This window comes from Streptomyces sp. B21-105 (assembly GCF_036898465.1).
Lineage (GTDB): Bacteria > Actinomycetota > Actinomycetes > Streptomycetales > Streptomycetaceae > Streptomyces.
On the sequence record NZ_JARUMJ010000001.1, the window covers coordinates 3152443 to 3209809 of the forward strand.

Here is a 57367-nt window from a genome sequence, read left to right on the forward strand (position 1 = left end):
TCGCACAGCATCGAGACGTGCCAGCGCCCGGCTGCGTCCTGGGAGACGGTCACCGTGGACGGCTCGGCGCCCTGCGGGAGCGGCCGGGACCACACGACGTCGAGCGGCTCACGCATCTTGGCGAGCGTCAGTTCGCCGTCGCGGAAGCGGAAACCGCTGGTGGTGTACTCGGCGGACTTGCGGGACTTCTTCTTCGACTTGAAGCGCGGGTACTTCGCCCGCTTGCCGAAGAAGTGGGTGAACGCGGCTTGCAGATGGCGCAGGCATTGCTGGAGCGGCACGGAAGAGACCTCGTTGAGGAACGCCAGTTCCTCGGTCTTCTTCCACGCCGTCAGCATGGCCGACGTCTGGTTGTAGTTCACCCGCTCCTGCCGCGTCCATGCCTGTGTGCGGGCGGCGAGGGCCATGTTGTAGACCTTGCGGACACAGCCGAACGTGCGCGACAGCTCTGCCGCCTGCTCGTCCGTGGGATAGAAGCGGTACTTGAACGCCCGCTTCACCTGCGTCGTGGTCACTCTCACAAACTAGCGTTACGTCAGGTGAAGCTCAAACCCGCTGGTCAGAGCGCGGTCTTTCGCCCAGGAGGCGAAACCCCGCATCTTGCCCTGCTCCGCAGGAGTCCGTTTCCTCTCCGCCCTGAAGGACGGAGTATCCACGGAGGTTCCCGATGAAGCTCGCTCCAGACGGCACTGACGATCTTGGTCGTGAATCCGTCATGCCGACGAGCACTGCGAGATCCTCGGTCCGGCGAGTGCCACTCGAGCGGGAACGCGCAGGCGCCCGGGGTGAGAAATCCTCATGTCCGTTCTCGCAGGCCGACACACGTGTGCTTCCGGCGGCCGATCTCCCGACGCCGAGACGGACAAACCCGGCGAGTAACCCCTGGGGGACTCGCTCCAGCGGAGCGTGTGCCATCCGGGAGTCTCAGATTCCGGGTGTGATGCCGGTTGTCAGAGGCGGAGTTCGGGCGGCGATGCGGTCGTGTTCTTGATCGGCCAGTGCGGACAGGGCCGTTGCCCCGCAGCCAGTGAACAATGCTCTCGCTCGTTCCAGCTGCGCGAGTCCTTCGGGCCGGCGGTCGAGGCCGGACAGTGCGATGCCCGCCGTCAGCCGGGCTGTGGCTTCATAGAGTGGCATTCGAGCTGCGCAGAACGCGGCAGCGGCCTCGCACGCAGCCTCTGCCGCAGCCGCGTCTTCCCTTGCGAGGTGTACCTCGGCGCGGGCCAGCAGAGCGAAGCCGAGCTGTCCGGGCGGTCTGTCGGGGCTCACAGCGGATGCTGCGCGGCCGGCCCACATCTCGGCAGCCACCACGTCGCCCCGGGCCAGTTCCGCACCAGTCAACAGCCGCAACCACACTGTGCGCACGGGTGCTTCGAACGCTGACATCTCAGGGCCACCACCCGCTTCGATCACCCTGCGGACGCAGCCCGCCGGATCACCGGTGAACAGCAACGCATTGCCGAGCATTCCGAGGATCGCCGACCGGTACTGGGTCGGTTCGGGGCCGGCCTGCGAAAGCGACTCCTCGCAAATCTTGAGTGCTCCGGCGAAGTCTCCCCGCCACATCGAGACCGCCGCGTTCACCGCCTCGGCCAGCGAGCGTGGCTCGTTGCTGCCGACGAGCGATGCCGCCTCCAGTGCGTCGTCGGCGTACTTTGCTGCCTCGTCCAGACGCCCGCGCCACATCAGTACGTATGCGGAGGCAGCGAAGAGATCGGCGAGCATGAGGCTTTGGCCGGTACGACGGGAAAGGTCCAGGCCCTGACCGAGGTGCCGGAGCGCGGCGTCGTAGTGTCCCAGGAACATTTCCGTCCAGCCGATCGTGACAAGGGTGTCGATCTGGTCGACCAGTTGCTGGTCATCGGCTTCGTCGACTACTTCCAGTACCAGGTCCAGGTAGTCGGTCGATCGGACGGAGTCCCCGGCCAAGGTATGCGCCAGTGCCAGCAGACTCCGGACAGCGGTGATCCGCCAAAGGTCGCCGATGCTTTCTGCCGAGTGCAGCGCGCGTTCGCCCCAACCGATGGCCGTGGGGAAGTCGGCTGTGCGAAGCGCCACCGTCGCGACCCCCATCTGCAGAGCGGCGGTCTCGGATTCCGGCCGGTCGTCGTGGTCCGCCAGTTCCCGAAGCAGCAGCGACGTCGCCTTCTTGTAACGGCCGAGCTTCCACTCCACCGTGGCTCGGGAGACGGTCAGCCGAGCCCGCTGAGCCCGTGCCTGCGCAGACGGGAGAGTAGCGGTCGTGCGCAGGACGTCGCGGCTTTCCAGCAGTCGTCCGGCCATGCCCAGCGCATCGGCCTGTTGGAGCCACAGTTCGGGCCGCAGCCGACTCTGCTCACCGAGCAACCGCAAGGCTTCCTGCGTCCAGTGCGCGGCAGCGGCCGATGCGATCGTCATCACCTGACGGGCGGCCCGTACCAGTACGTCAACGGCATGTTCGTCTCCCACCCGCGCCGAACGCTGAACGTGCGACGCCTGGGCGGTCAGCGGTGCGCCGTGCAGCGCCAGGCCATGCGCGGCCCGGGTATGCGCCTCGATCCGCCAGCCGGCGCCCGCCCCCTGGTACACCGCTGCCCGCACCAGCGGATGGCGGAACCGGAATCGGCGCGTGGAGCCGATCTGGCGTACGAGGTCCCGTTCCGCGACCTCGTCCAGGGCGGCAAGGGCCTGTGCCTCACCGGTCCGGGCCACGACTGCAACCATCTCGGCTTCGAAGGAGTCACCGAGCACCGCGGCCGCCTGCGTACAGGCCCTCGCAGTGGCCGACAGACCTCCCAGCTCCTCCAGCAGTGCGGCACGCACCGGTTGCGGCAGATCGTCGGCGACAGGCACCGCGTCGGCCGGGACCACCGACGGGCTTTCGTTCCCGGCGCTTCGGGCCAGCGCCTCCAGGTAGAACGGGTTGCCGCCGCTGGCCTCGTACAGCCGTCGGAAGCGCCAGTGATCCGGCCTGGCCCCGCACAGTTCCGCTCCCTCGGCCGGTGACAGCGGCCCCAGCTCGACCCTGGCCACACTTCCCTCCGTTCCGGCCCGGGCCAGTGCCGCGGCCAGTCGCGTCGGAGCCTGACGGGGACGGTAGGCGAGGGCGAGGAACAGCGGTGTCCTCGGCGGGTGCCGTACCAGATGGTCGATCAGCTCGGCTGTACCGTCATCCGCCCACTGCAGGTCGTCCAGGCTGAGCACGAGCCCGCCGTCGGCACTCAGCGCCTCCAGCAACGTCCGCACCGCCCGGTGGAACCAGTACCGTTCGACCGTCACCGGCTCCAGCCCGGCCGCGAACCGGTCACGGAGTGCGGGGAAGACCGTACTCAGCAGCGCGAACGCGCCAGGCAGTGATCCATCGTGCCGGAGCCGAAGGAAGTCCACACGGCCGAGGTGGTCGTCCAAGGCGTCCACGAACGCACCGTACGGAGCCCGGTCGAACTCCACGCTGCGGCCGGCCAGGGTCACGAAACCGCGTGATCTCGCCCGCTCGCCCAGTTCGCCGAGCAGCCGTGTCTTTCCGATGCCCGGCTCCCCGACCACCTCGACCACCGCTGGCGCACCGGCCAGGGCATCCTCTATCGCACGGTCGAGAACCGCCAACTCCGCAGCCCGCCCGACGAGGTGGCTCCCCGTCCTGGGGGGCCGCGGTGTCGGCGGGCCGGGCAGGTCGGCGCCGTCCCGTGGGGTTCCCACCGGCGGGGGCGTGGGTGACGGGCCCGGCCCGAGAGCGGGTGCGGATCCCGGAGCGCGTCCGGCGGCGGGGCCGGCGGCTGAGACGTTCAGTGCGGGGTCGGTGGTGAGGATCTGCTGGTGCAGTTGCCGCAGCGGGAGGCCGGGGTCACAGCCGAGTTCTTCGGCCAGCAGCAGCCGGATCTGCTGGTAGCGGTTGAGGGCATCGGCCGGGCGACCGCAGCGGTACAGGGTGAGGATGAACTGGCCTGCCAGTCGTTCGTCCAGTGGGTGCGTCTCGACCCGCGACGACAACTCGGACAACAGTCCGCTGTGGTGACCGCAGCGGAGCCGGACGTCGGTGTGGTCCAGTTCGACCGAGACCCGTTCTTGGCCGACCGCGTCGCGGACGGCGTTGATCCAAGGGGTGTCCAGACCCGCGAAGGCATCTCCCCGCCAGAGGCCGAGTGCCTGCCCGAACAGGGTTGCAGCCTGCTCGTCCTGCTCGTTCCGCGCGGCCTCGCGGGCCCGTGCGGCAACGTCACGGAAACGGTGCAGATCCACTGCCGCTGCCTCGACGTCGAGGACATACCCACCGGAACGGCGGACGATATCCGCCCCCTGGGCGACGGCCATTGCCTGCCGCAGACGGGAGACATAGCCGTAGACCGTGTTCCGGGCCCGCTGCGGAGGACAGTCGGCCCAGACGCGCTCGACGAGCTGGTCCACCGAAACCACCTGGTTGGCGTCCACCAGCAGCACTGCGAGCACACACCGCTGACGGGCATGGCCCAGATCGACGATCCGGCCGTCCACCCGCGCCTCGACGCTGCCGAGCACACCGAACTCAACTGTCACAGCACGCCCCCGAGTCTCTGATCTCACTCTGGCATAACACCTTCGACCAGCCAATTCAACGTTCTCTCAAGGTTCGCCGACGGTCGGCCGAGCATCTTGGTCCAGGACAGGAAACAGCGCCACGAAGAACCCGGAGGCCCTGCTCGGCAAGCGTTCAGCCGCACAGCGACATGCCGCGCCCGACGAGCGGGCAGTCAGCGAGCCGGGGGCGCGGAGTGGCGCCTCCGCACTAATCACCCCGGATACGCACGCAACTGGCGGCAGAACGCAGGCCGTCGCACTGAACGCACTCCCGGGGTGCGAGCAGCACAGCCCTTGGGGCTCTGTTCCGTCGTCCACCCAGTGGATCCGTTCCCAGTCACACCATCGACATCCAGGAGGACCGCCATGGTCAATGGCATCACGCTCAAGAGCGTTCAGAAGAAGCTCGCGGTCGCGGCCGCCGCCGCAGGCCTGGTCATGGCCTTCTCCGGCCAGGCTCAGGCCGCGAGCTATCAGCAGAGCACGTCCAACGGCTGCGCCTCCGTCAACGGCTCCTACGACTACTGGCAGGTCACGACGGGCTACGACACCAACTGGAACTTCACGATCTGGGACAACTGCGCAGACGGCAAGGGCGCGGGGCTCTACACCACCTACCAGAAGTGGGAGAACGGAGGGTGGAACTACCACAGCTACACCAAGCTCGGTTCGGACAGCAACGGTGCCAACAGCACCCCCGGCTACGCGAACGGCAACGGACACAACGTCCGCGACGTGAAGCTGTACGTCTGCTTCGTCGGTGACGCCAATTCCTGCGTGTCGCTGTTCTAGCGTTCCCGGGAGTCGGTCCGGGTGGGCCCCCGGCATTCGCCGGCGACAGCCCGCGGGGGCAGGGAGGGCGCGGCTGAAGTGCGCAGAGGCGCCGAGCCCCTGGTGTACGGAGATGGCGTGAACGCCACGGCACCGGAGGAGGGGGCCTGTGTGCCAGCGGGCAGCAGCTCAATCTCTGCCACCGGATCCGGGCAGCACACCCGCCCCCTCGTGGCGCCCGTTCTCCTCCTCATGGAGAACGGGCGCACCGGGCTGCTCGGCCGCCTCTTCCCGTCACAGTCCGCGGAGACCGAGGTCACCACTCCCGCAGACCTACACGGTGAGGGGGTTCGGATGGCCGATCGCAAGGGCCGCTGCTGGTCATCTGTGCCACCGGTCGGCAAGGTGGCGCGACCGCACAGCGCCTGCTCAAGTGTGGCCGGCCGGTCAGGACCCTGGCGCTGGCGTGAATCCGGTTCACTGCTCCGTCAGGGCGATGCGTGCGGCAGGCGCCGGCCCCGTCGTCGGCGACCCGGCCGATCCGACGTCACTCCCCGATGCCGCTGATCGCGGTACGCGACATCGGCGCGTTCGCCGCCGCGATCGCGGTCGAACTGGCCCGAGCACTTCCCCGGCCGGACCCTCGAGACCGCCGGGGGCCTCACGCCTCGGCCATCGCCGGGTCAGGAGCCGTCGGCCTGGTGCCTGCGGACGCGCTCGGCCAGCGGGGGGCGTCGCTTCAGGTGAGTGCTCGGAGGAGTCCTTCTCATGCGTCCGGGGCGGTATCGACGATGTCATCGCCGAAGGCGGCAGCGAGCGCCTTCGCGATCAGGTCGGGCAGCTCGGTCCGTCCGTCGCCTTCGGCCCAGCGCACCAATGCCGTGTGCATGGCGGCTAGGCAGGCACTGGCCGCCGCGTGTGCGAGGAACGCCGTGTCGGGATCGGTGGCATCGCCCCCGAGGGCGTCGACGATCGCATGCTGAAGGGCGTAGTGGTTATCCAGGTGCTTGGCCCGCAAGGCCGGCGTCGAGATCATGAGCCGCAGGCGGGCGAGCAGGAACTGCTCGCCCGCCGTCAGATCGTCTCCGTGGCCGCCGCTGGTCAACGACGTGGCCGAATCGTGCACGCTCGGCGGCAGGTGGAGCCCGTGCCGCGCCTGATACCGGGACCCGGGCCGAGATCATCTCCGACACCGGCCACGGACCACAGATCGACCACGCCGAGGAGATCAACCGCCGGATGCTGGTCTTCATGGCCTCGATCGACTGACGGGTGCCGTGTGACTCTAGCTCCCATGAGTGACTGGAGCCCGGCAGCCGAGGAGCTGCAGACCGCCCGGCTGTCGCTGCGGCGTCCGACCCAAGGTGATGTTGAAGCGATCTTTGGGATCCATCGCGATCCCCGGACCTGCGCGCACAATCCTTCCGACGCGCTCGCGCGGTTGGAGGACGCGCAGGAGCTCTATCGACGCTGGGACAATCAATGGCGGCAGTACGGATACGGGTACTGGGTCATCCTGTGTCACGACTCAGACCAACAACTGGGGTTCTGCGGCATCAAGCCCATGGAACTTCACGACATGGAGGTCCTCAACCTCTTCTACCGCTTCGCCACCTCGGCCTGGGGTCAGGGTTTCGCCGGCGAAGCCGCCACCAAGGTCACAGCTTGGGCCTCCCTCCACGTGCCCGCCCGTCCACTGATCGCCAGGATTCGACCAGCCAACATCGCTTCCCAGCGTGTGGCGATCCGTGCCGGTCTGACTCGGGCGGAACACCTCGACGTCATCGGATCTGACGGCCTCGACTGGATATACACGGCGAGGCCGCTTGCCTCCTCCACAGGAGAAGTCATCAGCGATCAGGGGCCCTTCGTAGGCTGAGGAGATGACTTGCCCCCGAGAGTTCGCGCCCCCGGTGGGAAAAGGGATGCCGTCCATGTCGCTCATCAAGCAGGGCCAGCCGCGGCTTGAAGCTTCCCCTTGATCGTGGACACCTGGAGACCGGGACGTGAGAGCCCAGAGGAAGCAGTGCCAGGTGGGAAGCAAGTACACGAATCGCTACTCGGACGAGTACAAGCGGGACGCGATCGAGCTCGTGCGGTCGTCGGGCCGGACGGTGACCGAGGTCGCCCGGGAGATCGGGGTCGGTTCGGAGTCGTTGCGGGGCTGGGTGAAGAAGGCCAGCGCTGCCCAGGACACCGGATCGGTCCCCGCCGCCACAAGTCGGCCTTCATCTCGTCCGACATCCCCGGCCGACCCAGTCTCGCCACGTAAACCGTTCTCAACCAGCACTGTTGCTCCGACCGGTTGAATCTAAAACCGCCTTCTTCGCGTAGGAGAGCGACCGGTGAGCGAGACATGCCGGTTTATCCACGCGGAGAAGGCGAACTGCACGGTCGTGCTGCTGTGCAAGGTGATGAAGACGGCCCGCTCTACGTACTACGCGTGGGTGGCCGGCGCCGAAGCCCGCGAGGCGAGGCGGGGGGGCGGATGAGGCCCTGGCGCACGCGATCACGGTGTTCCACATCGCATCCCGGCGCAACTACGGCGTCCCGCGCGTTACCGCCGAACTGCGCCGGCGAGGCCGACCGGTCAACCGCGAGCGGGTGGCACGGGTCATGCGGGAACACGGCATCGCCGGGAACAGCCGGCGCACCGGCCGCCGCAGCCTGACCAAGGCCGCCCCGTCGCCGGACCTGATCGGCGGGACTTCACCGCCACCCGCCCCGGAACGAAGATCGTCGGTGACATCACCTACATCCCCACGGCCGAGGGCCGGCTCTACCTCGCCTCGTGGCTGGACCTGGCCACGCGCGAGGTCATCGGGTACTCGATGGCCGACCGCCATCGCGCTGAACTCGTCGTCGACGCCCTCGACACGGCTGCCGCAAGTCCACAGATCTCAGAAACAGACCACCCAGGGGTGCGCGAGCCCATCAATATACAATCGATCATGTATATTGATATACGCCGCAGTGTGCATGAGGAGGCCATCTTGAGCCGCACCGTGATCGACCTCGACGACGAGGCACTGGAAGAAGCCGCCAAGGAACTCGGCACCACCACCAAGCGCGACACCATCAACACCGCCCTGCGCGAGGTCACCGCCCGCTACCGGCGTCTGCGCGCGCTCGAAGACGCCCGGCAACTGGTGACCGACGGAGCCCTGGACATCGACGTTCTCCTGGACAAGAACCAGTACCGGCCGTGACCGTCGCCGACTACCTCATCGACACCTCCGCCCTCGCCCGCGTCCTGCTCCGCCAGACCACAACCGAGTGGGACGACAGGATCGGCGCCGGCCTCGTCGCGATCTGCGACATCACGGAACTCGAGGTCCTCTACTCCGCCCGCGCAGCCGCGGACCGCGCACGACTGAAGGCTGCACTCGACGCCCACTACGTGTGGTGCCCCATGCCTGACGCCATCTACCGCCGCTCCCGCACCGTCCAGGAACAACTGACCACCAAAGGGGAACACCGCAGCGCGGGCCCCGTCGATCTCCTGGTGGCCGCCGCCGCGGAAGAAGCAGGCCTCACCCTGCTCCACTTCGACCGCGACTTCGAAACCATTGCTCGCACGACGGGGCAGCCGGTCCGCGTGATCGACCTCAGGCAGTAGAGTCCGCGCGGTCGCACGGACGGGCGTCAAGCCTCTCGCCGACCACCCACCCGAAGGCGGTATCGCGGCGACGCCCCCACTGCCGGACGGCCCTCGTTCCGCACCTCGCGCCCGCCCCACGGACTGAGCCGCCCCGCCGACACCCGGTCCGGGGGCACGGCACGCGCGGGTGAACTGCCGTACCCACCCGCCGTATTTCGTCGATCACTTGTCGGTGGTCGCGCCACCGAGCGCAACGCCGGGGTCGCACGTCAGGAGTACCGGCAGGCCACGGTCCCGGCTCAGCTGTCGACCGCTGTTGGTTACTGGTAGGCCGGTCGCGCTCGCCGCTATTCGTCATCACCTGATGACCACCGGGTGACCGCCCTTCACCCTCTACTTCGGCGACTTCAAGGGCGGCCCGACACCCGGCCGGCTCAGCCTGCACCCCGGGGCGTAGCGCCTCGTGTCCATGGTCGCACCGACCCTCCAAGGCATGATCGGTACGGTGGCACCGGGACGACCAGAGGGGCGACGCGACCGTGGGCGAGCAGACGGAGATCACGACGGCGAAACAGGCCGCGGACCACGAGCTGATCCTGGCCTTCGGCCGACTGCAGGGCGCGGCCAACCGGCTGGAGTACATCCTCGGCCGGGCGCTCGAGGTGGAGTGCGGCATCAGCCACCTGATGTTCGAGGTGCTGCTGATCCTCGGCCGGGCGGGCGAGCCGGGACTCTCCATGCGGGCCATCGCCCAGGAGCAGGTCCTGACCACGGGCGGCGCCACCCGGCTGGTGGACCGGATGGAGGCGGCCGAACTGGTCGAGCGGGCAGCGGATCCAGGCGACCGGCGCGCGCGACTGGTCCGGCTGACCGCATTGGGCGAGGAGACCGTCGTACGCGCGTCCCGGGTCCATCTGGAGAACATCAAGCGGTACCTCGTGGACCCCCTGCCCGCAGCGGACCGGAAGCGGTTCTCGGAGGATCTCCGTATCCTCAGCCACACGGCCCGGGACCTGCTACCCCGCCTGCCCTGACCTGCGGAGCGGCAGCACCGTTGGTGTGATGACGTTGCCGGCCACGCCCATGTGCTCACCTCACACGAACCTTGAAATATCTGATGTGTCAGATACTGTTCTGTCAGGTGAATCGCTCGCAACCGGCGAGCGCGCATCCCTTGCCGAGGTCCTCGATGAAGATCGTCTACGTCTTCGACGCCTATTGCGGCTGGTCGCACGGGTTCTCCGGAACACTGAGCGAGGTCGCCTCCCGTCACCCCGAACTGCCGGTCGAGGTCGTCTCCGGCGGCCTGTTCACCGGGTCGCGCCGGGTACCCGTCCGCGAGTTCGGCTATGTCCAGGGCGCGAACGCCAAGATCGCCGAGCTGACCGGCGCCGAGTTCGGCGAGGCGTATGAGCGGCTGATCGCCGACGGCTCCTTCGTGATGGACTCGGAGGCTGCCGCGCGCGGTGTCGCCGCCCTGCGCCAGGCTGCACCGGCCCGCGCGGCGGAGCTGGCGATCGCCCTGCAGCGGGCCTTCTACGTCGAAGGCCTGAGCCTGTCCGAGGGGGCCACCTACCGGAAGGTCGCCGAGGAGGCCGGACTGAATGCCGACGCCGTGGTCACCGCCTTCGAGGGATCCGAGGTTCGGGTGGCGGCGGGCTCCGACTTCCACCGGTCCGCCTCGCTGGGCGTCACCGGCTTCCCCACACTGCTGGCCGTCGACGGCGACTCCGTCACTGCCGTGGCCCACGGCCACGGCACCGCCGACGAGATCGACCAGCGGCTCGCGGCGCTCCCCAACCACTGACCCTCCCGCTCCCCACCTCCTCCCCCTCCCCACAAGGAGTCATCGATGAGCACCCTCTCCTTCAAGATCCTCGACCTGGACTTCCCGGCCGGCAGCAAGAACAAGACCGCCACCCTCGTCACCGGCGAGCATGAGGCCCTCCTGGTCGACGCCGCCTTCACCCGCGCCGACGGCCACCGTCTCGCCGCCGAGATCCTCGACTCCGGCAAGAAGCTCACCACCGTCTTCGTCAGCCACGCCGATCCCGACTTCTACTTCGGCGCCGAAGTCATCGCCGACGCCTTCCCCGACGCGACCTTCGTCGCCACCCCGATCGTCATCGAGCACATCCAGCACTCCTACGAGGGCAAGCTCAAGGCGTGGGCCGCGCTCGGCCCGAACCTGCCCACCCGGCTGGTCGACCTCACTCCGCTGACCGGCGACCTCACCCTGGAGGGCCACCGCTTCGAGCTCAAGGGCGGCCCGGCCGCGCTGCCGGACCGCCACTACCTGTGGCAGGCCGAGCACCGCGCCCTCCTCGGCGGCGTCCTCCTCTTCCAGCAGGAGCACGTCTGGGTCGCCGACACCCCCACCCCCGGTGACCGTGCCGCGTGGATCGACCTGCTGGACGAAATGGCCGCCCTGCAGCCGGAGTTGGCCGTCCCCGGCCACCGCCTGCCCGCCACCCCGGCCGACGCCTCCGCCATCACCGCCACCCGCGCGTACCTTCTGGCCTTCGAGGAGGAGCTTGCTACGGCGGCCGACGGTGCGACGCTGACTGAGGCGCTGGTCAAGCGTTACCCCGACAACGGCATGCTGATCGCCGCCCAGATCGGCGCGAAGGTTGCCAAGGGAGAAATGAAGTGGGGCTGACCATGGCCGAGTTCGCGACTTCCACCGCCCCCGCCGATGTCGTACGGCGTCAGTACCTGGCGTCTGCGACAGGTGACTTGGAGGCGCTTCGGGCCACCCTCGCCCCCGACGTCGAGTGGACGGAGATGGCCGGCTTCCCCCTCGCCGGCACCTACCGCACCCCCGACGGCGTCACGTCCCACGTGATGGAGAAGCTCGGCCAGGACTGGGACAGCTGGACCGCCCACGACGACACCTACGTCGTCGACGGCGAGAACGTCGTCGTCCTCGCCCGCTACACCGCGACCAACAAGGCCACCGGCAAGCCGATCGACATCCGCGTCGCCCACCATTTCGTGGTGCGCGGTGGGCTCATCGTCCGCTTCGAGCAGTTCGTCGACACCGCCCTCGTCCGCGAGGCGATGGCCGGCTGAGCGGTTCGGATCGGGGCGTCGGCCACACGGGGTGTGGGCGACTCGCCTTCGGTAACGACGCCCGGATCAACCGCGTGGACGAACCGGACGAGCATGTCTGACGGCCGAACGGCCAGGTGGGCCATCTCTTTGGGCGGCCTGCGCACCGAGAGCGGGCCGCTGTTCCCTTGACCGGTACGCGGAATATAAGCACCGAGCCGGAAGCGACGGTCGGACTCCTCACCCCGCACCGGGCCGTGGTGACGAAGAAGCGGTTGTCGCCGGGATGCGGGCACACCGACGTGGGGTGCAGGCACGGACGGTCACGGTGTGGAGCAGGGGGCCGTCGGGGATGCGATCGGCTCCCCTCCGACTGCAGCGGGCTCGCGGTCAGGCCGGCGGGACGCAGCCGCGTCCACGGCACTCGCGGGGATGTCGGTGGAGGGCGACAGCGGTCCCGGATTCAGCGAAGGCACGGGCAGTGGCCAGGCCCATTCCGGAGCCGACACCGGTGACGAAGGCGACCTGGCTGCCGGCCCGGTTCTCTGCCGGCAGCCCCGTGGACCACAGCCCATGCCGCGCAACCAGCGGATGAAGCACCTCGGAGACACCGTCGGCCTGGACACCACCGCGCCGTCCCGGCCCCTGTACGGCCCCTGGGTCTTGGCATCGCCGGGCCTTGACCCGGAATCTTGGACACGGGCTATGCGGCTTGGGCCAGGGTAGTTGATGTTGTGTCGAGTGCTGTCTCGTAGGCGATGGGACTGCGTTGTCCGAGGCGGGAATGACGGCGTCGGGTGTTGTAGCGGTTGAGCCAGCGGAACGCGTCGAGACGGGCCTCGCGTTCGCTGGACCAGTGCTTTCGGCCCTGAAGCGTCTCGCGTTTGAACGTCGCGTTGAAGGACTCGGCGAGCGCGTTGTCCGCCGAGCTGCCGATCGCGCTCATGGACTGGCGGACGCCGGCCTGGCGGCAGGCGTCGGCGAAGGCCCGGCTGGTGTACTGGGCGAGTTCAACCAGTCGTTGCAACACAGGGCTGTTGCAGCGAGCGTAGCTGCTCTTCGAAGACCTCGGCCGGTGTCCGCCAACCGAGTACCTTGCGGGGCCGGTTGTTGATCGCCATGGCGACGGCTTCGAGGTCCGTGGACGACCAACGGGAGAGATCAGTGCCCTTCGGGAAGTACTGACGCAGCAGCCCGTTCGTGTTCTCGTTTGTCGGTCGTTGCCAGGGCGAGTGCGGATCGGCGAAGAACACCTTTGTCCCGGTATCGAGAGCGAACTGGGCATGACCGGAGAGTTCCTTCCCGCGGTCCCAGGTGAGGGTCTTGCGTAACTGCTCGGGCAGCGGTGCCATCGACGTGGTGAGCGCCGCGTTCATCGCGATCGCGCCATAGCCCCCGAGCGAGGGGCCGTTCTTCACGGGCGGCCTCTCGCCCCAGCCCTCAAGCCGGGGCAGGTGCACCAGGAGCGTGGAGCGGCTGCTGCGCTCGACAAGCGTGCCGATCGCGGAGCGGCCCGTCCCGATGATCAAATCGCCTTCCCAGTGTCCGGGGACCGCGCGGTCCCCGGCCTCGGCGGGGCGTTCACTGAGGATGACGTCCGCGGTGACATGCCCCTGCGGCTTGTTCTGCGACCGTGCACGGGGAACCCGCAGCGCCCGGCCGGTGCGCAGACACATGACCAGTTCCCGCTTGAGCGCGCCACGGCCCTCGATGAACAGCGCCTGGTAGATCGCTTCGTGGCTGATGCGCATGGACTCATCATCGGGGAAGTCGACACGGAGCCGGTGCGAGATCTGCTCCGGGCTCCATGCCGTCGCCCAACGCCTGTCCTGCCGATGCGGCTTGTTCAGCCCCTTCCACCCAGGCGTCTCAGGCCCGGTGACGATCATGCCGTCGGGGCGACGGACGCTGCCGGCGAGCCGCTCCTGCACGTACTCTCGCAACCTGTCGTCGCCTGCGAGCTTCGCGGTCTTCGGGCGCTTCGCAGCCTGCTGCGCTTTCCACTGCGCCACCAGAGCCCGGTAGACCGGTTTGCCGCCCCGGGTCGCCGCGTTGCGGCGCAGCTCGCGTGAGATCGTGCCCGCGTCGCGGCCGATCCTGCGAGCGATCTCCCGCACGCCGAACTCCTGGGCGCGCAGCAGCGCGATCTCCTCACGCTCGGCGAACGACAGATAGCGGCCGGTGGGCTCGTCCAGGCTGATCGGCGGCATCCCGCCAGCGTGACGGAACCACCGGGTTGCGACCGGCCATGAAACGCCAACAGCCACCGCGGCCTCTGCCGTCGTCACTCCCGACGCGATCCGCCGCCAGAAGTGGCGCTGCACCGCACGAGACGGCTCCGGCCGACCCGGTGAACGCATCGGCGGTCGCATCGCCCGATCCGCCGCCCACTGCCGTCGCGCTCCCGCAGGCGCCTTTGGCACCTTCTGCTTCCGGTCTCGTCCCATCGCATACCTCCGTGATCAAGGTGTTGCGACGACCAGTTGAATCCGCCCTGGGCTCCGTGGTCGGTGTGCATGACCGCCCCGGAGAGGCTGCCGCGGGTCCGTTCGGCGGCGGACAGGGCGTCGGTGACGAGGTCGGTGCGCATGTGGTCCGCGATCGCCCAGCCGGCCAGGCGGCGTGAGGCGAGGTCGATGACGGTGGCCAAATACAGGAACTTCCCGCCGTCCAGAGGGAGATAGGTGATGTCACCGACGTACTTCGTGTTCGGCTCGCTTGCCGTGAAGTCGCGGCCGATGAGGTCCGGGGCCTTCGCCGCGGCCGGGTCCGCAACAGTGCTGCGGTGTCTGCGGCGCAAGCGCATGCCCGCCAGACCGGCACCCCGCATCACCCGCGCGATCCGCTTGTGGTTGACGCGCTCGCCCGCCTCGCGGAGCTCGGCCGTGATTCTGGGGACGCCGTAGGCGCCGTCCGACTCGCGGTGCACGGCCCGTATCCGGGCGGCGAGGCGGGCGTCGGCCGCCTGCCGGGCGGCCCGGTCCGCGGCCGTCGCCCGCCAGTAGTAGAAGCTGGAGCGGGCGATGCCCAGGATGATGCACAGCCGCTTCACGCCGTAACGGCGCTGATGGTCAGCGACGAACTGGAAGCGGTTCACCAGCGCGTCTCCCCGGCGAAATACTTCGCCGCCTTCCGCAGGATCTCGCGCTCTTCCTCCAGCTCACGGACCTTCTTCCGCAGAGCGGCGTTCTCCGCCTCCAACAGCGTCGGCGGCTCGGTCGGCACCTCCGCCCGGCGCCCCCGGGGCCGGCTCGCACCGGCTGCCCGGACCCCGTTTGCGCAGGGTCTCGGGGTTGATCCCCAGATCGGCGGCGACCTGCCTGATCGTCGCCTCGGGCCGCGACTGGTACAGCGCGACCGCGTCCGCCTTGAACTGCGACGGATAGTTCTTCATGACCACGAGATGTCCGTTCTCAGATCCTCAGGATCAAGTGTCTCGTGTGTCCAGGATCAAGGGTCAAGGCCCAAGGTCATGCTGTCCCGGCCTTTGGCGACCGTCCTGTCACGCAGCAGCAGCCGAAGGTCTGAGAGTCACGAAGGTCAGGTAGAACATACGAGTGAACGTACTGTGCTGCGCCGCCTGCGGGCTCGGTCTGACCGAGCCCGTCCGGCGCATCGACGAGATGCCCGAATACCCCGGCTGGGACGGCAGGCCCGACGCGGAGGGACGACGACACGGCCCAGCGAGCGTGCCGCGCGGCGTCTACGTGGTCGATCCGCTGCCGTTCGGGGCGCCGTTCGAACCGTGCGAGGACGAGGACGAGGACGCGTACGACGGAATCGTGCCAGGCGGGATGTGGATGTCCGACGAACGGGGCTTCCTTGTCTCCGCCGGGCCGTACGGCACGTACGTCCTGCACCCGCTCGACGTCATCGACCTCGGCTTTCACCCCGACACCTCGCGCATCAGTGGTTGCTGTGGCCTGAGTCCGTACTACGGAGTCAATCGCGTCTGCTCGTGCGGAGCCGAGGTCGCCATCACGGCCTCCGACTGCTCGAGCGGCTACGAGACCCGGCTCGTCCCGGACGCCGTCCGCGTGGAGTCCGCCCCATGAGCACCCATCATGGCAACACCGCACCGCCCCGCGAGGACGTACTCGCCACGGCCATGGAGATGATCGCCGAGCGCGGTCTGGAGAAGCTCACCATGGCAGCACTCGGTCTTGAGGTCGGCATGAGCAGCGGCCATCTCCTCTACTACTTCCACTCCAAGGACGAGTTACCGCTGCGCACCTGGAATAGAGCGAGGGGCGGCTCGGCACCGAGCGCGGGCGGCTGCTCGTACGGGCATCGTCAGCCCGCGAACGGCTCGACGTGTACGTCGGCCTGTACGTCCCCGACGGCCATCGCGACCCGCACTGGACCGCTGGAGGTCTGGAACCGCTCGAAGAGCGCCGCCGCCGACGCGGACGCCCGCGAGCGCCAAGCCGCCACCGAGGGCGCCTGGCACCGCGACCTCGTCGCGCTGCTCACCGAGGGCATCTCTCACAGCGAGTTCCGCCCCATCGAGCCCGACCGCTTCGCCGCCCGGCTGCGCGCCCTCCTGGACGGCTTCTCCATCCACGTGGCCATCGGCCTGCGCGGCACGGGCCGCGAGCAAGTCATGGCATACGTACGAGAGTTCCTGGACGAGTCGCTCGCACTCCCGGCCGTCGTGGAGGGGTGAGGAGACAGCCAGGCGGCTGCCTCGCTGGTCCGGCTCCGGGCCACCCGGCCGTCAACCGGCCGCGCCTTCACTGCCCCGGTGCACCACATACCCCCCCCGGTGACGGTCAACCGCACCGGCGCCTCCGCCAGTTCATCCGCCGGCGTCTCAACCGGATCCAGGGTCAGAGCCGTCAGGTCGGCACGGTGGCCGAGGGCGATACGGCCCGCCGTCTCGGTCTCTCCCGCCGCCCGTGCCGCGTGGGTCGTGCAGCCTTCCAGCGCCTCCAACCCCGTCAAGTCCCGCCCGTGTCGCGCAGGTCGCACAGACGCCAGGCGTGCCCGGCGCGGACGGTGCCCAGGCGGAGGGACCACTCGTCCGTGCCGTCGACCCGCGTGTACGCGGTGTGTGCGGTGGGCTGCATGGACGCGGCCGCCCTCAGCTCCGCGAAACGGGGGGCAGTTCGTCCGGCGACTTTTCGATGTGCTCGATCCGGTGCCGCCCGCGCGCGGCCCCAGACCCGCCGCCACGTCCAGAACGTGCCGTACCGCCGCGTCACCGATGGCGTGCGTGGCCGTCCTCTCAGAGGCTCGAGTCTCCATTCGACCCGGACCGGTTCACCGCCCCGGCACCCTTCGCGCTCCCAGCCGCCGCACTCACTCCAGCGGCGACGGAGGCGGCCCCGACCAAGCGAGCGCGACATCCGCGAGATCGACGTCGCCCCCCGTCATCACCTTTCCGAACAGCCACACCAGCCGCGTCGCCCCAGGGCTGTAGCCGCCTCGGCCAACCAGTGCGCCCCGCCCGGGTCCCGCTGTGTCGTGTCAAGGATGATGGCCAGCAGGCATAGTCCGGAGATCACCAGCGTCGCGGTGAGGATGCTCATCCAGTCCCTACGGAACTGCAGCCCCTGTACCAGATGCGTGCGCATACGTAGACAGCGATCCGCTGTTCCCGGTTGGGCCAGGCCGGCACATCCCCACTTGGCACATCGATCAGCGAGAGGTCAACAGGCGTACAACGTGAACCGGCGCCAAGAGATCAGCCTCGTACGTCTCGCTGCTGAACTTCCTTGAGCACTCCGGCCACCGTCGCGAAGTCGTTGTCCACATGGAGGACGGTGTGCCCGTGGTGGACCGCAGTCGCACACACCAACAGGTCAATCGCTCCTGCCGCGCGATGCTGGCCGCGCTGGGTCAGTTTGTACTGGGCAGTGTCGACCCAACGCCAGGCGCTCTTGGGAACGGGAGAGAGCAGGCAGAGCGCGTCCAGTTCCTCCGCGAGCTCGTCCCGGTGAGACGGGCTGGTTGCTGAGTAGAGAAATTCGGCGCGTGTCGGCTCACAGAGGTGAAACACCCCGGCTGCGATGTGCCCCTCCCACGGTGGCAGTGCCCCGGGGGTTCGGAACAGGTGCCACAGGGCGGAGGTGTCCAGCAGGTAGGTGATCACTCGAAGGCCTCGCGTCGGGCACGCTTGCCTGCGTCATGCGCCGCCGCGGCCTGCTCGAATTCCCCACGCGCGCCGCGCGCGGCCAGCTTCTCGGCGGCATCAAGGCGCTTGATCCGGGCCACGTAGTCCCGCAGGGCCCCGTTGACCGTCTCCTTCTTCGTCGTAACACCCATCAGCCGCATGGCCTCGGTGAGTGCCTCGTCATCGAGATCAATCTGAGTGACGGACATCGAGCACCTCCAACATTCATAATGTATGCCATCAAGATACATCACCAACATTGGAGTGACCACCGCTGAGAACCGCCCGCCGGGGGTGGTGGGGCGAAGTGCGCACTTCGGCTGAGGCGATAGAACCTTCGCGCAGCGGATTCCCTTACCAACGCGATGATGCTCCGCCCCGGGTACCGGTGTGAAGCATCATCGCTGACTTCAGGAGGCGACTTTGTCCACCGGACTGCGCATGAACCCGGGCCGTATGTCGATCGGGTCAGCCGAGGACGTAGGTCTCGTCACCGAAGCCAGCGACGATCTTCAGCTTGCCGCCGAGCGCCTTGACGTAGGCAGCGAGGGTGTCGACCTCAGTGCGCTCCAGTTGACCCTTCTCAATGCGTGAGACACGGGCCTGGGTGACACCCATAGCTTCGGCAACCTGGACCTGCGTGGCGTGCTGCCGCTTCCGCAACTCGGCGAGGCCGCGCACACAGGAGGCCAGAACCATAGCCTGCCCCTGGCCGCCACGGGCCGGGTCGCCGTCACCAAGGCACCTGCGTACCGGCGCCGTGAATCCCTCGCCCTACTGCGCGTTCATGACCACCGGCTGGAACGGCCAGCTCACCGACGTGGCCTTCCGCAACCCCGACGGCTCCATCGCGCTCATCGTCCACAACGAGAACGACGACCCGCGCACCTTCACCGTCACCGTCGGCGACCAGTCCTTCGACTACTCCCTGCCCGGCGGCGCCCTGGCAACCTTCACCTGGCCGAAGTCGCAAGACCTGACCAGCCGACTGCACGCGGTCCCGCTGGACGGCGCCACTGCCACCTCCCAGCCCACCGGACAAGACGCGGCAGGCCTGGCCATCGACGCCGATGCCTCGACCCGCTGGTCCAGCGGACAGGGACAGGAAGCCGGCCAGTACCTGCAGATCGACCTCGGCAAGAACACGTCGTTCCGTCGCCTCGCGATCGACAGCGGCGACAACCTCGGCGACTACGCACGCCAGTGGCAGCTCTCCGTCAGTAACGACAAGACCACCTGGCGGACCGCGGCCACCGGAACCGGCACGGGACAGCTCACCAACGTCGACCTGCCGCTCACCCGCGCCCGCTACCTCCGGGTCACAGCGACCGGCACGGCCGGCAACTGGTGGAGCCTCGCGGACATCCGGCTCTACCGCTGACCGCTGACCTTTAAGCGGCTCCCGCGCTTCGGGATCACTGCGCGGAACCGCTGCGGCAGACAGCAGCCCTTGCCGCCGAGGTTCGATGGCAGGCACCGCACCCGAAGCCGGCCCACGCCCGGCCGTCCTCGCTGACGGCCGGGCGTGGGCCGGCTTCGCCGGACACCAAGATGGCCTACAGCAATCCAGACCGCCCCCTGACCAGATGATCAGCAACAACGGACCGACGGCGTCGAATGCGGCCTCACCTCTTGGGGCAGTTTTCCCCACCCCTGGACGTCATCACAGATCGAGCGACGCGAGGGCGACGGTGTCTCCACAGGGCAATGGCAGCCACTGCCGCGCAACCGGCAATTGGGACAACGCATCGCCCGTAGACACCGTCACCTGGACACGACCGCGCCGCCCCGGCCCCTGTACGGCCCCTGGGTTTTACCGTCGGCATCAAGGCAGCCGCCCGGCCCCCGAGCGGCGGCCTCGATCACCTACTCCGCCGCAGGTCAGACGGGTTGGAGCGCCCTCGACCACCGCCGGACTCCAAACCCACGAGCAGCGGATTCAGTCCGTTCAGGCACAGTTGACGATCCGACACCCAAAAACGAACGTTTCAGCAGGTCAGAAGCCTGCTCAGGTGGGGCGGGTGGGACTCGAACCCACGGCCGACGGATTATGAGTCCGCTGCTCTAACCGGCTGAGCTACCGCCCCATAGCGGCGTGTCGCGTACATGTGTGCGCGCCGTCTGCCGCAGCATAGCCGCTCATACGATCTCACGCTCCGGCTGGTGGACCTTGCCCGCCCAGGAGGACTTGGGCCCTGGCCTGCACGGTTCCCGCCGACATGAAAAAGGACCCCCAGGGGGTCCTCGTTCACGATGCTCCCCCGACTGGACTCGAACCAGTAACCTGCCGGTTAACAGCCGGCTGCTCTGCCAATTGAGCTACAGGGGACCGAGCTCCCCCGACTGGACTCGAACCAGTAACCTGCCGGTTAACAGCCGGCTGCTCTGCCAATTGAGCTACAGGGGAATGCCTCGTCGCATCGAACGTGCCTAGCTGGGTATTCGCCAGGAAGCGCTCGCTCGCTGCGACACATACATTAGCGCAAGCAGGGGGGTGCTCCGCCAATCGGTTCCCCCGGCGCCGGTGTCGCGCCAGGGACCTACTCGAGGAAGGGTGGCCGTCATGCGCTACAAGCTCACGTTCGTCGTCGGACTGGCTGTCGGTTACGTACTGGGCACGCGTGCCGGGCGCGAGCGCTACGAGCAGCTGAAGAAGTCGGCGCGGCAGGTCGCCCAGAACCCCGCCGTGCGCAACACCGCCGAGACCGCCGCCCACCAGGGCCGCCAGTACGCGGGCAAGGCGTATCACGCGGTCAGCGACAAGGTCGGCGACCGGATGCCGGAGTCGGTGGCGGGCCGGGTGCGCTCGCTGCGCGACCGCAACGTCAACGGCGCGGGCGGCGACGACTGGGGCACCAGCAACACCTGACGACGCTCCTGTGACGCCCCCGAGGTGACCGACGGCGGCATCCGGGCCCGGCGTGCGGCAGAATTTTCGCCATGGGGATAGTCGCCGGGTTGGACAGTTCGCCCGATTTCACTCGTATCGTCGTCTGCGACGCGGACACCGGAGCCGTGCTCCGGCAGGGATACGCGCCACATCCGGTGGAAGGCGCCGAGGGCGGCGGCCGGCCGTCCGACGTCGACCCGCAGGCCTGGCTGCTGTCCCTGGGCGAGGCCGCGGGGGGCGGGCTGCTCGAAGGCGTGCAGGCCATCGGGGTCTCGGCGCAGCAGAACGCGGTCGTGCCGCTGGACTCGCAGGGCAACACGGTGCGGCCGGCGATGGTCGGCGGGGACAAGCGGGCGCAGGTCGCGGCGGCCGACCTGGTCGACGCGCTCGGCGGGCGCGAGGCGTGGGCGCAGGCGGTGGGGTGCGTGCCCCAGGCGGCGCAGCCGGTGACCAAGCTGCGCTGGCTGGCGAAGAGCGAGCCGGAGGCCGCCGCACGGAGCGCGGTGCTGCTGCAGGCGCACGACTGGCTGGTGTGGCAGCTGCTGGGGCGGCCGGTGCGCCGGACCACCGACCGCGGCGGGGCCTCCGGCACCGGGTACTGGTCGGCCGCCACCGGCGGTTACCGGCCGGATCTGGTCGAGCTGGCGCTCGGCCACCAGGCGATGCTGCCCGAGGTGATCGGGCCGTCCGACGCGGCCGGCACGACTCCGGAGGGGCTGCTGATCTCCGCCGGGACCGGCGAGACGATGGCGGCGGCGCTCGGGCTCGGGCTGGGGATGGGCGACGCGGTGGTGTCGCTCGGGGCCTCCGGGTCCGTGATGGCGGTGCACCCCGAGGCGCTCGTCGACCAGAGCGGGATGATCACCTCGCTGGCCGACGCGACCGGCATGCATCTGCCCGTCGTCACCACGTTGAACGCCGTACGGACCCTGCGGGGTGCGGCCGAGCTGGTCGGGGCGCCCGATCTGGACGCGCTGTCGGATCTTGCGATGAAGTCGACGCCGGGATCGCACGGGCTGGTCATGCTGCCGTACCTGGAGGGCGAGCGGACGCCGAACCTGCCGCACACCGCCGGCACGCTGGCCGGGCTGCGGCGCGAGTCGATGAAGCCGGAGCACTTCGCGCGGGCCGCGTTCGAGGGCATGCTGTGCGGGCTCGCGGACGCGCTGGACGTGCTGCGCGGCCGGGGCGTGGACGTGCGGCGGGTCTTCCTGCTGGGGGCGGCGGCCGAGCTGCCGGCGGTGCAGTCGGCGGCGCCGGCGCTGTTCGGGGCGCAGATCGTGGTGCCGCAGCCGGCCGACTACGCGGCGATCGGGGCGGCCCGGCAGGCCGCGTGGGCGCTCGGGGCCTCGCAGGGCACGCTCGACCCGCGGACGCCGCCGGCCTGGCAGGGGGCGGCGGCGCAGGTCCTCGACCCGGGTGAGGACCTGGCCGTGGGGCAGGCGGTGCGGCAGCAGTTCGTGTCGGTGCGGGAACAGACCCACCCGGGTGCGTTCCGGGCGTGAGCGGGGAAAGCGAACCGGGTGGGCGATGAAGGGCGCTGCGGGCAGGCGAAGGCGGGCCCGCGGCGGGCGGGCAGGCGGAGGCGGACCCGCGGAGGGCGGGCAGGCGGAGGCGGGAAAGGGCCGGCAAAAACACTGCTGTCGGCTTAATCGGTTGAGGTAACACGGGTGGGGTGGCACACGATAGGGGCCAGGGGCAACCAATGCCCTCCCGGCTACCCCATGCCCTCCCGCCCACTCCGAGAGACGTAGCGTGCTCATACGACTTCTGCGGACCTATCTCAGGCCCTACAGGAAACCCATCGTCCTTCTGGTGCTGCTGCAGTTCCTGCAGACCTGCGCCACCCTCTACCTGCCCACCCTGAACGCGCACATCATCGACAACGGTGTCGTCGAGGGAGACACCGGCTACATCCTGACGTTCGGCGGCGTGATGATCGCCGTGTCGCTGGCGCAGGTCGTGTGCAACATCGGCGCCGTGTACTACGGCGCCAGAACCGCCTCCGCCCTCGGCCGGGACGTGCGGGCGGCCGTCTTCGACCGGGTGCAGTCCTTCTCCGCCCGGGAGGTCGGTCACTTCGGCGCGCCGTCGCTGATCACCCGGACGACCAACGACGTCCAGCAGGTCCAGATGCTGGCCCTGATGACGTTCACGCTGATGGTGTCGGCGCCCATCATGTGCGTGGGCGGCATCGTGCTGGCGCTCGGCCTGGACGTGCCGCTGTCCGCGGTGCTCGTCGCCGTCGTGCCGACCCTGGGCATCTGCGTGACGCTGATCGTGCGCCGGCTGCGGCCGCTGTTCCGGTCCATGCAGGAGAAGCTGGACACCGTGAACCGGGTGCTGCGCGAGCAGATCACCGGCAACCGGGTGATCCGCGCGTTCGTGCGGGACGAGTACGAACAGCAGCGGTTCCGGGAGGCCAACGCCGATCTCACCGGCATCTCGCTGAAGGCCGGCAACCTGCTGGCGCTGATGTTCCCGGTGGTCATGACCACGGTGAACCTGTCATCGATCGCGGTGGTCTGGTTCGGCGCGCACCGGATCGACAGCGGTGGGATGCAGATCGGCGACCTGACCGCGTTCCTCGCCTATCTCATGCAGATCGTCATGTCCGTGATGATGGCCACCTTCATGTTCATGATGGTGCCGCGTGCGGAGGTGTGCGCCGAGCGCATCCAGGAGGTGCTGGACACCTCGTCGTCCGTGGTTCCTCCGGTGGCTCCCGTCACCGAGCTGCGGCGGCACGGGCACCTGGAGATCCGGGGGGCCGGCTTCCGTTACCCCGGCGCCGAGGAGCCCGTCCTGAAGAGCGTCGAGCTGGTGGCCCGGCCCGGTGAGACGACGGCCGTGATCGGCTCGACCGGCAGCGGCAAGTCCACGCTCCTCGGGCTGGTGCCCCGGCTGTTCGACGCCACCGAGGGAGAGGTGCTGGTCGACGGGGTCGCCGTCGACGACGTCGAGCCGGTGCTGCTGGCGAAGACCGTCGGTCTGGTGCCGCAGAAGCCGTACCTGTTCGCGGGGACGGTCGCCAGCAACCTGCGCTACGGCAATCCGGACGCCACCGACGAGGAACTGTGGCACGCGCTGGAGGTGGCGCAGGCCAAGGACTTCGTCAGCAAGCTGGAGAACGGCCTCGACTCGCCCATCGCGCAGGGCGGCACGAACGTCTCCGGCGGTCAGCGGCAGCGGCTGGCGATCGCCCGCACGCTCGTGCAGCGGCCGGAGATCTACCTCTTCGACGACTCCTTCTCGGCCCTGGACTACGCCACCGACGCGGCGCTGCGGGCGGCGCTCGGGCGGGAGACCGCCGAGGCGACCGTGGTGATCGTCGCCCAGCGGGTGGCGACCATCCGCGACGCCGACCGGATCGTCGTCCTCGACGAGGGCCGTGTCGTCGGCACCGGCACCCACCGCGAGCTGATGGCGGACAACGAGACCTACCGGGAGATCGTGCTCTCCCAGCTCACGGAAGCGGAGGCAGCCTGATGGCCGGGCCCATGGGGCGCATGATGGCCGGCGCCGGTCCCGAGAACCGCTCGCTGGACTTCAAGGTGTCCGGCAGGCGGCTGCTCGCCCAGTTCAAACCGGAACGGCTGACGCTGTACGGGATGTTGTTGTGCGTCGTGCTCAGCGTCGGCCTCAACGTGGTCGGACCGAAGATCCTCGGCCGGGCCACCGACCTCGTCTTCGCGGGCATCGTCGGCCGGGAGATGCCGGCCGGGGCGACCAAGGAGCAGGTCCTCGACTCGATGCGGGAGCGCGGCGACAGCGGTGTCGCCGACATGCTCAGGAGCACCGACTTCACGCCCGGCAAAGGCATCGACTTCGGTGAGGTCGGGGAGGTCCTGCTGGTCGCGGTCGGGGTGTTCCTGGTCGCCGGGCTGCTGATGGCGGTCGCGACGCGCCTGGTCAACAAGACCGTCAACCGCACGATGTTCCGGATGCGCGAGGACGTGCAGACGAAGCTGTCGCGGCTGCCGCTGTCGTACTTCGACAAGCGGCAGCGCGGCGAGGTGCTGTCCCGCGCGACCAACGACATCGACAACATCGGGCAGACCCTCCAGCAGTCGATGGGGCAGCTCATCAACTCCCTGCTGACGATCATCGGCGTGCTGGCGATGATGTTCTGGGTGTCGTGGCTGCTGGCGCTGGTGGCCCTCGTCACCGTGCCGCTGTCGGCGGTCGTCGCGACCCGTGTGGGCAAGCGGTCGCAGCCGCACTTCGTGCAGCAGTGGCGCTCCACCGGCAAGCTCAACGCGCACATCGAGGAGATGTACACCGGTCACACGCTCGTGAAGGTGTTCGGCCGTCAGCAGCAGTCGGCCGAGCAGTTCGCCGAGCAGAACGACGCGCTGTACGAGGCCGGGTTCCGGGCGCAGTTCAACAGCGGGGTCATGCAGCCGCTGATGATGTTCGTGTCGAACCTCAACTACGTGCTGGTGGCGGTGGTCGGCGGACTGCGCGTCGCGTCGGGCTCGCTGTCCATCGGCGACGTGCAGGCCTTCATCCAGTACTCCCGCCAGTTCTCGATGCCGCTGACGCAGGTCGCGTCGATGGCGAACCTGGTGCAGTCGGGCGTCGCCTCGGCCGAGCGGGTCTTCGAGATCCTGGACGCGGAGGAGCAGGAGGCGGACCCGGTGGCCGCCGAGCGGCCCGAGGAGCTGCGGGGGCGGGTGGCGCTGGAGGGCGTCTCCTTCCGCTACGACCCGCAGAAGCCGCTGATCGAGAACCTGTCGCTGACGGTGGAGCCGGGCCACACGGTCGCCATCGTCGGTCCGACGGGCGCAGGCAAGACGACGCTGGTGAACCTGCTCATGCGGTTCTACGACGTCTCCGGCGGACGCATCACCCTCGACGGCGTCGACATAGCGCGGATGTCCCGTGACGAGCTGCGCGCCGGGATCGGCATGGTGCTCCAGGACACCTGGCTGTTCGGCGGCACCATCGCGGAGAACATCGCGTACGGCGCGTCGCGGGAGGTCACCCGGGGCGAGATCGAGGAAGCGGCGCGGGCCGCGCACGCCGACCGGTTCGTACGCACCCTGCCCGACGGCTACGACACCGTGATCGACGACGAGGGCAGCGGGGTCAGCGCGGGTGAGAAGCAGCTGATCACCATCGCGCGGGCGTTCCTGTCCGACCCGACGATCCTGGTACTCGACGAGGCCACCAGCTCCGTCGACACCCGCACCGAGGTGCTGATCCAGAAGGCGATGGCGAAGCTGGCGCACGGGCGCACCTCGTTCGTCATCGCGCACCGGCTGTCGACCATCCGGGACGCCGACACGATCCTGGTGATGGAGAACGGCTCGATCGTGGAGCAGGGCGCGCACAGCGACCTGCTGTCGGCGGACGGGGCCTACGCCCGGCTGTACAAGGCGCAGTTCGCGGAGGCGGTGGCGGAGGTCGACTGACCGGGAACGGACGGCCCTGCGCCATGCCGTGCCGTGCCTTGTGGGGCCGCTCGCAACGGGTGACTGCGAGCGGCCTCGCGCGGGCGGCGCCGGGGTCCGGCCCAGCGCGGTCGGCGCCGGGTCAGTCCAGGTAGCCCCTGAGCTGATCGGCGAAGGCGTGGTCGCGGAGCTTGTTGAGGGTCTTCGACTCGATCTGCCGTATCCGCTCGCGAGTCACGCCGAAGATGCGGCCGATCTCCTCCAGGGTGCGCGGCCGGCCGTCGGCCAGTCCGTACCGCAGTTGGACGACCTTCCGCTCACGTTCGCCGAGCGTGGAGAGCACGGCCTCCAGGTGTTCGCGCAGCAGCAGGAAGGCCGCCGACTCGACGGGGCTGGCCGCGTCGCCGTCCTCGATGAGGTCGCCGAGGGCGACGTCGTCCTCCTCGCCCACCGGGGCGTGCAGGGAGACCGGCTCCTGGGCCAGCCGCAGGACCTCGCCGACGCGCTCCGGCAGCAGGTCGAGCTGGGCGGCCACCTCCTCCGCGGTGGGCTCGTAGCCGCGTTCCTGGAGCATCCGGCGCTGGACGCGGACGACCCGGTTGATGAGCTCGACGACATGGACCGGGACGCGGATGGTGCGGGCCTGGTCGGCCAGCGCGCGGGACATGGCCTGCCGGATCCACCAGGTGGCGTACGTGGAGAACTTGTAGCCGCGGGCGTAGTCGAACTTCTCGACCGCCCGGATCAGGCCGAGGTTGCCCTCCTGGACGAGGTCGAGCATGGTGAGCCCGCGGCCGACGTATCGCTTGGCGACGGACACCACGAGCCGCAGGTTGGACTCGATGAGGCGGCGCTTGGCCATCCGGCCCATGACGACCAGCCGGTCGAGGTCGAGGGCGAGCTCACCGGCCAGGTCGTCCGCGCCGGCCAGCTTCTCCTCGGCGAACAGGCCCGCCTCCACGCGACGGGCCAGCTCCACCTCCTCGGCCGCGGTGAGCAGCGGGATGCGGCCGATCTCCCGCAGGTACTGGCGGAACAGGTCGGAGGAGGGGCCGGCGCCCTCGGTGGCGCGGGCGCGCGGCGGTGCCTCGACGGGGTCGGGTTCGGGGTGCTCCGCCAGTGCCTCGGGCGGCGGGTCCGCGGGCTCGGCATCGGCCTCGACGTCCGTTTCGGCGGCCGTTTCGACGTCCGTGTCTGAGGCCGTGTCTGCGGCGGTGTCTGCTGCCGTGCCGAGGTCGGTCCCGGCCGCGTCGGATCGCGTCTCCGGGCGGTGCGCGGCTCGGCTCTGCGGCGGGACCGCGACCAGGACGTCGGTCTCGGCGTCCGGTTCCGTGCCGTCGGGGGCGCTGCCGGCGGTGCTGTCGGTCGGGGTGAGGGTCCGGGACTGGGTCTGGGTCTGCACGGGGGCGACCTCCAGGATGATCGCTGCTGAGGTGAGCGGCGGTGGTACTGGGGGGGCCGCTCCGAGGACTCAGGCACCGGGACCCAGTGTGGCGTACGGCACAACCTCGCCACGAGGGGCGTGCGGTGACTTTTTGAGTCCGGCCCGTGACGTGCTGTTCAGAGGGCGTCGGGGCCGTGCACCTTCAGTGCCTGGTCGTACTGCTGGAGGACCCACAGCTCGTTCTTGGCGGCGGCCAGCTGCGCCGGGTCGCCGCCCGCCTCCAGCCGCTTGACGGTGATCTGGATCTCCTGGACGCGCCGCTCGACGGCACGACGGCGCACCTGCACCAGGACACTGCCCGCGTACACCTCGTCGACCGTGCGGCGCATGATCGGCTCGACCGCGAGTTCGGTGACCATCGCGCGGACCGCGTCGTCGGGGGCCATGTCACGGACACGGACCAGGTACTCCGAGCCGTCCTGGACGCCGAGCTCCGCGCCGCCCGCGTCGAGGACGGCCTGGCGGACGGCGGCGTAGGGCGCGGCGGTGAACTCGTCGGCGCCGTACGCGTCGAAGGCCGGGGAGACCAGCTCCGGGCGTTGCAGGGCGAGTTTGAGCAGCTCGCGTTCGGTCGCGTAGACGGGGTTGCGCAGGGTGAGGGCGGGGCCCGAGGCCTGGCGGGGGGAGGCCTCGTACTGCTGGGCGCCGCGGCCGGCCGGGGCCGGGGCCGGGCCCTTGCCTCCCCGGTCGCGGGCCCAACGGGCCAGCTGGGCGACCCGCTTGACGACGAACTGGGTGTCCAGGATGCCGAGCATGCCGGCGAGCTGGACGGCGACCTCGTGCTGGGCGCCGCTGTTCTTGATGCGGGCGACGATGGGCGCGGCCTCGTCGAGGGCGGCGGCGCGGCCCGCCGGGGTGTCGAGGTCGTAGCGGACGATGATCTGGCGGAGGGCGAACTCGAAGAGCGGGGTGCGGGGCTGGATCAGGTCGGCGACCGCCTCGTCGCCCTTGGCGAGGCGCAGGTCGCAGGGGTCCATGCCGTCGGGGGCGATGGCGATGTACGTCTCGGCCGCGAACTTCTGGTCGTCCTCGAAAGCGCGCAGGGCCGCCTTCTGGCCTGCCGCGTCACCGTCGAAGGTGAAGATCACGCGGGCGCTGCCGTTGTCCATCAGCAGCCGGCGCAGGATCTTGATGTGGTCGCCGCCGAAGGCCGTGCCGCAGGTCGCGATGGCGGTGGTGACACCGGCCAGATGGCAGGCCATGACGTCGGTGTAGCCCTCGACGACGACCGCGCGGCTGGACTTGGCGATGTCCTTCTTCGCGAGGTCGATGCCGTAGAGGACCTGAGACTTCCGGTAGATCGCCGTGTCCGGCGTGTTGAGGTACTTGGGCCCGTTGTCGGCCTCGTAGAGCTTGCGCGCGCCGAAGCCGACGACCTCGCCGCCGATGTCGCGGATGGGCCACATCAGACGGCCCCGGAAGCGGTCGATCGGTCCGCGGCGGCCCTCCTGGGCGAGCCCGGACAGGAGCAGTTCCTTGTCGGTGAAGCCCTTGCCGCGCAGGAAGCGGGTGAGGTGGTCCCAGCCCTGAGGGCTGTAGCCGACGCCGAAGTGGACGGCGGCGGCCTGGTCGAACCCGCGTTCGGCGAGGAAGAGCCGGCCGGTGTCGGCCTCGGGGCTGAGGGCGAGCTGTTCCGCGTACCAGTCGGCGGCGATCTTGTGGGCCTCGACCAGGCGGATGCGTTCGCCGCGCTGGTGGGAGGGGTTGTAGCCGCCCTCCTCGTACCGCAGGGTGATGCCCGCCTGGGCGGCGAGCCGCTCGACCGCCTCGGAGAAGGTGAGGTGGTCGACCTTCATCACGAACGTGATGGTGTCGCCGCCTTCCTGGCAGCCGAAGCAGTGGAAGAGCCCCTTGCTCGGGCTGACCTGGAAGGACGGCGACTTCTCGTCGTGGAACGGACACAGGCCCTTGAGGTTGCCGCCGCCCGCGCCGCGCAGCTGGAGGTACTCGGACACCACGGCGTCGATCGGGACCGCGTCCCGAACAGCCTTCACGTCCTCGTCGTTGATCCGTCCTGCCACGTGGTGATTCTACGGGGGCGCACCGACACTCACGGGAGGAGACCGTCCAGGGGGACGTGGGGGTCGGCCAGTGCCTCCGTGTCCACCGGGGTCCGGGCGGTGATCAGCTTCTGGATGGGCTCCGTGACGTCCCACACGTTCACGTTCATGCCGGCCAGCACCCTGCCCGACTTCACCCAGAACGCGATGAACTCGCGCTTGGCCGCGTCGCCACGGATCACGACCTCGTCGTACGAGCCGGGCGGCGCCCAGCCGCTGTACTCCATGCCCAGGTCGTACTGGTCGGAGAAGAAGTACGGCACACGGTCGTACGCGACGTCCTTGCCGAGCATCGCCCGGGCGGCCGCCGGCCCGCCGTTCAGGGCGTTCGCCCAGTGCTCGACGCGCAGCCGGGTGTCGAACAGGCCGTGCGGGAACGACGCGACGTCGCCGGCGGCGTAGATGTCGGGGTCCGAGGTGCGCAGCGTCGTGTCCACGGCGACGCCGCCGCCGTGGGCGCGGTCGGCCATCTCCAGGCCGGCCGCCTCGGCGAGGGCGGTGCGCGGGGCCGCGCCGATCGCCGCGAGGACGTCGTGCGCCGGGTGCTCCTGGCCGTCGTCGGTGCGGGCGGCGAGGACCATGCCGTCCTGCCCGACGATCTCGGTGAGCCGGGCGCCGAAGTGGAAGCGGACGCCGTGCTCGCGGTGCAGGTCGGCGAAGACGCTGCCGAGCTCGGGGCCGAGGACCCCGTACAGCGGCGTCGGCTCGGGTTCGACGACGGTGACCTCGGCGCCGTACTCGCGGGCCGCCGCCGCGATCTCCAGGCCGATCCAGCCGGCGCCGGCGATCACGATGTGGCCGTTGTCCCGGCCGAGGGCGGCGAGGACGCCCTTGAGGCGCTCGGCGTGCGCGAGCCGGCGCAGATGGTGCACGCCGGCCAGGTCGGTGCCGGGGATGTCCAGGCGGCGCGGCTCGGCGCCGGTGACCAGCAGCAGCTTGTCGTAGTGGACGAGGGTGCCGTCGTCGCCGAAGCGGACCGTCTTGGCGGTGCGGTCGATCGCGTCGACGGTCTGGCCGAGGTGCAGCTCGATGTCGTTCTGCGCGTACCAGGCGGGCTCGTGCACGAAGACCTTTTCGCGCGGCTCCTTGCCGAGCAGGTAGCCCTTGGAGAGCGGCGGCCGCTCGTAGGGGTGGTCGCGTTCGTCGCAGATCAGTATCACGCGGCCGGTGAAGCCCTCCGCTCGCAGCGTTTCGGCCGCCTTCGCGCCGGCCAGGCCTCCTCCGACGATGACGAATGTCTGATCCGCGTCGACCACGTGATGCCTCCTCGTTGAGCGTGCCGCCATATGCGAGCGTCCCGCACGCGGCGTGATGGGGGAAGGGGGACGTGCCCGATCACGGCACGCCGTGGCGCGTTGTCGGCCGTTTGGGCGCATCGGGCGGGCCTTGCAGGCCGCGTGGGCCGGGCCGCTCCCGGTCAGCGTCTGGTGCGTGCCGTCAGACGGCGGTGGAGCGAGCGGGCGGAGGCGTCGGTGAGGGACGCGATCTGGTCGACGACGACGCGTTTGCGGGCGCGGTCGTCGGCGGCCCGGTCGAACAGCGCGCGGAACTGGGGGTCGAGGCCGTCGGGGGCGCGGGCGGTGAGGGCCTCGGCGAGTTCGCCGATGACGACGCGCTGGTCGGCGCGCAGGCGTTCCTGCTCGGCGCGCTGCATGACGTACCGGTCGGCGACCGCCTTGAGGACCGCGCACTCCAGGCGCGTCTCGTGCGGGACGACGAGTTCGGCGCCGTAACGGGTGAGGCGGCCGGCGTGGTGCCGGGCGCGGGTGGCGCCCTCTGCGGCGAGGCAGAAGCGGCCGATGAGCTGGCTGGTGGCGTCCTTGAGGCGGGCCTGGGCGACCGCCGTGCCGTCGTAGCCGTGCGGCCACCACTCCTGGTCCTGGAGGCGGTCGAGGGCGGCTTCGAGCTCGGCCGGGTCGGTGCCCGCGGGCACGTAGCGGCCGACGGCGACCCGGAAGATCTCCTGGCGTTCCGGTTCGGCGTGCAGGCAGTTGGGGTCGATGTGGCCCGCGTGCAGGCCGTCCTCCACGTCGTGGACGGAGTACGCCACGTCGTCGGCCCAGTCCATGACCTGCGCCTCGAAGCACGTGCGCGTGCCGGGGGCGTCCTGGCGGACCCAGTCGAAGACGGGCCGGTCGTCGTCGTAGACGCCGAACTTGGGCGAGCCTGCGTCGGTGGGGTGGCCGCCCCTCGGCCAGGGGTACTTGGTGGCGGCGTCGAGGGCGGCCCGGGTGAGGTTGAGGCCCACGGAGCCCTCCTCGGTGAAACGCTTGGGCTCGATCCTGGTCAGCAGGCGCAGCGACTGGGCGTTGCCCTCGAAGCCGCCGCAGTCCTGCGCGAAGTCGTTGAGGGCCTGCTCGCCGTTGTGGCCGAAGGGCGGATGGCCGAGGTCGTGGGAGAGACAGGCCGCCTCGACCAGGTCCGGGTCGCAGCCGAGGGCCGCCCCCAGCTCCCGGCCGACCTGGGCGCACTCGAGGGAGTGCGTGAGGCGGGTGCGCGGCGTCGCGTCCCACTCCGGGCTGCGCTCACCCGGGGTGACCACCTGCGTCTTGGCCGCGAGCCTTCTGAGCGCCGACGAGTGCAGGACGCGCGCGCGGTCGCGTTGGAAGGCGGTACGGCCGGGGCGTTTGTCGGGCTCGGAAGCCCAGCGGGCGACTGACGTCGGGTCATAGGCGGTGTCGGGGTGTGCGGTGCCTTCCATGAATCGACAGTAAGCGGCAGGAGTGACAATCGGGGCGCTACTCGCCTGCGGGGTTCGGCGGCAGGCACGTTCGTGGCGTCCCCGGCGGGGCGCGTGCTCGCGTGGCGGGTTTCGTGGAGCGCGCGGCCGCGGCGGGTCACCCGCTCGCCCTCGGGTTCCGCCACGGGCGCGTTCGTGGCGTGCGTGGTGGGGCGTGTGCTTCCGCGCGCCCCTCAGGCGGCGTCGATCCGGCCGTCCGCCGCCAGGGCGCGGTCGTAGCGGTGCAGCAGGAGGCTCGCCATCAGGGGGTGGACGCCCAGCGGGGCCGCGGCGATCCACGGGGCCGCCTGCGCCGCCTCCGTCGCGAAGCGGCCGGGGGCCGTGAAGCAGGAGGCCACCGCGACCCGGTCGCGCCCTCGCGCCGCAAGCGCCCGCACTGCCGTCGCCACCGTCGGGACCGCCGTAGACGCGTAGGCGGGGACCACCGGCACGCCCAGCCGTTCGGCGAGCAGCCGTGCCGTGCGGCGCGTGTCGGTCGCCGCGTCGGGGTCGCGGGAGCCGGCCGCCGCCAGCACCACCGCGCTCGACCGGCGCTCCCGCTCGGTCGCCGCCGGGCGCCAACCGGCCTCGGTCAGGCGCGCGTGCAGGGTCTCCGCCAACAGCGGGTGCGGTCCCAGCGGTGCGGCCACGCGCGTGCGTACCCGGGCCCGCGCCGCCGTCTCGGGGATGTCGCGCCTGACGTGGTAGCCGCGAGCGAGGAGCAGCGGGACGAGGACGGCGTCCGTCGTGCCGCAGGCGTCCAGACCGGCCAGGGTGTCCGTGAGCAGGGGCTCGTTCAGCTCGATGTGCCCAAGGTGGACCGCCAGGCCGGGGCGCTCGGCGCGGATGACGTCCAGGAGCGCGCGGACGGTGCTCAGGGCGCGCGGGTCACGGCTGCCGTGGGCGACGACGACCAGCGCGGGCGGGCCGGGCCGCCGGCGGCCGTCGAGGTGGACGAGACGTGGCTGGCTCATGCACCCATCCTGCCCGGCCGAGATTGCACCCCCGTTGCCTGACCGTCACGACTGTTTTCCGGGGCTTCACCGCCGGAACGGGACGGGTGTGAGGCGCCGGACACACGCCGGGAGGGCGAACCGGATCACCGTCGGCCGCGTCTTCCCTGGTCGAAGGGGAGTCCGTCCGGAGGGATCACATGAACATCCGTCGACCGCGGCTGCCGCGCACCCGCGCCGGGCGGCGCCGGCTGGTGCAGGCCGTGATGGCCGGATGCGTGCTGGCGCTGCTGCCGTCCACCTGGCTGTACGTGTCCACGTCCGACCGGATCGGCACGACGGCACAGGCGCCGCGCCGCGAGGTCGCCGTGGTGTTCGGAGCGGGGCTGTGGGACGGCGAGCCGTCGCCGTACCTCGCGCACCGGCTGGACGCGGCGGCGAAGCTGTACCGGGCGGGCCGGATCGAGGTCGTCCTCGTCACCGGGGACAACAGCCGCAAGGACTACGACGAGCCCGACGCGATGCGCGCCTACCTGACGCGACACGGCGTGCCGGACCGACGGATCGTCAGCGACTACGCCGGGTTCGACACCTGGGACTCGTGTGTGCGCGCCAAGAAGATCTTCGGCGTCGACCGGGCCGTGCTGATCAGCCAGGACTTCCACATCCGGCGGGCGGTCGCGCTGTGCGAGGCGGCCGGCGTCGACTCCTACGGCGTCGGCGTCGCCGCCAAGCACGACGTCACCTGGTACTACGGGGGCGCCCGGGAGGTGCTGGCGGCCGGCAAGGCGGCCCTGGACGCGGGGTTCGAGCCGGATCCGCGGTTCCTCGGGCCGAAGGAGCAGGGGGTGACCCGGGCGTCGGCGGCGGCCAGGTGACGTGACGGGGGGGGCGGGTGGGCGGGGCGGAGGGGTGCGCCCCGGGCCCGCCGCGCGTGGGGGAGTCAGCGTCCGGTGAAGCGCGGCCGGCGCTTCTCCAGGAACGCGGCCATCCCCTCCTTCTGGTCCTCCGTCGCGAACAAGGCGTGGAAGACGCGGCGTTCGTAGCGGATGCCGTCCCGCAGACCGGTCTCCAGGGCCCGGTCCACGCACTCGCGGGCCGCCCGCACCGCCGCGCCCCCGTACGACGCGACGGCCGCCGCCGCCTCCCACGCCTCGGGCAGCACCCGGTCGTCGGGGACCACCCGGGAGACCAACCCCGCGCGTTCCGCCTCGAGGGCGTCCATCGTGCGGCCGGTGAGGACCAGGTCCATCGCCTTGGCGCGGCCCACCAGACGGGTCAGGCGCTGGGTGCCGCCGATGCCCGGGATCACCCCCAGTTTGATCTCCGGCTGTCCGAAGACCGCCGACTCCCCCGCGATCACCAGGTCGCACATCATCGCCAGTTCGCAGCCGCCGCCGAGGGCGACGCCGTTCACCGCGGCGATCCGCGGGGTGCGCAGGTCCGCGAAGTCCTCCCAGGCGGAGAAGTAGTCCTCGCGCGCCATCTCCACGGCCGACTTCCCCGCCATCTCCCTGATGTCGGCGCCGGCCGCGAAGGCCCGCTCGGAACCGGTGACGACGACGCATCCGACGGAGTCGTCTTCGTCCAACGGGCGTAGGACGTCCAGGAGTTCGGCCAGCAGCGCGGCGTTCAGCGCGTTGAGGACGTGCGGTCGGTGCAGACGGACCGTCACGACCCCGCCCGCGCGTTCCAGTTTCAGGTTGTCCATCGTGTCGCCTTCCCTTCCCTTCGCCGTTCGGGCTCTTGTCCGGGCTCTTGTCCGGGCTCACGAGTCCCAGATCGCGCCGTATGCCGGAATCCCGCGCTGTTCCAGTCCGTGCACCACCTGCCAGGTCAGCTTCTTGTTGGAGATGCAGATCACCGCCTCCGCCCCGAAGTCCCGGTAGGCGGCGTAGGCGAGCGCCACCATGTCGGGCTTGCCGCTCCGGGAGGTGTCATGGACGACGGCGTGGGGCTGGGCGGCGAGGATCTCCTCGACGAGGGCGTCGCCGTAGGTGGCCCGCGGATCGCGGGTCGCCCAGACCAGCCGGGACGGCACCTCGGCGGCCAGCAGATGCGGCAGGCAGGGGCCGATGCCGCTGCCGGTCGCCACGTACACCACCTTCGTGAACAGGACCTCGATGTTGGCGACCCCCGCGGTGGTGATGCCCTTCGTCCAAACCCTCGGGGGCAGGTCGTCGATGAAGGCGCCGGTCCAGTCGCCCGCCCGCGAGACGGTGAGGCGGAAACCGGGCTCCCCGGGGGCCGGGACGTTGGCGAAGGAGTGCCACTCCTTCAGCGGGCTGCGGCTGATCGCGGTCGAGGAGCCGGCGAAGGGCGTCACACCGTGGTCGAAGCGCGCCAACACCACATGGCGGGAGGGGCGTTCGAGGCGCACGTCCACCTTGCGCAGTCGCAGCCAGGGCAGCGCGACGCTGAAGGTGACCAGCGCCAGCACGGACACCGGCCCGGGACCGGGGGCCGCCATCAGGGTGTGGATCCAGAAGAGGGCGAGGGCGCCCCAGCCGCCGAAACGGTGGATCTTCTCGAAGTGGTCGTGGTTACGGGAACGGAAGGGCGGCAGGGCGGTTGCGACGATCACGGCGAGCAGCGCCACCAGGGTCCAGCCGACGACCCGCAGCGAGCCGTCGGTCGTCCGGAGCGTCAGCGCCAGGAACCAGGCAGCCCCCGCCAGCGCTCCGCCCACGTGCAGTCCGCCGAAGTGGTACACCTTGCCCAGCGTCCAGCGCAGCCGCAGCGGCCAGTGCGTCGGGGCCGAAGTCGCCAGCCGGAACAGCAGGTTGATGACGTACTGCTGGCGGACGAGGACGGCCAGGGCGAGGTTGGCGAGGGACGCGTGCGCCACGGCTTCCGCGGACAGGGGCCGACTGCCGTACGCGTAGGCCAGGTTGACCAGCAGCACCAGTGCCGCGAGGCGGTTGTGGTGCATCAGACGCGGGTGCTTGAACATGCGGCGGGGCGCGGGGAGCAGCGGGGGGAGCTCGACGGACCGACGGTCCGGGGACGGCGAGGAGGAGGGGGAAGGAGAGGCGGAGGTGGAGGGAGAGGTTGAGGGTGCGGGACGCGCGGGCGGGGACGCCGGCGGGGGCGGGGAGGAGGAGGACGTCGTCATCGGGCGGGCACCGCCGTCCGCTCCCGGACCAGTTCCAGCAGCGCCGCCTTGTCGATCTTTCCGCGATCGGTCTCCGGCAGTGAAGTCATGGGCATGACGTCTTCGGGCACGCAGTAGTACGGCAGCGCGTCCGCCACCGCGCGGCGGGCCGCTTCGGGATCCACGTCGGCCGGGCAGACGAAGGAGACCAGGCTGCGGGCGTCGCGCCGAAGGGTCACCGCGCGGGCGCAGCCCGGAACGCCCTCGAGGACCGACGACACGGAGTCCAGCTCGACGCGGAACCCGCGCACCTTGACCTGGTCGTCGGTACGGCCGAGATGTTCGAGTTCGCCGTCGGCGGTCCAGCGGCCGAGGTCCCGGGTGCGGAACATCCGGCGTCCCCTGCCGAGGAAGGGGTCGGGGGCGTAGCGCTCGGCGTTCAGCTCGTCGTTGCCGAGGTAGCCGGCCGAGACGCAGTCGCCGCCGGCCCACATCTCGCCGACCTCGCCGATGGGCAGAGCGCGGAGGTCGGCGTCGAGGATGTACACGGTGTTGTTCGGGGTGGGACGGCCGATGGTGAGCAGCGGGGCGGCCGGGGTGTGGCGGCTCATCGTGTTCACGATGGTCGTCTCGGTGGGGCCGCAGCAGTTGTGGAAGGCCGCCCGGGCCGCCCAGGCGTCGGCGAGCGGGCGGGGGCAGGGCTCGCCGGCGACGGCCACCGTGCGCACCCGGGGGCAGGCCGCCGGGTCGATGCCCGCGAGCACCGTCGGGGTGGCGACGAGGACGGTGGCGGTGCGGGCGGCCGCCGCGATGTCCTTGTCGCGGACGACGAGGGTGGCGCCGTGGGTGAGGCAGCCGAGGATCTCCCAGGCGGCCATGTCGAAGGCGATGTTGAGGAGTTGGGCCACCCGGTCGCCCGGGCGGATGCCGAGGCCGCCGGGTTCGGTGCGCAGGAGGTTGGCGACGTTGCGGTGGGTGACCTTCACGCCGTTGGGACAGCCGGTGGTGCCGGAGGTGAACAGGACGTAACAGCCGGCGTCGGGGTCGATGCGGGGGCGGGGCGCGCGGGCGCGCGGAAGGGGTTCGTCGAGAGCGAGGACGCGTGGGCCGTGCGGGATCCGGGCGGCGTGCGCGCGCTGGGTGAGCACGACGCGGGTGCCTGCGGCCCGGACGACGTGGGCGAGCTGGGCGGGGGGTGCGAGGCCGACGTCCTGGGGGACGTAGGCCGCGCCGGCCTTCAGGATGCCGAGCATGCCGACGAGCATCGGCAGCGAGCGGCGGACGAAGAGGCCGACGTGGTCGCCGGGGCGGACGCCTTCGTGGAGCACCAGCCGGGCGGCGAGGGCGTCGGCGTACCGGTCGAGTTCGCCGTAGGTGAGGGTCGCGCCCCGGTGTTCGCCGGCGACGGCGTGCGGGGTGACGGCGGCGTGCCGCTCGACGGCGCGGTGGACCAGCGGGTCCGGGACGTCGACGGCGGGGCCGCGGCCGTAGCGCCAGAAAAGATCCTGGTCACGGGGGGCGAGATGGCGCAGAGGCATGGTGGGGTGACCTCCAGGCTGCTTCGGGATGCAGGTGATGCAGGTGACATGGCCGGCGGTGACGGCTCGCCCGGATGCGAACGCGGTGCGGGGGCGTACGCGGTGCGGGTCGTGCGCCGTGCGGTCTGACGCCGTGCGGAGTCGTGCGCCGTGCGGGGGTGGTACGCCGTACGGGGGTGGTACGCCGTACGGGGGTGATGTGCCGTGCAGAGGTGGAGCGCCGCGCAGTGGTGGTGCGGAGTCGTGCACCGCGCGCAGTGGTGCGCCGCGCGGAGTCGTGCGCGCACTCGACTGTAACGGCGGCTTTTCAAGCTTCAAGCATGCGCAACCGGACATCCACTGCACGGAATGAGTCACTTGTGGCGTCTTCGTCCACAGGGGCAACGTTCGTGCGGGTCGGCGACGACTCAAGGGCGGATCGTCGTGTGCCTCACTCCGGGACCCGGCACTCGGGGAGGGTGCCAGCACACCGCCGTAACAGGAGGCCGCACGGCGTGTAACACGGGCGACGCACGCTGGGGGGCATGCTGACCGCCTCGACGCCGACCCACTGCCCGTACTGCGCCCTGCAGTGCGGGATGGCCCTGTCGCCTCTGCCCACGGGGGGCGTCGAGGTGGTCGAGCGCGCCGACTTCCCGGTGAACCGGGGAGCGCTGTGCGGCAAGGGGCGCACGGCGGCGGCGGTGCTGGCCCCGGGCGTCCGGCTGACCTCGCCGCTCGTACGGTCCGGCGGCTCGCTCGTGCCCGCCTCCTGGGACGAGGCGCTGGACCGGATCGCCGGGGAGCTGGACCGGGTGCGGACCGCGCACGGGGCCGACGCGCTCGGCGTGTTCGGCGGCGGCGGGCTCACCAACGAGAAGGCGTACGCACTCGGCAAGTTCGCCCGGGTGGTGCTCGGCACCTCGCAGATCGACTACAACGGCCGGTTCTGCATGTCGTCCGCGGCGGCGGCCGGTATGAAGGCGTTCGGACTCGACCGGGGGCTGCCCTTCCCCTTGGAGGACATCCCGCGCACGGGCTGTGTGATCCTGGTCGGCTCCAACCTCGCCGAGACCATGCCTCCCGTCCTGCGGTTCTTCAGTGAACTGCGGGAGAACGGCGGCACGCTGATCGTCATCGATCCGCGCCGCACCAGGACCGCCGAGCAGGCCGACCTGCACCTCGCGCCCCGGCCGGGGACGGATCTCGCGCTGGCGCTCGGCCTGCTGCACCTGATCGTCGCCGAGGGGCGGGTCGACGAGGAGTACGTGCGCGAGCGCACCGTCGGCTGGGAGGACACCCGGGCGGCCGCCATGGCCCACTGGCCGGAGTACGTGGAACGGATCACGGGGGTGTCCGTTCCACAACTCCGGGAAACAGTGCGACTGTTCTGCGAGCCCGAGGCGGCGATGGTGCTCACCGCGCGCGGACCCGAGCAGCAGTCCAAGGGCACCGACACGGTCAGCGCGTGGATCAACCTGTGCCTGGCGACGGGCCGGGCGGGACGGCCGCTCAGCGGCTACGGCTGCCTCACCGGGCAGGGCAACGGCCAGGGCGGGCGCGAGCACGGCCAGAAGGCCGACCAACTGCCCGGCTACCGCAAGCTGGACGACCCGGCGGCCCGACGGCACGTGGCCGAGGTGTGGGGCGTGGACCCCGACTCGCTGCCCGGCCCCGGTCGCAGCGCGTACGAGCTGCTGGACGCGCTGGGGTCCGACGTACGGTCGCTGCTGCTGATGGGGTCGAACCCGGTGGTGTCCGCGCCGCGCGCCGCGCACATCGAGGATCGCCTGAAGTCCCTCGACTTCCTCGCCGTCTGCGACGTCGTCCTCTCCGAGACGGCGGCCCTCGCCGACGTCGTCCTGCCCGTCGCCCAGTGGGCGGAGGAGACGGGGACGACGACCAGCCTGGAGGGCAGGGTGCTGCTGCGCCGGCAGGCGGTCACCGCCCCGGAGGGCGTGCGCAGCGACCTTTCGGTGCTGCACGAGCTGGCGGCGCGGCTGGGCGTCGAGAAGGGCTTCCCCGTCGAGCCCGAGGAGGTCTTCGAGGAGCTGCGGCGGGCCAGCGCGGGCGGGATCGCCGACTACTCCGGGATCAGCTACGAGCGGCTGGCGGAGGAGGACGGAGTGTTCTGGCCCTGCCCGGCCGGCCAGGACGACCGCCCGGCGCCCGGCACGCCCCGACTGTTCCTCGACCGGTTCGCCACCGAGGACGGCCGGGCCCGGTTCACGCCCGTCTCGCACCGGCCGAGCGCGGAGGAACCGGACGACGACTACCCCGTGCTGCTCACCACCGGGCGAGTGGTCTCGCAGTACCAGTCCGGCGCCCAGACCCGGCGCGTCGCCGAGCTGAACGCCGCCGCGCCCGGCCCGTTCGTGGAGCTGCACCCCCGTCTGGCGGCGCGGCTCGGGGCAGCCGAGGGCGATGCGCTGGCGGTCGTGTCCCGGCGGGGACGGGCGGTGGCGCCGGCCCGGATCACCACGGGCATCCGCCCGGACACCGTTTTCATGCCGTTCCACTGGCCGGGCGCGGGCCGGGCCAACACCCTGACCAACCCGGCCCTGGACCCGACCTCGCGAATGCCGGAGTTCAAGGTGTGCGCGGTCCGGGTGGAACTCGCGGGACCGTCCGCCTAGGAAACGCCTGCTCCCACTCGCCGGCCACCTGTTCCGGACTCCGACGACCCAGAACCCGGCGGCCCGGAAGCCGGCGGCCCGGAGCCCTACTCCGGCAGGCGCAGGGCCAGGCCGTCCAGCACGACGTCCAGGCCGTAGGCGAACTTGCTCTCGCGCAGTGCCACCGGGTCGGCCGACTCGGCGGCGCTCGCGGCGTACTCGGCGGCCAGGTGGGCGTAGGGGGCGGCGGCCTGCTGGGCCGCGGGCATCAGGCGGGCGACGAAGTCCGCCTCGCTCTCGCCGGAACGGGCGACCGTGGTGAGCCAGGCCGCCTCGGTGGTGCTCACGCCGATCACGTAGCTCAGCACGGGCTCGATGACGCGCCCCGGTTCGGCGAACCCGGCGGCCGTGAACAGCGCGGCCAGCCGTTCGGAGAAGGCCATCAGGTTGGGGCCGAGGTAGGCGAGGCCCGCCTGGCCGAGGACCGAGGCGAGCCAGGGGTGCCGCAGCGCGGTCGCGCGGAAGGAGCCCGCGGCCCCGGCGACGGCGGCGCGCCAGTCGGGGCCGTGGAGCCCGCCGAGCCCCTCGGCCGACGGGACGTGGATCTCGGCGGCGACCTCGTCCACGGCCAGCTCCATCAGCTCGTCCTTGGTGGCGACGTGCCGGTAGAGGGAGGTCGCGCCCGCGTTCAGCCGGGCGCCCAGCTTGCGCATGCTCAGCGCCTCGATGCCGTCGGCGTCCAGCATGGCGACGGCCTCCCGGACGATCGCGTCCCGGCTGAGCGCGGGCTGGTCGGGCTCGCGGCGCCCGCGGGCCCACACGGAGGGGACGGGGCGGGGGTTCTTCGTCTCGGCGGCCACGGCTCTGCTCCCAAGGGGGTCGACTGACGGCAGGCGAACATCGTACGCGTCCAGCGTACAGAGTCCCCTCCTTGCGCACACCGTTCCATCATGCGTACAGTGTGCGGAACACCGTACGCAGACACCGCACTACGGCCGTACGCCGCACCCGGAACAGTGTGCGCATCACGAGAACACCGTGCGCACGACGAGAGGACAGGACGTCATGGAAACCCGTAGTCCCCGCCGCTGGTGGATCCTGGTCGTGCTGTGCCTGAGCACGCTGGTCCTGACGATCGACAGCATGGCGCTGACCGTCGCGGTGCCCTCGATGACCGAGGACATCGGTGCGAGCGCCCAGGACACCCAGTGGATCCTCGACTCCTACATCCTGGTCTTCGCCGGCCTGCTGTTGACCTCGGGAAGCCTCGGTGACCGTTTCGGCCGCCGGCGGGTGATGCTGATCGGCCTGACGCTGTTCGGGGCGGCCTCACTGGCCGCCACGTTCTGCACCGACCCCGGCGAGGTGATCGCCGTACGCACCGCGATGGGCGTCGGCGGGGCGCTGATCATGCCGTCCACGCTGTCCATCCTCATCACCGTCTTCGACGAGGAGGAGCGCGGCAGGGCGATGGCGGCGTGGGGCTCGGTGTCCATGCTGGGCCTGGTGGGCAGCCCGGTCCTGGGCGGCGTCCTCATCGACCACTTCTCCTGGCACTCGATCTTCCTGATCAACGTCCCGGTCGTCGTGCTCGCCGTCGTCGCCGCCGTGACCCTGATGCCGGAGTCCAGGGCGCCCTGGCAGAAGCCCGACCCGCTCGGCGCGGTGCTCTCCGCGGTCGGCATGACCGCCCTCGTCTGGTGGATCATCGAGCTTCCGCTGCACGGCGCGTTCGGCGGGCGCTCTACCCTCAGCCTCGCGGTCGCCGTCCTCGGCCTGGCCGGGTTCGTGGTCTGGGAGCACGTCACCCCCTCGCCGATGGTCCCGCTGGTCCTCTTCAAGCACCGCGACTTCAGCGGCGGTTCGCTCTCGCTGGCCCTGGTGCAGATCGGCAACGGCGGTCTGCTGCTGGTCCTCACCCAGTACCTGCAGTTCGTCCTCGGCTACTCCCCCGTCCGCGCCGGTCTCGCCTTCCTGCCGTTCGCCCTCGCGGCGCTGGCGGGCAACGGGGCGGGCATGCACCTGGCCGGGAGGATCGGCAACCGGTTCGTCGTCCTGGCCGGGATGGTCGTGATGGCCGCCTCCTTCGCGCTCCTCGCCACGGTCGGCGCGGACTCCGGCTTCACCGTCCCCGCCGTGGCCCTGGGACTGCTCGGACTCGGCGCCGGACTCGCGATGCCCGCCGCCGTCGCCGCGCTGATGGGCACCATCCCGGCGGACCAGGCGGGTGTCGGCTCGGCCCTGAACGACACCGTCCAGCAGGCCGGCACCGCACTCGGCATCGCGATCCTCGGCTCCCTGCTGACCAGCGGCTTCGCCGCCGGTATGCCGGCCGACGCCCCCGAGGCGGCCCGGCAGTCGATCGGCGGGGCGCTGGCGGCGGCCGACGGCGACCGCACTCTGGTCCGGGCGGCCCGGGAGGCCTTCACCGCCTCGATGACGACGACCTTCACGATCAGTGCGATCGGTGTCCTGGCGGCGGCCGTCCTGGCGGCCCTGGTCATGCGCGGCACCCCGCGGCAGCCGGTCGCCGAGACGCGCGCGGAGGAACCGCAGCCGGTCGCCTGACCGTCACGGCTCCCGCACCGCGAAGGCCGGCGCCCCACGAGGAGGCGCCGGCCTTCGGCGTGCGGCGACGCCGGACGGCAGGTCAGCGCACGGCAGGTCAGCGCATGGCAGGTCAGCGGGCGGCAGGTCAGCGGGCGGTGGTCCAGCCCGGGATCGTGGGTAGGACCTGCTGGGCGATGCGCAACAGCGCCGTGTCGTCCGGACGCGCGTTGTCCTGGCGCCAGATGGAAAGCTCGTAGGAGCCGCCGTTGTCCTTGACGTCCGGGGCGACGACCAGGGTGCGGGCGATGCCGCCGGGTGCGGACTGCGACTTGCCGCCGCCCAGGTCGAATTGGATGGCGATCGTCGGGCTCGAGTAGAGCACCGCCGGGTGGCCCGCGACCGTCTTCGTCTGCGCCTCGTTCAGCAGGTCCTGCATCCCGGCGATCGGGAAGTCGTCGTAGGACCGCGACAACTTCACCGTGTAGGTGTCCAGTTGGACGGTCCCCTCGGGGGACGGGATCTTCTTCCCGCCCGTCTCGACCGAGCCGTCACTGCCGTAGGCGGTCCGCGCGTGTTCCGTCGGCGTGCCGAGGAGCGTCGGCAGGTCCGTGCGGTTGAGCGCCGTGCACAACTGCGTCCCGGACACGCGCTTCGCCGCCTTCGCGGCCTGGCCGGCCTTCTCGTCCTCGTCGTCGACCCTGCACGTGGCCGGCTTGTCGGCGGCCTCCGCGGCGGCCTTCGCGTCGTTCTGCTGGATGACGTACAGCGCGCCCCCCAGCGCCCCGACCACCACCAGCGCCGCGATGGCCTGAGCCCACGCGTTCGGGCCCTTCTCGGCCGCGGCGACTTCCTCGGTCATGTCCCCCACTGTCCCCACTGTTCCCATTACCCCCGGTACCCCCTGCTCGCGCGGGTTGCGCGCGCAGGGAGCGTAGCGGGTGATCAGGCCACGGGAAAGCGTGATCGCGCCGCGGCCCGCCCCGGGGGTCTTCGGGGCGGGCCGCGGCGTCGGGGAGCGGCGTCGGGGAGCGGCGTCGGGGAGCGGCGTCGGGGAGCGGCGTCGGGGAGCGGCGTCGGGGAGCGGTGGAGGTCAGTTCACGTTTACGGCGCTCCAGGCCGCCGCCACCGCGTTGTACTCCGTGCTGCTGGCGGCGTCGGGGAGCGGTGGAGGTCAGTTCACGTTTACGGCGCTCCAGGCCGCCGCCACCGCGTTGTACTCCGTGCTGCCGGCGCCGTAGAGGTCACGGGCGGCGTTCAGGGTCGCCGTCCGCGCGCCCGCGTACTTGGTGGAGGACGTCATATAGACGGTCAGGGCCCGGTACCAGATGGCGCCCAGCTTGTCGCGGCCGATGCCGGTGACCGTCGAGCCGTTGGACGTCGGGGAGTTGTAGGTGACGCCGTTGATCGTCTTCGTGCCGCTGCCCTCCGCGAGAAGGTAGGCGAAGTGGTTGGCGACGCCCGAGGAGTAGTGCACGTCGAGGTTGCCGACCGAACTGCTCCAGTAGTCCGCCGAACTGCCGTCCTTGCTCGGCTTGTCCATGTAGCGCAGGGCGTCCCGGCCGAACCCGGAGCGGACTATCTTCTCGCCGATGAGGTAGTCGCCGGCGTCGGAGGAGTTGTTCGCGTAGAACTCCACCAGCGAGCCGAAGATGTCGGAGGTCGCCTCGTTCAGGCCGCCGGACTCGCCCGAGTAGGTCAGGTTCGCCGACTTCGACGTCACGCCGTGGGACATCTCGTGGCCTGCCACGTCCAGCCCCACCAGCGGGCCGAGCTGAGTGGCGTTGCCGTCGCCGTACGTCATGCAGAAGCAGCTGTCGTCCCAGAACGCGTTGGCGTAGTTGTTGCCGTAGTGGACGCGGTTGTAGGAGCCCTTGCCGTCGTTGCCGATGCCGTTGCGGCCGTGCACGTTCTTGTAGTAGTCCCAGGTCACGTCGGTGCCGTACTGGGCGTCCACGGCGGCCGTCGACCGGTCCGAGGAGGCTCCCGTCCCCCAGTGGTTGTCGGCGTCCGTGAACAGCGTGGCGGGCGCCCGGCTGAAGCAGATGCCGAAGAAGCACAGGTCGGTCTTGTTCTCCGCGTCGCCGGTGAACGTGTTTCCGCGCGTCGGGTCCTTGAGCTGGTACGTCGATCCCGACTGGGTCGTCTGAAGCGCGACGGTGCCGCCGTACAGGGACTTGCCGTCGCCGGTCGCCGTCTCCAGGGAGTCCCAGGCGTCGATCTGGGCGCCGGTGCGCGCGTCGGTCAGCACGGTGCGGGCGACCGGGTTGCCGAGCGAGTCCAGCCCGACGGCGTTGGTCTGCCAGGCCAGTCTCGGCGCGCCGTGCAGGGCGTCGACGACCAGCCGCGGCTTGGCCTTCACCTGCTTGAGGCGGTCGCCGAGGTTGGCCGCGCGCAGGGCGTTCACGGCGACGTCGGCGGCCTTGGGGGCGGAGAGCGTGGGGGTGATGGTCGGCAGCGAGATCGCCGCCCCGGTCGCGCGGTCCGCGCTGCGGTACGAGCCGTCGGGGGCCAGGTGGACCACGAAGTCACCGCCGAGCACGGGCAGTTGCCGGTAGGTGCGGTCGTAGCGGACGTGCTGGGCGCCGTTCTTGTCGACGACCACGTCACGGACGGACGTGGCCTGCCCGGCGGTGAGGCCCAGCGCCGCGGCGCGGTCGACGAGGACTTCCGCCGCGTTGTCGAGGGCGGTGGCGCGGGTCGGTCTGTCGACCGCGCCGGCGGCCGGGGAGAGTGCGGCGGCAAGGAGTGCGGCCGTGGTGACGGCGATGCCGGTGGTGGCGAGACGGGAACCTCGGACGTGCTGCCGTATCCGACTCATCAGTCTCTTCGGTCTCCTCAGGAAGGCGCCGTGGGGGCGCGCGTGGGGATGGCGCTGACGTCGTCCTGGCATTTAAGAGGCCTCAACATGTCATGTCCATAGCATCAACGCGAGGAACCGGTGCAGGGCACAGGGAGCCTGTGCAATGACACAGGGAACCGGTGCAGGGCTCATGGAACCGGTGCAGGGCGCGAGGAACCGGTGCCGGCTCATGGAACCGGTGCGGGGCGCGAGGAACCGGTGCGGGGGCGGTCAGGGGAGAGAATCGTTTCCGTGACCGCCCCCGCACTCCCCCTCTTCGTCTACGGCACCCTGCGCCCCGGCCAGGTCAACCACGACCTCTTCCTGCACGGCCGCACCCTGCGCGAGGAACCGGCCCGGCTGCCCGGCGCGGTGCTGTACGACGGGCCGGGCTACCCCTACGCGGTCGAGGAACCGGACGAGACCGACGCCACCGTCGCCGGGGACCTCGTGACGGCCCGCCCCGGGGCGTACGCCCGGCTGCTCGCCGACCTCGACCGGCTGGAGGAGTACGCGCCCGGCGACCCGCGCAACCTCTACGAGCGCGTCGCGCGCGAGGTGACGAGGACGGCCGACGCCTCTCCCGTCCGCGCCTGGGTGTACGTGGCCGCACCCGCTGTCGCCGCCGGTCTGCGGGCCCGCGGGAAGCCGATCGAGGGCGGCGACTGGCTCACCCGGCGCTGACCGGTCACCCGTTCACACCCCCTGCGGACGGTTTTCCGCGGGACACCGCCCGCACGCACATGACCTGGTGAAACGTCACCGCGGACCGTCCCGGCCGCAGCACATCTGACACCCGTTCATCCCATTCCTGACACACCATCAACAAGCGCGTCCGTCCCGCTGCGACTTACCTCGAAAGGGCAGGGAATCTCGAGGAGCGAGCTCGAAGGAGCATCGATGCGACGACGGACCGCCCGTCTGCCGACCGCCCGTCTGCTGACCGGTGCCGCGCTCGCCGCGCTCGCCGTGACCGCTGCGGCCTCCTTCGCCGCGCCCGCGCTCGCCGTACCCGCCGTCGCCGTGCCCGCGCACGCGGGCAGCGCCGGCAGCGCCGGCAGCAGCACGGGTACCGACGCCAGGCGCCTGGAGGTGTATCCGGCCACCGCGGTGCCGGGCGGGCAGGTCTCGGTGAACACGGCGGACTGCGGGGCCGGCCCGGCGGCCGGTGACGCCGGAGCCGTGGGCGCCGGCCGCTTCCCGCTCGCGCCCGGCGCCGGCGAGGGCGAGGGCGAGGCGGCCGGACGGTTCGGGGTGCCGCCGAGTGCGCAGCCGGGCACGTACGAGATCGTCGCGGAGTGCGCCGCGGACGGCCGGCGGATCACCGGGGACCTGGTGGTCGTGCTGGCCTCGGACCGGCAGCAGACGTATCCGCGAGGAAGCGTGAAGACGGGGGTCGGCGGCGCACTGGGCCACGACCCCGCACAGACCGCGGCCGGCGTGGCGGCTCTCGCCGTCGCCGCCGCGGGCGGTACCTGGCTCCTGCATCGCCGGGCGAGAGGCGACGGGATCTGACGGACACCCTCCGCTGTCCGTCCGCCGGTACCGCGTGTCCCCTCCCCCTCCGGGCCCGACGCCCCTCGCGACCCGGAGGGGGACACGGGAGCCCCGCACATTCCCGCTCCCGGACACCGGACGACAGGACGACTCCACGCCGGTCCGCCACGCCGGACGTGGCCCCACGCGCCGGACGTCACAGAAACGGGGTTCCCGATGCGCAGGGTCGGCAAGAGGGTCGGCAACACCGCCATAGCCGCCGTCACCGCGACCGCCCTGTGCTGCGGCGCGTGGCTGTTGCGCAGCGGCTCCGAGACGCATGCCCCGCCGCAGCCGTCCGCCGCCCAGGCCCACGCGGCCGGCCCCGGCCTCCCGGGCAGGTCCGCGCCGGCGCTGCCGCCCTCGCCGCCCGACCGCATCCGCATTCCCGCGATCCACGTCGACGCCCCGCTGACGGGCCTCGCCCTCACCCCGTCCGGCAGCCTCGACGTCCCGCCCGCCGAGAAGGAGAACCTCGCCGGCTGGTACGAGGCCGGCACCACCCCCGGCGAGACGGGCACCGCGATCGTCGCCGGCCACGTCGACAACGCCGACGGTCCCTCCGTCTTCTACGACCTCGGCGCGCTGCGCAGGGGCAGCGCCATCGAGGTGGACCGGCGCGACGGCGGCGTCGCCGTGTTCACCGTGGACGCCGTCGAGGTCTACCCGGCCCGCGACTTCCCCGACGCGAAGGTGTACGGGGCGGCGAGCAGGCCCGAGCTGCGGGTGATCACCTGCGGCGGGGGCTACTCGAAAGCGACCGGCTACCAGGGCAACGTGGTCGTGTTCGCCCATCTGACGTCCGCACACAGCTGAACACGGCTGACCACGGCCGACCACAGGCCCACTCCGGGCCGCGCCCCCCAAGGCCCACCAGCACGCCCCCGGCCGCTCACCCCAAGGTCCGTCGGGCCGCCGGAAACCCTCACACCGCGGCCCGGGCTCCGCTGAGGGCAGCGTTCCTCGCGGGAAACAACCGTGATGCGGACGGGTAACGTCGACAACGCACGCTCCTGGACATGACCTCGAATTCGCGTGTGGTGGTGATCGGCGCCGGCCTCGCGGGCGTCCGACTCGCCCGCCGGCTCGGCGAGCTGGGCACGCCCGCAACTCTCGTCGGCGAGGAGGAGCACCGGCCGTACAACCGGGTCCTGCTCGCGGAGGTGCTGGCCGGCCGGTACGCCCCCGAGGTGATCGCGCTGCCCGCGCCCGCCGGACTGGTCCGGGCCCGGGTGACCGGCATCGACCGCGACCGGCGGACCGTCTCCTGCGCGGACGGCTCCGAGATCGCGTACGGCACGCTCGTCCTGGCCACCGGCTCCAACCCGGTGCTGCCGCCGCTGCGCGGCCTGTTCACCCCCGACCACGTCCTGCCCGAGGGCGTCCACGCCTTCCGGACCATGGACGACTGCCTCGGCCTGTCCAAGGCGGTACGGCCGGGTGCGCGGGCGGTCGTCATCGGCGGCGGGCTGCTCGGCGTCTCGGCGGCCCGCGCGCTCGCCGTGCGCGGCGCACAGGTCGTCCTCGCCCAGCAGGCCGAGCGCCTCATGGAACGCCAGCTCGACCCGAACGCCTCCAGGCTGGTCCTGCGGCACCTGAAGGACCTCGGCGTCGAGGTCCACACCGAGTGCCGGGTCCGCGACGTGCGCTGCCTGGGCGGCGCCGTCCGCTCGGTGGAGATGTCCGACGGCTACGCCCTCGACGCCGACCTGGTGGTGCTGGCCTGCGGCGTCTCGCCGCGCGCCGGTCTCGCCAAGGACGCGGGACTCGCCGTCCACAAGGGCGTCCTCGTCGACGACGAGCTGCGCACCTCCGACCCCCACATCCGCGCGATCGGCGACTGCGCACAGCACGACGGGACCGTGTACGGCCTCGCCGCGCCCGCCCTCGAACAGGCCGACGCGCTGGCCGAGTCGCTCGCCGGACGGCCGTCCCGCTACACCGGCACCCGCGTCCTCACCCGGCTCACCCTCGCCGGCAACAGCGCCTTCGACCTCGCCGCCTTCGGTGAGACCGAGCCGCTCCCCGGCGACGACGTCGTACAGCTCGCCGACGCCACCCGGGGCACCTACCGCAAGGTCGTCGTCCGCGACGACCGCCTGGTCGGCGGGGTCCTCGTCGGCGAACTCGGCACCGTCGGCGCGCTCGCCCGCGCCTGGGAGGGAGCAGAGCCGCTGCCCTCCGACGGCGGCCCCCTGCTCCACCTGCTCACCAACGATGGAGGCTCCTGATGACCGCCACCCCGGAGGCCACGGAGGCCACCCCCACGATCGTGCTCGTCGGCCACGGCATGGTCGGTCAGCGCTTCCTCGAGGCGCTCGGCGAACGCGGCCTGACCGCCACCCACCGCGTGGTCGTGCTCTGCGAGGAGCCGCGTCCCGCCTACGACCGCGTCGCCCTCACCTCGTACTTCTCGGGGAAGACGCCCGAGGACCTGTCCCTGACCGACCTGGAGTTCATCGCCGCGCACGGCATCGAACTGCATGTCGGGGACCCCGCGGAGACCGTCGACCGTGAGGCCCGCCGGGTGACCGCCCGCTCGGGACTGGTCGTCGACTACGACGTCCTCGTGCTCGCCACCGGCTCCTACCCGTTCGTCCCGCCGGTCCCGGGCAAGGACGCCGAGGGCTGCTTCGTCTACCGCACCATCGACGACCTCCTCGCCATCGAGGAGTACGCGCGGTCGCGCGCCACGACCGGTGCCGTCGTCGGCGGCGGCCTCCTCGGGCTGGAGGCGGCGGGCGCGCTCAAGGGCCTCGGCCTCACCTCCCACATCGTGGAGTTCGCGCCCCGGCTGATGCCCGTCCAGGTCGACGCGGGCGGCGGCGCGGCCCTGCTGCGCACCATCGAGGACATGGGCCTGTCCGTGCACACGGGCGTAGGCACCCAGGAGATCGTGGTCGGCGAGGACGGCGCCGTCACCGGCATGAAGCTGTCCGACGGCTCCGAACTCGCCGCCGACATGGTGGTGTTCAGCGCCGGTGTGCGCCCCCGCGACCAGCTCGCCCGCGACTGCGGACTGACGGTCGGCGAGCGCGGCGGCATCACCGTCGACGAGCAGTGCCGCACCGTCTCCGACCCGCACGTCTTCGCGATCGGCGAGTGCGCGCTGGCCGCCGACGGCCGCGTGTACGGCCTGGTCGCGCCCGGCTACGAGCAGGCCGAGACCGCGGCCGCGACGATCGCGGCGGACGAGGCGAGCTTCACCGGCGCCGACCTGTCGACCAAGCTGAAGCTGCTCGGCGTGGACGTGGCGTCCTTCGGCGACGCGCACGGCACCGCCGAGGACTGCCTGGACGTCGTCTACTCCGACTCCCGCTCCGGCCTGTACAAGAAGCTGGTCATCGGCCGGGACGGCACCCTGCTCGGCGGCATCCTCGTCGGCGACGCGGAGGCCTACGGCACCCTGCGGGCGTTCACCGGGTCCGTGCCGCCCGTCTCCCCCGAGTCGCTGGTCCTGCCGGCCGGTTCCGGGGACGCCGTCCAGCTCGGCCCGTCCGCGCTGCCCGACGAGGCGATCATCTGCTCCTGCCACAACGTGTCCAAGGGCGCCATCCGCGGCGCGGTGACGGAGCACTCCTGCACGACCGTGCCCGAGGTCAAGAAGTGCACCAAGGCCGGCACCGGCTGCGGCAGCTGCGTGAAGGTGCTCGGCCAGCTCGTCACCGCCGAGCTGGAGGCGAGCGGCGTCGAGGTCGACAAGGGCCTGTGCGGCTGCTTCGCGCAGACCCGCGAGGAGCTGTACGAGATCGTCCTCGCCCTGCGCATCAACACCTACCAGGACCTTCTGGACCGCTACGGCCGCGACGGCGCCCGGGGCGGCGACGGCTGCGATGTCTGCAAGCCCGCCATCGGCTCGATCATCGCGTCCCTCGCCCCGACCATCGGCGCGAGCGGCTACGTCCTGGACGGCGAGCAGGCGGCGCTGCAGGAGACCAACGACCACTTCCTGGCCAACCTGCAGAAGAACGGCTCCTACTCGGTCGTCCCGCGCATCCCCGGCGGCGAGATCACACCCGAGGGCCTCATCGTGATCGGCGAGATCGCCCGCGACTTCGGCCTCTACACGAAGATCACCGGCGGCCAGCGGATCGATATGTTCGGCGCCCGCGTCGAGCAGCTCCCGCTGATCTGGACCCGGTTGGTGGACGCCGGCTTCGAGTCCGGCCACGCCTACGGCAAGTCGCTGCGCACGGTGAAGTCCTGCGTCGGCCAGACCTGGTGCCGCTACGGCGTCCAGGACTCCGTCCGCATGGCGATCGACCTGGAGCTGCGCTACCGGGGTCTGCGCTCCCCGCACAAGCTCAAGTCGGCGGTGTCGGGCTGCGCGCGCGAGTGCGCCGAGGCCCAGTCGAAGGACTTCGGCGTCATCGCCACCTCCAACGGCTGGAACCTGTACGTCGGCGGCAACGGCGGCGCCACCCCGCGCCACGCCGACCTGCTCGCCCAGGACCTGTCGGACGCCGAACTCATCCGGCTGATCGACCGTTTCCTGATGTTCTACATCCGCACCGCCGACCGCCTGGAACGCACCTCGACCTGGCTGGAGCGCATCCCCGGCGGCCTGGACCACGTGCGGGACGTCGTGGTGGAGGACTCCCTCGGCATCTGCGAGGAGCTGGAGTCCCTGATGACGGCGCACGTCGCGCACTACGCCGACGAGTGGGCGACCACCATCAACGACCCCGAGAAGCTCGCCCGGTTCGTGTCCTTCGTGAACGCGCCGGACACCCCGGACCCGGTCGTCGGCTTCGTCCCCGAGCGCGACCAGATCAAGCCCGACCTGCCGCTGCTGACCATCGGCCACCGACCCCTGGAAGGGAGTGCCCAGCGATGACCCTGGCGCCCGAGACCACCGACCTGAAGGTTCAACTCCGGCTGGCGCAGCACGCGGACGAGTGGTTCACGGTCTGCGACCTGAGCCTGCTCGTCCCCGGCCGGGGCGTGGCCGCCCTGCTGCCGGACGGCCGCCAGGTCGCCCTGTTCCGCGACCGCGCCGGCGAGCTGTACGCCGTCGACAACCGCGACCCGTTCAGCGGCGCGGCCGTCCTCTCCCGCGGCCTCACCGGCACCCACCAGGGCCGCCCCTTCGTCGCCTCCCCCCTCCTCAAGCAGCGCTTCGACCTGACCAACGGCGAGTGCCTGGACGACGAGACCGTACGCATCCACACGTACGAGGTCCGCACAGCGTGAGGAAGCGGTCCGGCCCGGCCGACGGCACGGATGCTGACCGGCCGGTGACTCACCGGACCGCCGCCGAAGGCGCGGGCGGCCTCGGGCACCGAGCAGCCCCGCAGTGACACCGGCACCGGCACCGGCACCGGCAGTGGCACCCGAAACCGGGTTCCCGCCCCCGGAGCACTCAGGGCGTCGGCCATCTACCCATCAGACCCTCAGGGCGTCGTACGACACCCCGGTCAGTTCCTCGGAGGCGGTCCACAGCCGTGCCGCCACCCGGTCGTCGAGGGTCCAGGGCGCGCGCCACGAGCGTCCTGGAGCACCGCGCCACATCGCGACGGACGGGCCGGTGAACGAGTCCGGGCACACGCCGGGCGCGGTCGCCGCGTACAGGGCGGGCAGCGCGCCGGCCTCGGCGGGCTGGGCGAGCACCCGGTTGCCGAGCGCCATTATCCGCTCGGCGGCCCGGCGGCCCTCCGCGCGCGGGCCGGCCGTCTGGAGGTTGGTCGACGCGTATCCCGGGTGCGCGGCCGCCGCCACGACATCGGCGCCGGTCGCCGCGAGCCTGCGCGCGAGCTCGTGCGTGAACAGCAGGTTGGCGGTCTTGGACCGTCCGTAGGCGACCCAACGGCGGTACCTCCGCTCGGAGTTGAGATCACGCAGATCGACGGTGCCGAGCAGGTGCGTCATGCTGGACACGGTCACGACCCGGGCTCCGCGGGCCCGCCCCTCCGCGGCGAGCAGCGCGGGCAGCAGCAGCCCGGTGAGGGCGAAGTGCCCGAGATGGTTCACCCCGAACTGCGTCTCGAACCCGTCGGCCGTGACGCCGTACGGCATCGCCATCACACCCGCGTTGTTGACGAGCAGGTCGAGCCGCTCGTACGGCAGCGCCGAGGCGAACGCCCGCACAGAGGCGAGATCCCCGAGGTCGAGCGACCCCAACTCCACCTCGGCCCCCGGCACTTCCGCACGCAACCGCTCGACGGCATCCTTCCCCCGCGCCTCGCTCCGACAGGCGAGCACGACGCGCGCACCCCGCCGCGCGAGCTCCCGCGCGGTGACGTACCCGAGCCCGCTGTTCGCCCCGGTGACCACAACACTGCGACCCTCCTGATCAGGCATGTCACCCACACCCCAAGCACCCATGACCGTCCTCCCTCCACACCCCGCCCCCGCATCCAAAGCGTACGGCGGACCGAGGCCGGGACCTCGCGAGGGGCCTCAGCCCCCAGCCACCCGATAGCCGTCCGCGTAGCCGATCAGCGTGCTCTCGAACCGCAGCTCCACCAGACGGCGCGTGCGACTGCCTGGACCACGCGTCGACGGGTACCCGACACGGCTGTCGTGCCGACGAAGCCCCACGTTCCCGCTGTCCGTCCGCTCTCCCTCCCTCACTTGCCGCCAAGTAGCTTCTTGACTCTCACACCGTGTGAGGCGGTCAGCTCGGAGACATCATGTTCACCATCGGAGACTTCGCCCGGCACGGCCGCGTCTCGGTCCGCATGCTGCGTCACTACGACGCGACCGGACTGCTGCGCCCGGCCCATGTCGACCCCGCCAGCGGCTATCGCCACTACACCGCTGCCCAGCTCGCCCGCCTCAACAGGATCATCGCGCTCAAGGATCTCGGGTTCACCCTCCAGCAGGTCCGGGACATCGTGGACGACAAGGTCGGCCTCGAGGAACTGCGCGGCATGCTGCGGCTGCGTCGGGCCGAACTGGAGACCGCGATGGCCGCCGCGGGAGCACGGCTGGTCCAGGTCGAGGCGAGGCTCCGAGCCATCGAGAGCGAGGGGCACATGCCCACGAACGACGTTGTCATCAAGCGCGTCTCTCCCATCAGGGTGGCGGAGCTGTCCGCCAGCGCCGCGAGCTACGAGCCCGAGGACATCGGCCCGGTCATCGGGCCGCTCTACGACGAGCTGTTCCGATGCCTGGACTCCGCGGGCATCGCCCCCACGGGCCCCGGCGTCGCGTACTACGAGGACGCCCCGGAGGGCGGCGGCAGGATCAGCGTCCACGCCGCCGTCCAGGTCTCCGCCCCGCTCCAGGACGGCGGCTTCCGCGTCCTGGACCTGCCGCCCCTCGACCAGGCGGCGACCATCGTGCACCGCGGCTCGATGGACACCGTCCTCCCCACCGCCCAGGCCCTGGCCCGCTGGGTCGACGCCAACGGCTACCGGCCGACCGGCTACCCCCGTGAGATCAACCTGGAATGCCCGGACAACCGCGACGACTGGGTGACGGAGCTGCAGGCACCGGTGACCCGGACCTGACTGCTCACGCCCCGACCTCTCGGCTTCGGGAGTCAGCCCGTGGCCGGCACCACGGTGCCGAAGGAGGCGGCGGCTATCTGCTGGACGTAGCGGATCTCGGCGCCGTTCACGCCGGTGGGGTTGACCGAATAGACGATCTTGCGGGAGAGGTCGCGGGTGGAGAACACACCACTGGCGTAACCGGGACGGGCGCCGGTCTTGCCCCAGACCGCGACACCGTTGGATGCCTTGACCCGCATCAGGCCCATGGTCATACAGGCCCGGCCGGCGTCGGCCTCGGTACGGCACTGGCTGCTGCGGAAACTGGGAACGTCCGGGACCGCGAAGAGCTCGGCCTGCTGGGCCGGCGGAAGGAAGCGGCCACGGAAGAGCGCGGATATGAAACGGTCGAGGTCGGCGGGTGTGGAGATCATGCCGCCCTCGGCCCAGGGCCAGGGACTCTGCTCGGTGACGTCCACCGGATGCGTGGTGCCGTCCGAGGACGTGACCGTCAGATAGCCATGGGAGTGCGGGCCGGGCAGCCGCGGATCGTGAGCGTCGGGGACGTAGGTGTCGTGCAGGCCGAGCGGCCGGGTGATCCGGGACCGCAACTCGTCGGCGAAGCCGCGCCCGGTGATCTTCTCGACCAGCAGGCCGGCGACGTAGTAGTTCATCCCGTTGTACTGCTGCGCGGTACCCGGCGCGAACTGCACGGGCTGGCCCGCCATCAGGTCGATCACCTGCTGCGGTGTGAAGCTCTTGAGGCGGTTGACGGCGAACCATTCGGCACTGCCGTCTCCGAAGTCGGGGTTGCCTGCGCCGCGCGGAAGGCCGCTGGTGTGGTTGAGCAGCTGACCGACAGTGACGGACGGCAGGTCGGCAGGAAGAACGCCCGGCAGGTACCGCTGGACGGGCTCGCCCAGATCGATCCGATGCTCAGCGGCCAGTTGGAGCACGATCGTGGCAGTGAACACCTTGGAAATACTGCCGATCCGGATGTGGGCATTGGAGGGCACACCCTGACCGGTCTTCAGATTGCCCACACCCGAGGTGCCCGACCAGTGGCCCGCACGACCGGTGATCCGTAACAGCGCTCCCGTGACGTCCGCGTTGGGCATACCGCCGATGGCCCCCTGGAGCGCGACGGGATCCAATTCGGGCAACGGCGCGGTAGCGGCAGCGCGCGTCGGACCCGAAGCAGCGGCGGAGGCGGGCGCAACCAACGCCGTGGCCAGCAGGCTCCCGCAGGCAGCCAGGGTGACCCAACAAGTTCGACGCGCAGAGCTGTTCATCAGGGACCTCCATGATCGTGACAGTCAGCCCGGCAATCCACCGGTCCGACCACCAGTCTCTTCCGCACCACCACCCCAGCCCATCAGGGAGCCCCCTGAGCCAACCCCGACCCAACCCTGGCACCACCCCCCTGTTGTCCGCGCCCGCTGCGCAAGCGAACTGGGCCGCATAGCGTCAGGACGGTGGAAACAACGCACCGGCCCGCCGCCCGGGTCATCTGCCTGGACGCTGCCCACCGCCTGCTCCTTCTCCATTGGCGGGATCCCTTCGACGGGACCTGGCTCTGGGAGCCGCCCGGCGGCGGCATCGAGCCTGGGGAGACCCCGCTCGTGGCGGCACGACGTGAACTGGCCGAAGAAACCGGACTCGACCCGGCTGTCGTCATTGACCGGTCAGTGCTCGTCGACCGTGATGTGCAGTGGAACGGCAAGCGATACACCGGAACGGAGCACTTCTTCGTTGCTCAGCTCGCCGACGAGGAGCCGGCCCTGGTGCGAACCGGCCTGCTCCCCGACGAGCAGGCCAACCTGGACACTCATTCCTGGATCGCATGGTCGGACCTGGAGTCGCTGCCGGACCCGGTAGAGCCGCCACAGTTGCTCACCCTGCTCAGCACCCTGGTCCCGAACGGCCCATGGTGCGCCCCACGGGACGTCCCGTAACCGCTTGGCGGCGCTCCGCAGCGCTCGCCTACGGACCAGCCGCACTGTCGGTGGCTCGGGATACGCTGCGCCGTGATAGGCCGGACGGAGATCGTGAGGGACTCGCGGCTACGGGGGGTGGGTCGAACAGGCCCCGGCAGCCGGCTCGGGACTGGAGATGTTTTGCCATGTGTCCACCCCCCGCTTCCGCCCTCCGAGGGCGGCCCCGCGCTACTGCTCACGGGCGAGACGATCTTGCCGTGCCTAGTGTCATCACGCCGTCGCAGCCACAGAACGGGGCGGCACCCAAACCGGG

47 protein-coding genes, 3 tRNA genes and 7 pseudogenes (1 of these 57 cut by a window edge) are annotated in these 57367 nt (G+C 70.9%); 31 read left to right on the forward strand and 26 right to left on the reverse strand.

What is annotated here, in order from left to right:
- Together QA802_RS14195 and QA802_RS14200 are read right to left on the reverse strand one after the other, a co-directional pair.
- Positions 1-515 carry the 5' end (the start) of an RNA-guided endonuclease InsQ/TnpB family protein gene (locus QA802_RS14195; RefSeq protein WP_334519712.1) on the reverse strand. 682 nt of this gene lie to the left of the window's left edge, so the window shows 515 of its 1197 coding nt (coding positions 1-515); it begins with the start codon at positions 513-515; the stop codon falls past the left edge of the window.
- Positions 516-924: 409 nt separating this feature from the next.
- Positions 925-4494, reverse strand: coding sequence for an ATP-binding protein (locus tag QA802_RS14200; protein WP_334522006.1), 3570 nt, complete (start codon positions 4492-4494; stop codon positions 925-927).
- 405 nt (positions 4495-4899) lie between these two features.
- On the opposite strand from QA802_RS14200, the gene QA802_RS14205 reads away from it, so the two are divergent.
- Positions 4900-5325: a Tat pathway signal protein gene (locus QA802_RS14205; protein ID WP_334522008.1), complete on the forward strand. Its 426-nt coding sequence runs from the start codon at positions 4900-4902 to the stop codon at positions 5323-5325.
- A 745-nt stretch (positions 5326-6070) separates the two neighbouring features.
- Here the strand turns inward: QA802_RS14205 and QA802_RS14210 are convergent.
- Positions 6071-6430 carry an acyl-CoA-like ligand-binding transcription factor gene (locus QA802_RS14210; RefSeq protein WP_334522010.1) on the reverse strand — a complete coding sequence of 120 codons (360 nt, stop codon included), beginning with the start codon at positions 6428-6430 and terminating at the stop codon, positions 6071-6073.
- Here QA802_RS14210 and QA802_RS14215 point away from each other — a divergent pair.
- The 12 genes and pseudogenes from QA802_RS14215 to QA802_RS14260 all read left to right on the forward strand — a co-directional run.
- Positions 6410-6573, forward strand: a pseudogene (locus QA802_RS14215) (alpha/beta fold hydrolase); the annotation flags it as partial. The gene QA802_RS14210 and the pseudogene QA802_RS14215 overlap by 21 nt on opposite strands.
- 25 nt (positions 6574-6598) lie before the next feature.
- Entirely contained in the window at positions 6599-7183 is a 585-nt protein-coding gene (locus QA802_RS14220; RefSeq protein WP_334522013.1) for a GNAT family N-acetyltransferase, read from the forward strand.
- Positions 7184-7397: 214 nt separating this feature from the next.
- Complete coding sequence (locus QA802_RS41550) at positions 7398-7613, forward strand: transposase (RefSeq protein ID WP_443042279.1); 216 nt, start codon at positions 7398-7400, stop codon at positions 7611-7613.
- Between the two features lie 36 nt (positions 7614-7649).
- Positions 7650-7796, forward strand: a complete 147-nt coding sequence (locus tag QA802_RS14230; protein WP_334522018.1) for a hypothetical protein — start codon at positions 7650-7652, stop codon at positions 7794-7796.
- Positions 7797-7818: 22 nt separating this feature from the next.
- Positions 7819-7896 (forward strand): annotated as a pseudogene (locus tag QA802_RS41555) (hypothetical protein); the annotation flags it as partial.
- A gap of 137 nt (positions 7897-8033) precedes the next feature.
- Positions 8034-8198: pseudogene (locus QA802_RS41560) on the forward strand (DDE-type integrase/transposase/recombinase); the annotation flags it as partial.
- A gap of 99 nt (positions 8199-8297) precedes the next feature.
- Entirely contained in the window at positions 8298-8513 is a 216-nt protein-coding gene (locus tag QA802_RS14235) for a type II toxin-antitoxin system VapB family antitoxin (protein WP_030043116.1), read from the forward strand.
- Positions 8510-8923: a PIN domain nuclease gene (locus tag QA802_RS14240; protein ID WP_334522023.1), complete on the forward strand. Its 414-nt coding sequence runs from the start codon at positions 8510-8512 to the stop codon at positions 8921-8923. Before QA802_RS14235 ends, QA802_RS14240 begins: the two co-directional genes overlap by 4 nt.
- A gap of 521 nt (positions 8924-9444) precedes the next feature.
- Positions 9445-9939 (forward strand): MarR family winged helix-turn-helix transcriptional regulator, encoded by a 495-nt coding sequence (locus QA802_RS14245; protein WP_334522028.1) that lies wholly within the window; start codon positions 9445-9447, stop codon positions 9937-9939.
- Between the two features lie 155 nt (positions 9940-10094).
- Positions 10095-10712, forward strand: a complete 618-nt coding sequence (locus QA802_RS14250; RefSeq protein WP_334522031.1) for a DsbA family protein — start codon at positions 10095-10097, stop codon at positions 10710-10712.
- Between the two features lie 45 nt (positions 10713-10757).
- On the forward strand, positions 10758-11564 hold the full coding sequence (locus tag QA802_RS14255; protein ID WP_334522034.1) for an MBL fold metallo-hydrolase: 807 nt from the start codon (positions 10758-10760) through the stop codon (positions 11562-11564).
- A gap of 2 nt (positions 11565-11566) precedes the next feature.
- Positions 11567-11977: a nuclear transport factor 2 family protein gene (locus QA802_RS14260; protein WP_334534622.1), complete on the forward strand. Its 411-nt coding sequence runs from the start codon at positions 11567-11569 to the stop codon at positions 11975-11977.
- Between the two features lie 682 nt (positions 11978-12659).
- Here the strand turns inward: QA802_RS14260 and QA802_RS14265 are convergent.
- The 3 genes and pseudogenes from QA802_RS14265 to QA802_RS14275 all read right to left on the reverse strand — a co-directional run.
- Positions 12660-12962: pseudogene (locus QA802_RS14265) on the reverse strand (transposase); the annotation flags it as partial.
- Positions 12963-12966: 4 nt separating this feature from the next.
- Positions 12967-14328: an IS30 family transposase gene (locus QA802_RS14270; RefSeq protein ID WP_443042057.1), complete on the reverse strand. Its 1362-nt coding sequence runs from the start codon at positions 14326-14328 to the stop codon at positions 12967-12969.
- A pseudogene (locus QA802_RS14275) lies at positions 14241-15356 on the reverse strand (IS3 family transposase). Before QA802_RS14275 ends, QA802_RS14270 begins: the two are co-directional and overlap by 88 nt.
- Before the next feature lie 157 nt (positions 15357-15513).
- On the opposite strand from QA802_RS14275, the gene QA802_RS14280 reads away from it, so the two are divergent.
- Entirely contained in the window at positions 15514-16011 is a 498-nt protein-coding gene (locus QA802_RS14280; RefSeq protein WP_334522037.1) for a hypothetical protein, read from the forward strand.
- Positions 16008-16622 (forward strand): annotated as a pseudogene (locus QA802_RS14285) (TetR/AcrR family transcriptional regulator). Before QA802_RS14280 ends, QA802_RS14285 begins: the two are co-directional and overlap by 4 nt.
- Before the next feature lie 86 nt (positions 16623-16708).
- Here QA802_RS14285 and QA802_RS14290 read toward each other — a convergent pair.
- The 4 genes and pseudogenes from QA802_RS14290 to QA802_RS14305 all read right to left on the reverse strand — a co-directional run.
- Positions 16709-17179 (reverse strand): annotated as a pseudogene (locus QA802_RS14290) (amidohydrolase family protein); the annotation flags it as partial.
- A 463-nt stretch (positions 17180-17642) separates the two neighbouring features.
- On the reverse strand, positions 17643-18050 hold the full coding sequence (locus QA802_RS14295) for a PIN domain nuclease (RefSeq protein ID WP_334522040.1): 408 nt from the start codon (positions 18048-18050) through the stop codon (positions 17643-17645).
- Positions 18047-18280, reverse strand: a complete 234-nt coding sequence (locus tag QA802_RS14300) for a type II toxin-antitoxin system VapB family antitoxin (RefSeq protein ID WP_334522043.1) — start codon at positions 18278-18280, stop codon at positions 18047-18049. Before QA802_RS14300 ends, QA802_RS14295 begins: the two co-directional genes overlap by 4 nt.
- 259 nt (positions 18281-18539) lie before the next feature.
- On the reverse strand, positions 18540-18770 hold the full coding sequence (locus QA802_RS14305) for an XRE family transcriptional regulator (protein ID WP_443042108.1): 231 nt from the start codon (positions 18768-18770) through the stop codon (positions 18540-18542).
- An 88-nt stretch (positions 18771-18858) separates the two neighbouring features.
- Between QA802_RS14305 and QA802_RS14310 the strand changes: the two genes are divergently transcribed.
- On the forward strand, positions 18859-19452 hold the full coding sequence (locus QA802_RS14310) for a discoidin domain-containing protein (protein ID WP_334522044.1): 594 nt from the start codon (positions 18859-18861) through the stop codon (positions 19450-19452).
- A 632-nt stretch (positions 19453-20084) separates the two neighbouring features.
- On the opposite strand, the gene QA802_RS14315 is transcribed toward QA802_RS14310, so the two are convergent.
- The 3 genes from QA802_RS14315 to QA802_RS14325 form a co-directional block, all read right to left on the reverse strand.
- Positions 20085-20158 (reverse strand) — tRNA-Ile (locus QA802_RS14315).
- A gap of 169 nt (positions 20159-20327) precedes the next feature.
- A tRNA-Asn gene (locus tag QA802_RS14320) sits at positions 20328-20400 on the reverse strand.
- A gap of 5 nt (positions 20401-20405) precedes the next feature.
- Positions 20406-20478: transfer RNA gene (locus QA802_RS14325), tRNA-Asn, on the reverse strand.
- 156 nt (positions 20479-20634) lie between these two features.
- Between QA802_RS14325 and QA802_RS14330 the strand changes: the two genes are divergently transcribed.
- From QA802_RS14330 to QA802_RS14345, 4 genes are all read left to right on the forward strand, one after another.
- The gene (locus QA802_RS14330; RefSeq protein WP_057574869.1) at positions 20635-20940 is read left to right on the forward strand and encodes a hypothetical protein; all 306 of its coding nucleotides are present in this window, start codon (positions 20635-20637) and stop codon (positions 20938-20940) included.
- A 71-nt stretch (positions 20941-21011) separates the two neighbouring features.
- Positions 21012-22466 carry a xylulokinase gene (locus QA802_RS14335; protein WP_334522046.1) on the forward strand — a complete coding sequence of 485 codons (1455 nt, stop codon included), beginning with the start codon at positions 21012-21014 and terminating at the stop codon, positions 22464-22466.
- 250 nt (positions 22467-22716) lie between these two features.
- Positions 22717-24450, forward strand: a complete 1734-nt coding sequence (locus QA802_RS14340; RefSeq protein ID WP_334522049.1) for an ABC transporter ATP-binding protein — start codon at positions 22717-22719, stop codon at positions 24448-24450.
- Entirely contained in the window at positions 24450-26378 is a 1929-nt protein-coding gene (locus QA802_RS14345) for an ABC transporter ATP-binding protein (protein WP_334522052.1), read from the forward strand. Before QA802_RS14340 ends, QA802_RS14345 begins: the two co-directional genes overlap by 1 nt.
- A gap of 121 nt (positions 26379-26499) precedes the next feature.
- Here the strand turns inward: QA802_RS14345 and QA802_RS14350 are convergent, their stop codons facing one another.
- From QA802_RS14350 to QA802_RS14370, 5 genes are all read right to left on the reverse strand, one after another.
- Positions 26500-27780: an RNA polymerase sigma factor gene (locus QA802_RS14350; protein ID WP_334534624.1), complete on the reverse strand. Its 1281-nt coding sequence runs from the start codon at positions 27778-27780 to the stop codon at positions 26500-26502.
- A gap of 137 nt (positions 27781-27917) precedes the next feature.
- Positions 27918-29822, reverse strand: coding sequence for a DNA primase (dnaG, locus tag QA802_RS14355; protein ID WP_334522055.1), 1905 nt, complete (start codon positions 29820-29822; stop codon positions 27918-27920).
- 29 nt (positions 29823-29851) lie between these two features.
- Entirely contained in the window at positions 29852-31117 is a 1266-nt protein-coding gene (locus tag QA802_RS14360) for an NAD(P)/FAD-dependent oxidoreductase (RefSeq protein WP_334522058.1), read from the reverse strand.
- 161 nt (positions 31118-31278) lie between these two features.
- Entirely contained in the window at positions 31279-32562 is a 1284-nt protein-coding gene (locus QA802_RS14365) for a deoxyguanosinetriphosphate triphosphohydrolase (protein WP_334522061.1), read from the reverse strand.
- Between the two features lie 212 nt (positions 32563-32774).
- Entirely contained in the window at positions 32775-33554 is a 780-nt protein-coding gene (locus QA802_RS14370; RefSeq protein WP_334522064.1) for a sirohydrochlorin chelatase, read from the reverse strand.
- A 179-nt stretch (positions 33555-33733) separates the two neighbouring features.
- Between QA802_RS14370 and QA802_RS14375 the strand changes: the two genes are divergently transcribed.
- Complete coding sequence (locus tag QA802_RS14375; RefSeq protein WP_334522067.1) at positions 33734-34411, forward strand: SanA/YdcF family protein; 678 nt, start codon at positions 33734-33736, stop codon at positions 34409-34411.
- A gap of 65 nt (positions 34412-34476) precedes the next feature.
- On the opposite strand, the gene QA802_RS14380 is transcribed toward QA802_RS14375, so the two are convergent.
- The 3 genes from QA802_RS14380 to QA802_RS14390 all read right to left on the reverse strand — a co-directional run bounded on the left by QA802_RS14380 (position 34477) and on the right by QA802_RS14390 (position 38165).
- On the reverse strand, positions 34477-35244 hold the full coding sequence (locus QA802_RS14380; protein ID WP_334522069.1) for an enoyl-CoA hydratase-related protein: 768 nt from the start codon (positions 35242-35244) through the stop codon (positions 34477-34479).
- A gap of 57 nt (positions 35245-35301) precedes the next feature.
- Complete coding sequence (locus QA802_RS14385; protein ID WP_334534626.1) at positions 35302-36507, reverse strand: FNR domain-containing protein; 1206 nt, start codon at positions 36505-36507, stop codon at positions 35302-35304.
- A gap of 137 nt (positions 36508-36644) precedes the next feature.
- A complete protein-coding gene (locus QA802_RS14390; RefSeq protein WP_334522072.1) occupies positions 36645-38165 on the reverse strand; it encodes an amino acid adenylation domain-containing protein in 1521 nt (506 codons plus the stop codon).
- 524 nt (positions 38166-38689) lie between these two features.
- Between QA802_RS14390 and QA802_RS14395 the strand changes: the two genes are divergently transcribed.
- A complete protein-coding gene (locus QA802_RS14395; RefSeq protein ID WP_334522075.1) occupies positions 38690-40780 on the forward strand; it encodes a molybdopterin oxidoreductase family protein in 2091 nt (696 codons plus the stop codon).
- Positions 40781-40866: 86 nt separating this feature from the next.
- On the opposite strand, the gene QA802_RS14400 is transcribed toward QA802_RS14395, so the two are convergent.
- Complete coding sequence (locus QA802_RS14400; protein ID WP_334522078.1) at positions 40867-41619, reverse strand: TetR/AcrR family transcriptional regulator; 753 nt, start codon at positions 41617-41619, stop codon at positions 40867-40869.
- Between the two features lie 205 nt (positions 41620-41824).
- Here QA802_RS14400 and QA802_RS14405 point away from each other — a divergent pair, with 205 nt between their 5' ends.
- Complete coding sequence (locus QA802_RS14405) at positions 41825-43327, forward strand: MFS transporter (RefSeq protein ID WP_334522081.1); 1503 nt, start codon at positions 41825-41827, stop codon at positions 43325-43327.
- Positions 43328-43454: 127 nt separating this feature from the next.
- On the opposite strand, the gene QA802_RS14410 is transcribed toward QA802_RS14405, so the two are convergent.
- On the reverse strand, positions 43455-44168 hold the full coding sequence (locus tag QA802_RS14410) for a DUF6215 domain-containing protein (protein WP_334522084.1): 714 nt from the start codon (positions 44166-44168) through the stop codon (positions 43455-43457).
- A gap of 312 nt (positions 44169-44480) precedes the next feature.
- A complete protein-coding gene (locus QA802_RS14415; RefSeq protein WP_334522087.1) occupies positions 44481-46127 on the reverse strand; it encodes a M4 family metallopeptidase in 1647 nt (548 codons plus the stop codon).
- A gap of 273 nt (positions 46128-46400) precedes the next feature.
- Here QA802_RS14415 and QA802_RS14420 point away from each other — a divergent pair, with 273 nt between their 5' ends.
- The 6 genes from QA802_RS14420 to nirD all read left to right on the forward strand — a co-directional run bounded on the left by QA802_RS14420 (position 46401) and on the right by nirD (position 52877).
- On the forward strand, positions 46401-46832 hold the full coding sequence (locus QA802_RS14420) for a gamma-glutamylcyclotransferase family protein (RefSeq protein ID WP_334522089.1): 432 nt from the start codon (positions 46401-46403) through the stop codon (positions 46830-46832).
- 216 nt (positions 46833-47048) lie between these two features.
- Complete coding sequence (locus tag QA802_RS14425) at positions 47049-47663, forward strand: GVDTG sorting domain-containing protein (RefSeq protein ID WP_334522092.1); 615 nt, start codon at positions 47049-47051, stop codon at positions 47661-47663.
- Positions 47664-47861: 198 nt separating this feature from the next.
- Positions 47862-48500, forward strand: coding sequence for a class F sortase (locus tag QA802_RS14430; RefSeq protein ID WP_319168517.1), 639 nt, complete (start codon positions 47862-47864; stop codon positions 48498-48500).
- 203 nt (positions 48501-48703) lie between these two features.
- The gene (locus QA802_RS14435; RefSeq protein WP_334522096.1) at positions 48704-49915 is read left to right on the forward strand and encodes an NAD(P)/FAD-dependent oxidoreductase; all 1212 of its coding nucleotides are present in this window, start codon (positions 48704-48706) and stop codon (positions 49913-49915) included.
- Positions 49915-52521, forward strand: a complete 2607-nt coding sequence (gene nirB, locus QA802_RS14440) for a nitrite reductase large subunit NirB (protein ID WP_319168515.1) — start codon at positions 49915-49917, stop codon at positions 52519-52521. The genes QA802_RS14435 and nirB overlap by 1 nt, the downstream gene beginning before the upstream one ends.
- A complete protein-coding gene (gene nirD / locus QA802_RS14445; RefSeq protein ID WP_319168514.1) occupies positions 52518-52877 on the forward strand; it encodes a nitrite reductase small subunit NirD in 360 nt (119 codons plus the stop codon). Before nirB ends, nirD begins: the two co-directional genes overlap by 4 nt.
- Positions 52878-53069: 192 nt before the next feature.
- On the opposite strand, the gene QA802_RS14450 is transcribed toward nirD, so the two are convergent.
- On the reverse strand, positions 53070-54008 hold the full coding sequence (locus tag QA802_RS14450) for an oxidoreductase (RefSeq protein WP_334522101.1): 939 nt from the start codon (positions 54006-54008) through the stop codon (positions 53070-53072).
- Between the two features lie 308 nt (positions 54009-54316).
- Here QA802_RS14450 and QA802_RS14455 point away from each other — a divergent pair, with 308 nt between their 5' ends.
- Positions 54317-55138: a MerR family transcriptional regulator gene (locus QA802_RS14455; protein WP_334522104.1), complete on the forward strand. Its 822-nt coding sequence runs from the start codon at positions 54317-54319 to the stop codon at positions 55136-55138.
- A gap of 32 nt (positions 55139-55170) precedes the next feature.
- Here the strand turns inward: QA802_RS14455 and QA802_RS14460 are convergent, their stop codons facing one another.
- Positions 55171-56409 carry a serine hydrolase domain-containing protein gene (locus tag QA802_RS14460; RefSeq protein WP_334522107.1) on the reverse strand — a complete coding sequence of 413 codons (1239 nt, stop codon included), beginning with the start codon at positions 56407-56409 and terminating at the stop codon, positions 55171-55173.
- Between the two features lie 183 nt (positions 56410-56592).
- Between QA802_RS14460 and QA802_RS14465 the strand changes: the two genes are divergently transcribed.
- Positions 56593-57072 carry an NUDIX hydrolase gene (locus QA802_RS14465; RefSeq protein WP_334522109.1) on the forward strand — a complete coding sequence of 160 codons (480 nt, stop codon included), beginning with the start codon at positions 56593-56595 and terminating at the stop codon, positions 57070-57072.
- Positions 57073-57367: the final 295 nt, after the last annotated feature.

Bases quoted from the DNA above. Each gene is read 5' to 3' on its own strand.
- QA802_RS14435 (WP_334522096.1), top strand. From the start codon at position 48,704: ATGACCTCGAATTCGCGTGTGGTGGTGATCGGCGCCGGCCTCGCGGGC.
- QA802_RS14305 (WP_443042108.1), bottom strand. From the start codon at position 18,770: ATGGTTCTGGCCTCCTGTGTGCGCGGCCTCGCCGAGTTGCGGAAGCGG.
- QA802_RS14455 (WP_334522104.1), top strand. From the start codon at position 54,317: ATGTTCACCATCGGAGACTTCGCCCGGCACGGCCGCGTCTCGGTCCGC.
- QA802_RS14220 (WP_334522013.1), top strand. From the start codon at position 6,599: ATGAGTGACTGGAGCCCGGCAGCCGAGGAGCTGCAGACCGCCCGGCTG.
- QA802_RS14335 (WP_334522046.1), top strand. From the start codon at position 21,012: ATGGGGATAGTCGCCGGGTTGGACAGTTCGCCCGATTTCACTCGTATC.
- QA802_RS14430 (WP_319168517.1), top strand. From the start codon at position 47,862: ATGCGCAGGGTCGGCAAGAGGGTCGGCAACACCGCCATAGCCGCCGTC.
- QA802_RS14460 (WP_334522107.1), bottom strand. From the start codon at position 56,409: ATGAACAGCTCTGCGCGTCGAACTTGTTGGGTCACCCTGGCTGCCTGC.
- QA802_RS14425 (WP_334522092.1), top strand. From the start codon at position 47,049: ATGCGACGACGGACCGCCCGTCTGCCGACCGCCCGTCTGCTGACCGGT.
- QA802_RS14365 (WP_334522061.1), bottom strand. From the start codon at position 32,562: ATGGAAGGCACCGCACACCCCGACACCGCCTATGACCCGACGTCAGTC.
- QA802_RS14375 (WP_334522067.1), top strand. From the start codon at position 33,734: ATGAACATCCGTCGACCGCGGCTGCCGCGCACCCGCGCCGGGCGGCGC.
- QA802_RS14390 (WP_334522072.1), bottom strand. From the start codon at position 38,165: ATGCCTCTGCGCCATCTCGCCCCCCGTGACCAGGATCTTTTCTGGCGC.
- QA802_RS14270 (WP_443042057.1), bottom strand. From the start codon at position 14,328: ATGCGACCGCCGATGCGTTCACCGGGTCGGCCGGAGCCGTCTCGTGCG.
- QA802_RS14250 (WP_334522031.1), top strand. From the start codon at position 10,095: ATGAAGATCGTCTACGTCTTCGACGCCTATTGCGGCTGGTCGCACGGG.
- QA802_RS14310 (WP_334522044.1), top strand. From the start codon at position 18,859: ATGACCACCGGCTGGAACGGCCAGCTCACCGACGTGGCCTTCCGCAAC.
- QA802_RS14395 (WP_334522075.1), top strand. From the start codon at position 38,690: ATGCTGACCGCCTCGACGCCGACCCACTGCCCGTACTGCGCCCTGCAG.
- nirB (WP_319168515.1), top strand. From the start codon at position 49,915: ATGACCGCCACCCCGGAGGCCACGGAGGCCACCCCCACGATCGTGCTC.
- QA802_RS14370 (WP_334522064.1), bottom strand. From the start codon at position 33,554: ATGAGCCAGCCACGTCTCGTCCACCTCGACGGCCGCCGGCGGCCCGGC.
- QA802_RS14450 (WP_334522101.1), bottom strand. From the start codon at position 54,008: ATGGGTGCTTGGGGTGTGGGTGACATGCCTGATCAGGAGGGTCGCAGT.
- QA802_RS14345 (WP_334522052.1), top strand. From the start codon at position 24,450: ATGGCCGGGCCCATGGGGCGCATGATGGCCGGCGCCGGTCCCGAGAAC.
- QA802_RS14205 (WP_334522008.1), top strand. From the start codon at position 4,900: ATGGTCAATGGCATCACGCTCAAGAGCGTTCAGAAGAAGCTCGCGGTC.
- QA802_RS14405 (WP_334522081.1), top strand. From the start codon at position 41,825: ATGGAAACCCGTAGTCCCCGCCGCTGGTGGATCCTGGTCGTGCTGTGC.
- QA802_RS14415 (WP_334522087.1), bottom strand. From the start codon at position 46,127: ATGAGTCGGATACGGCAGCACGTCCGAGGTTCCCGTCTCGCCACCACC.
- QA802_RS14300 (WP_334522043.1), bottom strand. From the start codon at position 18,280: ATGTCCGTCACTCAGATTGATCTCGATGACGAGGCACTCACCGAGGCC.
- QA802_RS14380 (WP_334522069.1), bottom strand. From the start codon at position 35,244: ATGGACAACCTGAAACTGGAACGCGCGGGCGGGGTCGTGACGGTCCGT.
- QA802_RS14330 (WP_057574869.1), top strand. From the start codon at position 20,635: ATGCGCTACAAGCTCACGTTCGTCGTCGGACTGGCTGTCGGTTACGTA.
- QA802_RS14260 (WP_334534622.1), top strand. From the start codon at position 11,567: ATGGCCGAGTTCGCGACTTCCACCGCCCCCGCCGATGTCGTACGGCGT.
- nirD (WP_319168514.1), top strand. From the start codon at position 52,518: ATGACCCTGGCGCCCGAGACCACCGACCTGAAGGTTCAACTCCGGCTG.
- QA802_RS14255 (WP_334522034.1), top strand. From the start codon at position 10,758: ATGAGCACCCTCTCCTTCAAGATCCTCGACCTGGACTTCCCGGCCGGC.
- QA802_RS14410 (WP_334522084.1), bottom strand. From the start codon at position 44,168: ATGACCGAGGAAGTCGCCGCGGCCGAGAAGGGCCCGAACGCGTGGGCT.